Source organism: Pseudomonas sp. SWRI154 (assembly GCF_014268645.1).
GTDB classification, from domain to species: Bacteria; Pseudomonadota; Gammaproteobacteria; order Pseudomonadales; family Pseudomonadaceae; genus Aquipseudomonas; species Aquipseudomonas marvdashtae.
This window is the reverse complement of the sequence record NZ_JABWQW010000029.1, coordinates 1-57298: the sequence shown is the minus strand read 5'-3', so window position 1 is coordinate 57298 and position 57298 is coordinate 1. Positions and strand designations below refer to the sequence as shown.

General features: G+C 58.5%; 52 protein-coding genes and 2 pseudogenes (1 of these 54 cut by a window edge). 27 read left to right on the top strand and 27 right to left on the bottom strand.

The genetic code is table 11. The features are described from left to right. The 5 genes from HU806_RS21700 to HU806_RS21680 form a co-directional block, all read left to right on the top strand. A protein-coding gene (locus HU806_RS21700; protein WP_186614221.1) for a CitMHS family transporter crosses the window boundary here: on the top strand, positions 1–1272 show its 3' portion. Its footprint begins 36 nt before the window's first position; the window shows 1272 of its 1308 coding nt (coding positions 37–1308); its start codon lies beyond the left edge, outside the window; it ends in the stop codon at positions 1270–1272. Between the two features lie 79 nt (positions 1273–1351). Continuing rightward, positions 1352–2119, top strand: coding sequence for a TerC family protein (locus HU806_RS21695; RefSeq protein WP_186614219.1), 768 nt, complete (start codon positions 1352–1354; stop codon positions 2117–2119). A gap of 248 nt (positions 2120–2367) precedes the next feature. After that, positions 2368–4026, top strand: a complete 1659-nt coding sequence (locus tag HU806_RS21690) for a Na/Pi cotransporter family protein (RefSeq protein ID WP_186614218.1) — start codon at positions 2368–2370, stop codon at positions 4024–4026. Positions 4027–4194: 168 nt separating this feature from the next. Next, positions 4195–5583 (top strand): M16 family metallopeptidase, encoded by a 1389-nt coding sequence (locus HU806_RS21685; RefSeq protein WP_186614216.1) that lies wholly within the window; start codon positions 4195–4197, stop codon positions 5581–5583. 55 nt (positions 5584–5638) lie between these two features. Then, positions 5639–6646 (top strand): DUF5924 family protein, encoded by a 1008-nt coding sequence (locus HU806_RS21680; RefSeq protein WP_186614213.1) that lies wholly within the window; start codon positions 5639–5641, stop codon positions 6644–6646. An 18-nt stretch (positions 6647–6664) separates the two neighbouring features. Here HU806_RS21680 and HU806_RS21675 read toward each other — a convergent pair whose 3' ends face one another. The 5 genes from HU806_RS21675 to HU806_RS21655 all read right to left on the bottom strand — a co-directional run bounded on the left by HU806_RS21675 (position 6665) and on the right by HU806_RS21655 (position 11046). Continuing rightward, complete coding sequence (locus HU806_RS21675) at positions 6665–7894, bottom strand: spore maturation protein (RefSeq protein ID WP_186614211.1); 1230 nt, start codon at positions 7892–7894, stop codon at positions 6665–6667. Positions 7895–8014: 120 nt separating this feature from the next. After that, positions 8015–9346: a glutamate/aspartate:proton symporter GltP gene (gltP, locus tag HU806_RS21670; protein ID WP_186614210.1), complete on the bottom strand. Its 1332-nt coding sequence runs from the start codon at positions 9344–9346 to the stop codon at positions 8015–8017. A 700-nt stretch (positions 9347–10046) separates the two neighbouring features. Continuing rightward, on the bottom strand, positions 10047–10511 hold the full coding sequence (locus HU806_RS21665; RefSeq protein ID WP_186614208.1) for an inhibitor of vertebrate lysozyme family protein: 465 nt from the start codon (positions 10509–10511) through the stop codon (positions 10047–10049). A 2-nt stretch (positions 10512–10513) separates the two neighbouring features. Continuing rightward, positions 10514–10678: a DUF1328 domain-containing protein gene (locus HU806_RS21660; RefSeq protein ID WP_003177151.1), complete on the bottom strand. Its 165-nt coding sequence runs from the start codon at positions 10676–10678 to the stop codon at positions 10514–10516. Between the two features lie 80 nt (positions 10679–10758). Next, positions 10759–11046, bottom strand: a complete 288-nt coding sequence (locus tag HU806_RS21655) for a hypothetical protein (protein ID WP_186614206.1) — start codon at positions 11044–11046, stop codon at positions 10759–10761. A gap of 438 nt (positions 11047–11484) precedes the next feature. On the opposite strand from HU806_RS21655, the gene algB reads away from it, so the two are divergent. Further along, entirely contained in the window at positions 11485–12831 is a 1347-nt protein-coding gene (gene algB, locus HU806_RS21650; RefSeq protein WP_186614204.1) for a sigma-54-dependent response regulator transcription factor AlgB, read from the top strand. 10 nt (positions 12832–12841) lie between these two features. Continuing rightward, entirely contained in the window at positions 12842–14632 is a 1791-nt protein-coding gene (locus HU806_RS21645; RefSeq protein ID WP_186614202.1) for an ATP-binding protein, read from the top strand. Positions 14633–14639: 7 nt separating this feature from the next. Here HU806_RS21645 and HU806_RS21640 read toward each other — a convergent pair whose 3' ends face one another. From HU806_RS21640 to HU806_RS21610, 7 genes are all read right to left on the bottom strand, one after another. Further along, positions 14640–16253 carry an EAL domain-containing protein gene (locus tag HU806_RS21640; RefSeq protein ID WP_186614260.1) on the bottom strand — a complete coding sequence of 538 codons (1614 nt, stop codon included), beginning with the start codon at positions 16251–16253 and terminating at the stop codon, positions 14640–14642. A gap of 75 nt (positions 16254–16328) precedes the next feature. Next, a complete protein-coding gene (locus HU806_RS21635) occupies positions 16329–17108 on the bottom strand; it encodes an N-acetylmuramoyl-L-alanine amidase (protein ID WP_186614200.1) in 780 nt (259 codons plus the stop codon). A gap of 102 nt (positions 17109–17210) precedes the next feature. Continuing rightward, a complete protein-coding gene (locus HU806_RS21630; protein WP_186614198.1) occupies positions 17211–19232 on the bottom strand; it encodes a GGDEF domain-containing protein in 2022 nt (673 codons plus the stop codon). Continuing rightward, entirely contained in the window at positions 19229–20107 is an 879-nt protein-coding gene (locus HU806_RS21625) for an endonuclease/exonuclease/phosphatase family protein (protein ID WP_186614197.1), read from the bottom strand. Before HU806_RS21625 ends, HU806_RS21630 begins: the two co-directional genes overlap by 4 nt. Positions 20108–20122: 15 nt before the next feature. Next, positions 20123–20767, bottom strand: a complete 645-nt coding sequence (locus tag HU806_RS21620; protein ID WP_186614195.1) for a thiol:disulfide interchange protein DsbA/DsbL — start codon at positions 20765–20767, stop codon at positions 20123–20125. Positions 20768–20951: 184 nt separating this feature from the next. Continuing rightward, entirely contained in the window at positions 20952–21563 is a 612-nt protein-coding gene (locus HU806_RS21615; RefSeq protein ID WP_186614193.1) for a c-type cytochrome, read from the bottom strand. Between the two features lie 46 nt (positions 21564–21609). Continuing rightward, positions 21610–21900, bottom strand: a complete 291-nt coding sequence (locus HU806_RS21610) for a c-type cytochrome (RefSeq protein ID WP_186614191.1) — start codon at positions 21898–21900, stop codon at positions 21610–21612. Positions 21901–22091: 191 nt separating this feature from the next. Between HU806_RS21610 and yihA the strand changes: the two genes are divergently transcribed. Continuing rightward, positions 22092–22733: a ribosome biogenesis GTP-binding protein YihA/YsxC gene (gene yihA / locus HU806_RS21605; protein ID WP_003196227.1), complete on the top strand. Its 642-nt coding sequence runs from the start codon at positions 22092–22094 to the stop codon at positions 22731–22733. A 327-nt stretch (positions 22734–23060) separates the two neighbouring features. On the opposite strand, the gene polA is transcribed toward yihA, so the two are convergent. Further along, positions 23061–25829, bottom strand: a complete 2769-nt coding sequence (gene polA, locus HU806_RS21600) for a DNA polymerase I (RefSeq protein WP_186614189.1) — start codon at positions 25827–25829, stop codon at positions 23061–23063. Positions 25830–25903: 74 nt separating this feature from the next. Between polA and HU806_RS21595 the strand changes: the two genes are divergently transcribed. Both HU806_RS21595 and HU806_RS21590 read left to right on the top strand, forming a co-directional pair. Next, on the top strand, positions 25904–26191 hold the full coding sequence (locus HU806_RS21595; RefSeq protein WP_122567709.1) for a DUF2782 domain-containing protein: 288 nt from the start codon (positions 25904–25906) through the stop codon (positions 26189–26191). 59 nt (positions 26192–26250) lie between these two features. Then, positions 26251–27201 carry a homoserine kinase gene (locus HU806_RS21590; RefSeq protein ID WP_186614187.1) on the top strand — a complete coding sequence of 317 codons (951 nt, stop codon included), beginning with the start codon at positions 26251–26253 and terminating at the stop codon, positions 27199–27201. A 130-nt stretch (positions 27202–27331) separates the two neighbouring features. Here the strand turns inward: HU806_RS21590 and znuA are convergent, their stop codons facing one another. Beyond that, a complete protein-coding gene (znuA, locus tag HU806_RS21585; protein ID WP_186614185.1) occupies positions 27332–28261 on the bottom strand; it encodes a zinc ABC transporter substrate-binding protein ZnuA in 930 nt (309 codons plus the stop codon). Between the two features lie 66 nt (positions 28262–28327). Here znuA and zur point away from each other — a divergent pair, with 66 nt between their 5' ends. The 4 genes from zur to HU806_RS21565 are packed head-to-tail and all read left to right on the top strand — an operon-like array spanning position 28328 to position 31124. Next, a complete protein-coding gene (gene zur / locus HU806_RS21580; protein WP_018602776.1) occupies positions 28328–28810 on the top strand; it encodes a zinc uptake transcriptional repressor Zur in 483 nt (160 codons plus the stop codon). Then, complete coding sequence (znuC, locus tag HU806_RS21575) at positions 28810–29592, top strand: zinc ABC transporter ATP-binding protein ZnuC (RefSeq protein WP_186614183.1); 783 nt, start codon at positions 28810–28812, stop codon at positions 29590–29592. Before zur ends, znuC begins: the two co-directional genes overlap by 1 nt. Next, the gene (znuB, locus tag HU806_RS21570; RefSeq protein ID WP_186614181.1) at positions 29585–30373 is read left to right on the top strand and encodes a zinc ABC transporter permease subunit ZnuB; all 789 of its coding nucleotides are present in this window, start codon (positions 29585–29587) and stop codon (positions 30371–30373) included. Before znuC ends, znuB begins: the two co-directional genes overlap by 8 nt. A gap of 37 nt (positions 30374–30410) precedes the next feature. Then, positions 30411–31124 carry a PA5502 family lipoprotein gene (locus HU806_RS21565; protein WP_186614179.1) on the top strand — a complete coding sequence of 238 codons (714 nt, stop codon included), beginning with the start codon at positions 30411–30413 and terminating at the stop codon, positions 31122–31124. A 53-nt stretch (positions 31125–31177) separates the two neighbouring features. Here the strand turns inward: HU806_RS21565 and katE are convergent, their stop codons facing one another. Then, positions 31178–33313 (bottom strand): catalase HPII, encoded by a 2136-nt coding sequence (katE, locus tag HU806_RS21560; RefSeq protein WP_186614177.1) that lies wholly within the window; start codon positions 33311–33313, stop codon positions 31178–31180. A gap of 266 nt (positions 33314–33579) precedes the next feature. On the opposite strand from katE, the gene HU806_RS21555 reads away from it, so the two are divergent. The 3 genes from HU806_RS21555 to HU806_RS21545 all read left to right on the top strand — a co-directional run bounded on the left by HU806_RS21555 (position 33580) and on the right by HU806_RS21545 (position 36114). After that, a complete protein-coding gene (locus HU806_RS21555) occupies positions 33580–34587 on the top strand; it encodes an ATP-binding cassette domain-containing protein (protein ID WP_186614175.1) in 1008 nt (335 codons plus the stop codon). Continuing rightward, positions 34587–35261, top strand: a complete 675-nt coding sequence (locus HU806_RS21550; protein ID WP_186614173.1) for a methionine ABC transporter permease — start codon at positions 34587–34589, stop codon at positions 35259–35261. Before HU806_RS21555 ends, HU806_RS21550 begins: the two co-directional genes overlap by 1 nt. A 79-nt stretch (positions 35262–35340) precedes the next feature. Next, positions 35341–36114, top strand: a complete 774-nt coding sequence (locus HU806_RS21545; RefSeq protein WP_186614172.1) for a MetQ/NlpA family ABC transporter substrate-binding protein — start codon at positions 35341–35343, stop codon at positions 36112–36114. Positions 36115–36192: 78 nt separating this feature from the next. Here the strand turns inward: HU806_RS21545 and HU806_RS21540 are convergent, their stop codons facing one another. From HU806_RS21540 to HU806_RS21530, 3 genes and pseudogenes are all read right to left on the bottom strand, one after another. Then, the gene (locus HU806_RS21540; protein WP_186614170.1) at positions 36193–36960 is read right to left on the bottom strand and encodes a sulfite exporter TauE/SafE family protein; all 768 of its coding nucleotides are present in this window, start codon (positions 36958–36960) and stop codon (positions 36193–36195) included. A gap of 219 nt (positions 36961–37179) precedes the next feature. Beyond that, positions 37180–38154: a hypothetical protein gene (locus HU806_RS21535; RefSeq protein ID WP_186614169.1), complete on the bottom strand. Its 975-nt coding sequence runs from the start codon at positions 38152–38154 to the stop codon at positions 37180–37182. A 245-nt stretch (positions 38155–38399) separates the two neighbouring features. Then, positions 38400–38589 (bottom strand): annotated as a pseudogene (locus HU806_RS21530) (DUF6124 family protein); the annotation flags it as partial. A 200-nt stretch (positions 38590–38789) separates the two neighbouring features. Here HU806_RS21530 and HU806_RS21525 point away from each other — a divergent pair. From HU806_RS21525 to HU806_RS21505, 5 genes are all read left to right on the top strand, one after another. Next, positions 38790–39629 (top strand): DUF3800 domain-containing protein, encoded by an 840-nt coding sequence (locus tag HU806_RS21525; RefSeq protein ID WP_186614167.1) that lies wholly within the window; start codon positions 38790–38792, stop codon positions 39627–39629. Between the two features lie 689 nt (positions 39630–40318). Continuing rightward, on the top strand, positions 40319–40693 hold the full coding sequence (locus tag HU806_RS21520) for a lysozyme inhibitor LprI family protein (protein ID WP_186614165.1): 375 nt from the start codon (positions 40319–40321) through the stop codon (positions 40691–40693). Positions 40694–41034: 341 nt separating this feature from the next. Then, positions 41035–42168, top strand: a complete 1134-nt coding sequence (locus HU806_RS21515) for a GGDEF domain-containing protein (RefSeq protein WP_186614163.1) — start codon at positions 41035–41037, stop codon at positions 42166–42168. 275 nt (positions 42169–42443) lie between these two features. After that, on the top strand, positions 42444–42863 hold the full coding sequence (locus HU806_RS21510) for an organic hydroperoxide resistance protein (RefSeq protein ID WP_186614161.1): 420 nt from the start codon (positions 42444–42446) through the stop codon (positions 42861–42863). A gap of 31 nt (positions 42864–42894) precedes the next feature. Further along, positions 42895–43218 carry a hypothetical protein gene (locus HU806_RS21505; protein WP_186614159.1) on the top strand — a complete coding sequence of 108 codons (324 nt, stop codon included), beginning with the start codon at positions 42895–42897 and terminating at the stop codon, positions 43216–43218. Between the two features lie 198 nt (positions 43219–43416). On the opposite strand, the gene HU806_RS21500 is transcribed toward HU806_RS21505, so the two are convergent. From HU806_RS21500 to HU806_RS21485, 4 genes are all read right to left on the bottom strand, one after another. Further along, the gene (locus tag HU806_RS21500; RefSeq protein ID WP_186614157.1) at positions 43417–44205 is read right to left on the bottom strand and encodes an SDR family NAD(P)-dependent oxidoreductase; all 789 of its coding nucleotides are present in this window, start codon (positions 44203–44205) and stop codon (positions 43417–43419) included. 152 nt (positions 44206–44357) lie between these two features. Continuing rightward, a complete protein-coding gene (locus HU806_RS21495) occupies positions 44358–44711 on the bottom strand; it encodes a VOC family protein (RefSeq protein ID WP_186614155.1) in 354 nt (117 codons plus the stop codon). Between the two features lie 218 nt (positions 44712–44929). Continuing rightward, on the bottom strand, positions 44930–45817 hold the full coding sequence (locus HU806_RS21490; protein ID WP_186614153.1) for a lysophospholipid acyltransferase: 888 nt from the start codon (positions 45815–45817) through the stop codon (positions 44930–44932). 43 nt (positions 45818–45860) lie between these two features. Then, positions 45861–46418 (bottom strand): DNA-3-methyladenine glycosylase I, encoded by a 558-nt coding sequence (locus tag HU806_RS21485; RefSeq protein ID WP_186614151.1) that lies wholly within the window; start codon positions 46416–46418, stop codon positions 45861–45863. An 81-nt stretch (positions 46419–46499) separates the two neighbouring features. On the opposite strand from HU806_RS21485, the gene glyQ reads away from it, so the two are divergent. The 4 genes from glyQ to HU806_RS21465 all read left to right on the top strand — a co-directional run bounded on the left by glyQ (position 46500) and on the right by HU806_RS21465 (position 50902). Further along, entirely contained in the window at positions 46500–47453 is a 954-nt protein-coding gene (gene glyQ, locus HU806_RS21480) for a glycine--tRNA ligase subunit alpha (RefSeq protein ID WP_003177094.1), read from the top strand. Further along, positions 47450–49504 carry a glycine--tRNA ligase subunit beta gene (gene glyS, locus HU806_RS21475; RefSeq protein ID WP_186614149.1) on the top strand — a complete coding sequence of 685 codons (2055 nt, stop codon included), beginning with the start codon at positions 47450–47452 and terminating at the stop codon, positions 49502–49504. Before glyQ ends, glyS begins: the two co-directional genes overlap by 4 nt. A gap of 3 nt (positions 49505–49507) precedes the next feature. Further along, entirely contained in the window at positions 49508–50041 is a 534-nt protein-coding gene (gmhB, locus tag HU806_RS21470; protein ID WP_186614147.1) for a D-glycero-beta-D-manno-heptose 1,7-bisphosphate 7-phosphatase, read from the top strand. Between the two features lie 81 nt (positions 50042–50122). Next, on the top strand, positions 50123–50902 hold the full coding sequence (locus HU806_RS21465) for a lysophospholipid acyltransferase family protein (protein WP_186614145.1): 780 nt from the start codon (positions 50123–50125) through the stop codon (positions 50900–50902). 175 nt (positions 50903–51077) lie between these two features. Here HU806_RS21465 and HU806_RS21460 read toward each other — a convergent pair whose 3' ends face one another. Beyond that, a complete protein-coding gene (locus tag HU806_RS21460; RefSeq protein WP_186614143.1) occupies positions 51078–52595 on the bottom strand; it encodes a sensor histidine kinase in 1518 nt (505 codons plus the stop codon). 216 nt (positions 52596–52811) lie between these two features. On the opposite strand from HU806_RS21460, the gene HU806_RS21455 reads away from it, so the two are divergent. Next, positions 52812–53549, top strand: a complete 738-nt coding sequence (locus HU806_RS21455) for a response regulator transcription factor (RefSeq protein WP_186614141.1) — start codon at positions 52812–52814, stop codon at positions 53547–53549. Between the two features lie 270 nt (positions 53550–53819). On the opposite strand, the gene HU806_RS21450 is transcribed toward HU806_RS21455, so the two are convergent. The 4 genes and pseudogenes from HU806_RS21450 to HU806_RS21440 form a co-directional block, all read right to left on the bottom strand. Then, positions 53820–56204, bottom strand: a complete 2385-nt coding sequence (locus HU806_RS21450; RefSeq protein ID WP_189672536.1) for a TOTE conflict system archaeo-eukaryotic primase domain-containing protein — start codon at positions 56202–56204, stop codon at positions 53820–53822. Between the two features lie 116 nt (positions 56205–56320). Then, positions 56321–56557 (bottom strand): Nmad3 family putative nucleotide modification protein, encoded by a 237-nt coding sequence (locus HU806_RS26395; protein ID WP_202884437.1) that lies wholly within the window; start codon positions 56555–56557, stop codon positions 56321–56323. Between the two features lie 101 nt (positions 56558–56658). Continuing rightward, positions 56659–56957, bottom strand: a pseudogene (locus tag HU806_RS26390) (Nmad3 family putative nucleotide modification protein). Next, positions 56942–57298: Nmad2 family putative nucleotide modification protein (locus HU806_RS21440; protein WP_527251163.1), on the bottom strand; the 357-nt coding region annotated here is incomplete at its 5' end. The gene HU806_RS21440 and the pseudogene HU806_RS26390, both read right to left, overlap by 16 nt.

The following is a 57298-nucleotide window of genomic DNA, read 5'->3' as shown; positions in this document are numbered from 1 at the left end:
TTCATGTTCCTGATCATGACCAAGCGCCTGTCCGCGCTGATCGCCCTGATCATCATCCCGATCCTGTTCGCCCTGTTCGGTGGCTTCGCGCCGAAGATAGGTCCGATGATGCTCGAAGGCATCACCAAGCTCGCCCCGACCGGGGTGATGCTGATGTTTGCGATTCTCTATTTTGCCCTGATGATCGACTCCGGCCTGTTCGACCCGGCCGTGCGCAAGATCCTCAAGCTGGTCAAGGGCGACCCGTTGAAAGTTTCGGTCGGTACCGCCGTCCTGGCGCTCGTCGTTTCCCTCGATGGAGACGGCGCGACCACTTACATGATCTGCGTGGCCGCGATGCTGCCGCTCTACAGCCGCATCGGCATGAGCCCACGCATCATGGCCGGCCTGATCATCCTCGCCGGCGGCGTGATGAACATGACCCCCTGGGGCGGCCCGACCGCACGGGCGGCCAGTGCGCTGCATGTCGATCCGTCCGATATCTTCGTGCCGATGATCCCGGCGATGCTGGCCGGCGTCGTGGCGATCCTGGCGATTGCCTATATGTACGGTAAACGCGAGCGTGCCCGCCTGGGTGAATTGCACCTGGCCGGTGATGAAATGGACCACAGCGAAATCAGCGTTTCGCAATTTCCGGATGCCCGTCGTCCGAAGTTGATCTGGTTCAACGGCGCGCTGACCCTGGCCCTCATGTGCACCCTGATTGCCGGCCTGCTGCCATTGCCCGTGCTGTTCATGGTGGCCTTCAGTATCGCGATGATCGTCAACTACCCGTGCCTGCAGCAGCAGAAAGACCGCGTCGCGGCGCACGCCGGCAGCGTCCTGGCGGTGGTCGGGCTGATTTTCGCGGCGGGGATTTTCACCGGCATCCTGTCCGGCACTGGCATGGTAGATGCCATGTCCAAGAGCTTGTTGGCGGTTATTCCGGAGTTCCTCGGTCCTTACCTGGCGGTCATCACCGCGCTGGTGAGCATGCCGTTCACTTTCTTCATGTCGAACGATGCATTTTATTACGGGGTGTTACCGGTTTTGGCCGAAGCCGCCAGCCATTACGGCATCACCGCCGTCGAAATGGCCCGTGCTTCCATCGTCGGCCAGCCCGTTCACCTGCTGAGCCCGCTGGTTCCATCGACTTACCTGCTGGTGGCGCTGGCCGGGATCGAGTTCGGCGATCACCAACGCTTCACCTTGAAGTGGGCAGTGCTGGTTTGCCTGTGCATAATGTTCGCCGCCTTGCTGATGGGGATTTTTCCGCTGTTCAGCACTCTATAAAAGCATCGCCCGCTGCGGCGCCCCTGTCGGACCACCGAAGGGGCACGGCGCGGCCTAACACTCGCTCAAAGGAACTCACATGGAATGGCTGACCAACCCGGAAATATGGGTTGCCTTCTTTACCCTGACCGCCCTGGAAATCGTCCTGGGCATCGATAACATCATCATGATCTCGATCCTGGTCAGCCGCATGCCCAAGCACATGCAGGCGCGCACCCGGATTTTCGGCCTGGCCTTGGCCATGATCACGCGGATCCTGTTGCTGCTGTCCATTACCTGGGTCATGCGCCTGACGGCCGATCTGTTCGAAGTGTTCGGCCAGGGCATTTCCGGTCGCGACCTGATCCTGTTCTTCGGTGGCCTGTTCCTGCTGTGGAAAAGCTCCCAGGAGATGTACCACGCACTGGAAGGTGAAGACGAAAACAACGATGAGCCTTCGGGCAAGGGCGGCAACTTCATCTACACCATCATCCAGATCGCCATCATCGACATCGTGTTCTCGCTGGATTCGGTGATCACCGCGGTCGGCATGGTTTCCCATGTCCCGGTGATGGTGGCGGCAATCATCGTGGCTGTGCTGGTGATGATGCTGGCCTCGGGCACCATCAGCAGCTTCATCGACAAGCATCCATCGCTGAAGATGCTGGCGCTGTCGTTCTTGCTGGTGGTCGGTACCGTACTGATCGCCGAGTCGCTCGACGTGCATGTGCCAAAAGGCTACGTCTACTTCGCGATGGCGTTCTCCCTGGCCGTGGAAGCGTTCAACATCCGGATGCGTACGGCCATGGCGCGCAAGCGCAAGCAACAGGATCCGGTGAAACTGCGCAAGGATTTTCCCGGTCAGTAATATCGTAGGGCGATGAACAAAGGGGCTCTCGGAGCCCCTTTTTCATGCCCGCAGATAAGTGACCTGTTGCGTAACATTCAAGATCCGCAACGTCCTTGCCGAAACCTTTTTATGACAGTTTTGTTTCAAACGATTCTTTAGCTGTGCAATGCTGGCGCCCGAACCGTTCGCCAACTACAGCTTAAGTACAAGTAGAACGATGTGGCACCGTCAATTTGTCCCTTTGGGACGCTAACAGGGGGCTCCTCATGCTGACCCTGCTGAATCTTCTCTCCGCCGTGGCCTTGCTGATCTGGGGCACGCATATCGTCCGTACCGGCATTTTGCGGGTCTACGGCTCGAACCTGCGCCATGTCATTGGCCAGAACATGTCCAAGCGCTGGCTGGCGTTTATCGCAGGAATCATGGTCACGGCCATGGTCCAGAGCAGCAACGCCACCGCGATGCTTGTTACGTCCTTCGTCGGCCAAGGGCTGATGACGCTGACCCCTGCCCTGGCGACCATGCTCGGTGCGGATGTCGGCACCGCCTTGATGGCCCGCGTGCTCACCCTGGACCTGTCGTGGTTGTCACCGCTGCTGATCTTCCTCGGGGTGATTTTCTTTCTGTCGCGCAAGCAGACCCGTGTCGGGCAAATGGGCCGGGTCGGCATCGGCCTCGGCTTGATCATCCTGGCCCTGCAATTGATCGTCGAAGCCGCTGCGCCGATCACCCAGGCCCAGGGCGTGAAAGTGATTTTCGCCTCGCTGACCGGCGATATCCTGCTCGATGCTTTGGTCGGCGCGCTGTTCGCCATGATTTCCTATTCCAGCCTGGCGGCCGTGTTGCTGACTGCGACACTGGCGGGCGCCGCCGTGATCAGTTTGCCAGTGGCCATCGGCCTGGTGATCGGTGCCAACATCGGCAGCGGCATCCTGGCCTTCCTCAGCACCAGCATGCAGAACGCCGCCGGACGCCAAGTGGCGCTGGGCAGCCTGCTGTACAAGCTGATCGGCCTGGTGCTGATCATTCCGGTGCTCGATCCACTGGTGGGCTGGCTGGACAGTCTGGATTTCAGCCCCCAGGAAACCGTCATTGGCTTCCACTTGCTCTACAACTCCGTGCGTTGCCTGGTCCTGCTGCCAAGCGTCGGACCCATGGGCAGGTTGTGTGCCTGGCTGCTGCCGGAACGTCCGGAAATCAATGGTACGGCCGCGCCCCGGCACTTGGACCCCGCCGCCCTCGCCACCCCGAGCCTGGCGCTGGCGAACGCGGCCCGGGAAACCTTGCGCATCGGCGACCTGATCGAAAACATGCTCGAAGCCATGCTCGGCGTGCTGCGTGGCGAGCAAACGGCAATCACCCAGCAAGTGCGCGGCATGAGCGACGATGTCGAAGCGCTGTGCAGCGCCATCAAGCTTTATATGGCGCAAATGCCGCGTGAGGACCTCAGCGAGCAGGACAGTCGTCGCTGGGCGGAGATCATCGAGCTTGCGATCAATCTCAAGCTGGCCAGTGATCTCATCGAGCGCATGTTGCGCAAGGTCCAGCAACAGAAAACCTCGCAACGTCGATCTTTCTCCGAGGTGGGCCTGGAAGAACTGGCGGGGTTGCACAGCCATCTGATCGCCAACCTGCGCCTGGGGTTGTCGGTGTTCCTCAGCGCCGACCGGGAAAGCGCTCGCCAACTGCTGCGGGAGAAACGGCGTTTTCGCGCACAGGAACGGCGAATGGCCCACGCCCATGTCAGCCGCCTGCACCGCAAGGTCGTGCAGAGTATCGAGACCAGTTCCCTGCACTTGGAGCTGATCGCCGACATGAGGCGCTTGAATTCGCTGTTCTGCGGCAGCGCCTATGTGGTGCTGGAAACCTCGGAGATCGGCGCGCTGGCCATTGATGAAATTTCCGACATCACACATTCGCCTTGAACGACTGGCGCCTGGGCCAGTCATTAAAAAGGGCCGGACCTCAAGCCAATCGAGCCAGACAGCTCCCACGTTCATGAACACAGCGTAAATCCAAAGTGGGAACGCACCTGTTCGCGATAGGGCTGGCCCGGAATCATGGATCTTCATTCAGCTGCCAGGAAGCCCGCCATGCGTTGTCTGTTACTCGCCCTGCTTTTGTTCGGTTCCCTACCCGTGGTTGCCCTGGACCGGTTCCAGGTCGAAGGCTACACGTTGCCCAATGGTATGCAGCTGTTGCTCAAGCCCGGCAATGACCGTGGGCACGTGGCGATTCGGCTGGTGGTGGGCGTGGGCCTTGATGATTTCAAGTGCGCCGACAAGGAGCTGCCGCATCTGCTTGAGCACTTGCTGTTCAGCGGTGTCGACGATAGCGGCGAAGGCGGCCTGGAAGAACGCATGCAGGCGTTGGGCGGCGAATGGAATGCCTTTACCAGCAATGCCGATACCACGTTCGTTATCGAGGCGCCGGCGAGGAACCAACGCAAGGTCCTGGATTTGTTGCTGGCGTTGCTGACCCGCACCCGCATTGACGACAAGGCCCTGCAAGCGGCCAAACGAGTGGTTGAACGCGAAGACGGCGGGCATTACACCCATCTCCAACGCTGGCTTGACCGCCAGGACATCGGCCACAAGGCCAGTAATCAGTTGGCCGTGGAGCTGGGCTTGCGCTGCGCGGAACGGGCCGAAGTCGAGCACCTCACCCTTGCGAAAATCGAGCAGGTGCGCAAGGCCTGGTATGCCCCCAACAACATGACGCTGATTGTCGTCGGCGACCTCGACCGTCTACTCCCGGCCTACCTGGAGCGCACGTACGGCGAACTCGAACCGGTCGAGCCCAGCGTCCACGCACCGCTGCCGCAAATCCGCTACAGCGCGGTCACCAAACGCAACCTGATCCGCGGCCTGGTCGGCGACGGCGCCAAGCTTCACTGGTTGTTTCCAGAGCCGGTGCTGGAGCAGCAACACGACGAAACCTTCGACTTGCTCAAGGATTACCTGGACTGGGCGCTCTATCGTCAACTGCGCCTGGCCAACAACCTGTCCTATGGCCCTTGGGCGGAACGGGAAGTCTTGGGTGGCGTCGGCTTCATGGGCCTGAACGCCGACCTGAGCCGCGCGGACCTGCCCCAGGCGGAGCAGGCGCTGGAGGCGCTGCGTACCACCTTGCTCAAGGACGGCCTGGACCCCGAGAGCTTCGTGCGGATCAAACGCGCGGCCATTGCCCATCAATCCTGGGCCGTTCAAGGCAACAGCGCACTGGCCGACTATTACTGGAGCGCCCTGGGCGACTACGAAGACGGCCGCTTCGCCAATCCAGCGGCCCGCTTGCAGGAGGTCAGCCTGGAACAAGCCAACCAGGCCCTGCGCGAGCTCCTCAAGGACCCAGGTTACTTGCGGATCGAGAAGCCATTGGTCAGCGATGACCAGCTTGTCTGGGGATTGGGCGCATTGTTGGCGTTGGTGCTGTTGCTGCTGGCCTGGCGAGTGCGTCGCAGGGCGCGACGGAACCTGGAATGAATGGGCAGTGGTACTCTGTCAGCGATATTTCTACGACTTACTGTGAAACTGCCGAATGCCGAACCTGACTCATTTAATCCAGCGCATCCTCGAATTGATGAAGCGCTACCCAGGGGTCATCGCGCTCGGCGGTTTCATTTCCGGGGTCGGCAGTTTCATGCTGGTGGACCGTCAGCAAGGCCTGGCGACGTGGATCGCCATTATGATGCTGGTGAGTTGGCTCTGGCTGATGCTGGAAAACAGCCTGACCCGACTGTTCACCAAGATTTTCAAACGGGAAATCCCTCAGCCGCTGTTGCGTTACGCCACGCAGATGATTCACCAGGAAAGCCTGTTTTTCGTCCTGCCGTTTTTCTTCATCACCACCACTTGGAACAGTAGCCAACTGCTGTTTACCGGGCTGCTCGCCGCGTCGGCGCTCGTCTCGATCATCGATCCCCTTTACTACAAATGGCTCGCGCCTCGGCGCTGGGCCTTCCTGGCGCTGCATACGCTGACGCTGTTCGCCGCCCTGCTCACGGCGTTGCCGGTGATCCTGCACCTGACCACTGACCAGAGCTTCAAGCTGGCACTGGGCATCGCCATGCTGTTGTCGTTTCCGAGCCTGGCTTCGATCTTCCCGATCCGCACCGTGCGCAACGCCCTGGCGATTCTGTGCATCACCTTGGGGATTGGCGCCGCCGGCTGGGTCCTGCGCTCCTGGGTGCCACCCGCCACGCTGTGGATGACCGAAGTCGCGATCAGCACTCAGCTGGAAGACCGCACGCCGGGCGCCAGCCTGAAGGAAGTCAGCGCCGCCCAGATTCGCAGCAATGGCCTGTACGCCTACACCGCCATCAACGCACCGCGGGGCCTTGATGAGCGGATTTACCACGTCTGGCAATTCAACGGCAAAGAGGTCGACCGTATCGCCTTGGATATTCATGGCGGGCGCAAGGAAGGCTATCGCGCCTGGACCCACAAGCAGAACTTCCCCGGCGACCCGACGGGCAAGTGGCAAGTGCGGGTGCTGACCGAAAACGGCCAGATGATCGGTGTGTTGCGGTTCAAGGTGACGGAGTGAAACCTTGACCCCCCGCCTTCAACCGAAGAACCAGTAGCAAACCCCGATCGCCGCCAACACCCCGGCGAGCTCGGCCAACAGCGCGCAGCCCACCGCGTGGCGCGCCCGCTGGATACCCACGGCGCCGAAATAGACCGCCAGGACATAAAACGTGGTTTCAGTGCTGCCCTGAATGGTCGCCGCCACCAGGGCCGGGAAGCTGTCCACCCCGGACGTCTTCATGGTTTCGATCAGCATCGCCCGGGCGGCACTGCCGGAAAACGGCTTGACCATGGCGGTCGGCAGCGCATCGACGAAGCGCGTGTCCCAGCCAGCCCACTCCACCAGGTGCCGGATGCCGTCCAAGCCGAAGTCCAGCGCGCCCGAGGCACGCAGCACACCGACGGCACAGAGCATCGCCACCAGGTACGGCAGGAGGTTTTTCGCAACGTCGAACCCTTCCTTCGCGCCTTCGACAAACGCCTCATACACCTTGACCTTGCGCAGCGCGCCAACCACCAGGAACAGGATGATCAGGCCGAACAGCGTCAGGTTGCCAAGAATCGACGACAGCCCCGCCAACGCCGTGGCCGAGAGCGTCGCCAGCAACGCCATGAAGCCGCCCAGCACCAGCGCACCCGGGATCAGATAAGCCAGCACCACCGGATCCCACAGGCGCAGGCGCTGCATGAACGCCACCGAAAGCAGCCCCATCAGCGTCGACGCGCTGGTGGCGAGCAGGATCGGCAGGAACACCAAGGTCGGGTCCGGCGCGCCTTGCTGGGCGCGGTACATGAAGATCGTCACCGGCAGCAGTGTCAGCGACGAAGCGTTGAGGACCAGGAACAGGATCTGCGCGTTGCTGGCGATGGTCGGGCTGGGATTGAGGTCTTGCAAGGCGCGCATGGCCTTGAGGCCTATGGGAGTGGCGGCGTTGTCCAGTCCCAAGCCGTTGGCAGCGAAATTAAGGGTGATCAGGCCGATCGCCGGATGGCCAGCGGGGACTTCCGGCATCAAGCGCAAGAACAGCGGGCCGAGGGCCTTGGCCAGCCAATCGACGATGCCGGCTTTTTCCGCGATGCGCAGGAAGCCCAGCCACAGCGTCAATGTGCCGAACAGCAAGACCATGACCTCGACCGAGAGCTTGGCCATGGCGAAGATGCTTTCCACCATGGCCGCGAAAATCCCAGCGTTGCCGCCGATCAGCCACTGCGCCATTGCCGACACGGCCGCCACGATAAAGAAGCCAAGCCACAGGCCATTGAGCATCGGTAAAGTCCCCCGGAAGATGCGGCGAATGATAGCGGGGCTGGCCGAAACGACAAACCCCGGATTTCTCCGGGGTTCGCCTGGTACGTTAACAATGCTTGTGATGATCCAGGAAATGAATCAACGGTTGGACGTTTCACCGGCCGGCAGCGACTCTTTGCTGCGCCAGTGCGGCAGGGAGTTCCAGTAGCGCTGGCCCTTGGCATCGTCATACATGCCTTCCCAACGGGAAATGACCAGCACGGCCAAGGCGTTGCCGATAACGTTCAGCGCCGTGCGTGCCATGTCCATGACGCGGTCGACACCCGCGATGAACGCCAGGCCTTCCAACGGAATGCCAACACTGCCCAAGGTCGCCAGCAGCACCACGAACGATACGCCCGGCACGCCAGCGATGCCCTTGGAGGTCACCATCAGGGTCAATACCAGCAGCAATTGCTGGCTGAGGGACAAGTCAATGCCATACAACTGGGCGATGAAAATCGCCGCGATACTTTGATACAGCGTGGAACCGTCAAGGTTGAAGGAATAACCGGTAGGCACCACGAAACTGCAAATGGCCTTTGGCGCACCGTACGCTTCCATCTTCTCGATGATGCGCGGCAGCACCGTTTCGGAACTGGCGGTGGAGTAGGCCAGCACCAGCTCATCCTTGAAGATACGCATGAGCTTGATCACCGAGAAGCCGAACAGGCGAGCGATCAGACCCAGCACCACGAAGGCGAAGAACGCGATGGCGACATAAACCAGGATCACCAGCTTCGCCAGCGGCAGCAGGGAAGCGAAACCGAAGTTGGCGACGGTCACTGCGATCAGGGCGAACACGCCGATAGGGGCGTATTGCATGATCATGTGAGTGACCTTGAACATGCTTTCCGATACGCCCTGGAACATTTTTACCAGCGGGTCGCGCAGATCCGATTGCAGGCTGGACAACCCGAGGCCGAACAGAACCGAGAAGAAAATGATCGGCAGCATTTCGCCACGCGCGACGGCCGCGAAAATGTTGGAAGGAATCAGGTTGAGAATGGTCTCGACGAACGCATGTTCATGTTGGACTTCGGCGGCGGTGGCCTGGTACTTGGAAATATCCACAGTTCCCAGGGTGCTCATATCAATGCCATTGCCCGGCTGGAAGAAATTCGCCAGGAGCAAGCCGACGACGATAGCGATCGTGGTGACGACTTCGAAATAAACGATGGTCTTGAAGCCGATCCGCCCTAGTTTCTTCGCGTCTCCCACCCCGGCAATGCCGACAATCAGCGAGGAGATGACGATGGGGATCACAATCATCTTGATCAGACGGATAAAGATATCGCCTGCCGGTTGCAGCACGTTGCTGATCCACCAGGCCTTCTCGGCACTGAAATGGTTGAGCAGCGCGCCGATTGCAATCCCGAGTACCAGACCGATGAGGATCTGCCAGGCGAGGCTTAATTTTGCCTTCTTCATATCATTACCCTTACTTCAGTTGGACTCGGGCAGGACGCGGACTGACCGCCAATGACGTCAGTAGCCATGCTTCTGCCCCCGTATAAGGTCACCCGGAGCGCGTACGGCGCGCTTACTGGCAGGCGAAAAAAGGCGCAACTATTGCCACGCAAGGGGGGATCGTCTAATGCCGTAAACGCCTACCCTATGCCGAATCGGCATGAGATTTACAAATCGAAACGTTCGTCCCAAGTGGTTCGGATACGACATTCAATCAGGCATAAACGCCGTCCACCGGCCATTTCAGCGTAGTAGGGCTTGGTTTTTCAGGTAGGAGGATTCGATGAAAGGCTGCCCGGAAAGAGGGGCTTCAACCGATCAAACAGACTGAGCGCTCTCCGATATACGGTCACGCGCCGATGGTCATGGCGATCGAGCGAGACAATATGCCGCGGCGTCTTGAGGGTTAGGCCAGAAAATAGCCGACCGCTCTAGCAAGAGGTTTAGCGAACTCAAGCTCTACGCAAGTTCGCCAAGTCTGCGCGACTTTGCGAACTTGCGTTGCAGCTTTTTACCTGACCCGGCCCTTTCGCAGGCACCCCTTGTGCCCGTAGGTCACTCCGACCCCGATGGTCAGAACGTCCCAGCCCCCTGGTCATGCTTAGGCCCTCTTCGGGCTTGGCAGGGAGAAAAGCAGGGCTGCTTTTCTCGTTTCAAGAAATCAGTACCAGTTTGGATCTTTCTTGAGCTGTTCCATTAACAGTTCTTGCATACCTTCATCGGGATTGCCGAGGAAGCGATAGTCCGCATGACGGGTTGGCGACTTGTCGGCTGGGAGGCCCGCGGGAACCTCGACCAACATGGCGTAGGCATCCTCCTTGTCGAAACTGACGGCTACGACCAGACGCTTGCTCCTGCAGGTATCCTGGGTTTCGCACAATGGCCCGACCAGGTATTGGTCGCCATCCTCCTCGACCGCATTCATTTGCTCGGAGGCACCGGTCAGGTTCATGACCCACTCCGGCAAACGTTCTTCCTTCTTGACCACGCCCTGCCAGGTCTCACGGTACTGCGGGTCTGCCTGAAGCAGTTGATTGACCCGCATCTGTCCGTCGTTGGCAGCCATTGCCATGGCGCTGCCGCCCAGTAGCAGGGCGGCGGCCAGTCCTTTGAATGACAGGCTCATGATCAGCCTCGGCCGCGACGACCAAAAAAGAAGGAGGCGATGAACATGACCAGGAACACGACAAAGAGAATTTTGGCGATGCCCGTGGCGGTGCCCGCGATACCACCGAAGCCCAGTACTGCGGCAATGATGGCAATGATCAGGAAAGTAATTGCCCAGCTCAACATGATGATTCTCCTTACGCTTTTCTATTTAGTTAGGGTCTGGCGATGATGGTTCCGGCGTAACGGACAGCCGGTTTAGCGGATTAGAAAACCCAGCGCTGTTCACGAGGCATCTCAGTCAACGGCTGCGCCTCGTCCACGTCCATCATTCGCATCGAAGCCGAGGCTTCAGCGAGGGTGCCGGCGGCAATGAAATGGGTTTGGGGAGCACGGTACGTCGAGACCAGGGGCGCTTCCGGCTGCTGGCTTTCATGCCAGAGCAGCAACTGCTGGCCTGCCACGAGAGTGACCAGCAATGCGAGGACGGCCCACAGACCCTGCTGGATATGCAGGGGGGTAATGCGAAACTGGGCGGCACGTTGACGATTCATCCTGAAATTCCTCCGCACCCTAGCGGTGATCTGGTTGAGGCGCTCTAAGACGCCGCTTTGATCAGATCATTGCAGTCGGCATGCCAGAAATTTGCTCTCTATAAACACCTTAGAAATCAACATGTTATGGATACCGTCAAAAGAGCTGAGGGCGCATCCTGCACGATGGGCCAGACGCACGTCGTGCGTTCTGCACGACCCTTCAGAAACTCGGTGTAAGATTCTTTTTGAATTGACGGTCGGAAACGGATGTCGGAATGAGCGAGCCGAACCGTGGGAAGCGAAGGGGAACTAAAAACCGGATGAAAATCAGGCTTTTAGGTGGAGGGCGTCCACAACGAAGCTTTCGATGGGTATTATTCGATCAGAATCGACCATGCAACTTGCCCGATTTTTCTGACACTAACCATCATCATTCAATTAAGGAGCGTAGGAAAAATGGAATCCGCCACTGAGCATCAAGGCCGCATTCTGCTGGTGGACGATGAGTCCGCCATCCTGCGTACCTTCCGTTATTGCCTGGAAGACGAAGGCTACAGCGTCGCTACCGCCAACAGTGCCGCCCAGGCCGAAGCCCTGCTGCAACGCCAGGTGTTTGACCTGTGCTTCCTTGATTTACGCCTCGGTGAGGACAACGGCCTCGATGTACTGGGACAGATGCGTATCCAGGCGCCCTGGATGCGCGTCGTCATCGTCACCGCCCACTCGGCTGTGGACACCGCCGTCGATGCGATCCAGGCCGGGGCCGCCGATTATCTGGTCAAGCCTTGCAGCCCGGACCAATTGCGCCTGGCGACCGCCAAGCAACTGGAAGTACGCCAGCTGTCCGCCAGGCTCGAAGCATTGGAAGGCGAGGTGCGCAAGCCAAAGGACGGCCTCGACTCTCACAGTCCGGCGATGAAAGTGGTCCTTGAGACTGCCCGCCAGGTTGCAAACACCGACGCGAACATTCTGATTCTCGGCGAGTCCGGCACCGGTAAGGGCGAACTCGCACGGGCCATCCATGGCTGGAGCAAACGCGCGAAAAAATCCTGCGTCACCATCAACTGTCCGTCGCTGACCACCGAACTGATGGAAAGCGAATTGTTCGGTCACAGCCGCGGTGCGTTCACCGGAGCCAGCGAAAGCACGTTGGGTCGGGTCAACCAAGCCGATGGCGGCACGCTGTTTCTTGACGAAATCGGCGACTTTCCCTTGGCTTTACAGCCAAAGTTGTTGCGTTTCATCCAGGACAAAGAGTACGAGCGGGTCGGTGATCCCGTCACCCGTCGCGCCGATGTGCGTATTCTCGCGGCCACCAACCTCAATCTAGAGGACATGGTGCGCGACGGGCGCTTCAGGGAAGATCTGCTGTATCGCCTGAATGTCATTACCTTGCACCTGCCGCCACTACGCGAGCGGACCGAGGACATCCTGACCCTCGCCGACCGCTTCCTGGCGCGCTTCGTCAAGGAGTACGCGCGCCCAGCGAGAGGGTTCAGCGATGAGGCTCGCGAGGCCCTGCTAGGCTATCGCTGGCCAGGCAATATTCGCGAGCTGCGCAACGTGGTCGAGCGCGCCAGCATCATCTGCCCGCAGGAAAAAGTCGAAATCAGTCATTTGGGCATGGCCGAGCAACCAACCAACAATGCGCCGCGCATTGGCGCCGCGCTGAGCCTGGACGAACTGGAAAAGGCCCACATTGGCGCAGTATTGGCTACCGCCGACACACTCGACCAGGCCGCCAAGACCCTGGGTATCGACGCCTCTACGCTGTACCGCAAACGCAAGCAATACAACCTGTGAGCGGCACCTTATGAAACTGGCGATGAAGCTCCGTACCCGGCTGTTTCTCAGCATTTCGGCGCTGATCACCGTGGCATTGCTGGGATTGTTGCTTGGCCTGGTCAGTGTGTTGCAAATGGCCAACACCCAGGAACAATCGGTACGCGACAACTTCGTCTTGCTGGACCTGGGCCTCAAGTTGCGCCAGACGCTGGGCGATCAACTGATGATCATGCTTGAGGAAAAGCCCGACCTGGCGGCGCTGGAAGAGTCCAAACGCGAATATTTCGAGTTGTTGGACGAAGGTATCGCCCATGAGCGGGAGCTGGATGACCCCGCAACCAGCTTCACCCGCGCCAAGGCCGACTACGTCAGTTTCCTCGAGGCCTTCGATGCCTCTCGCCAGCAACCGACACAGCTGACCGGCATCCAGGACCTCACTGAAAAATTCAACGTATTGCGTGGAGGCCTGATCGAAGGGTACCGACATGCCCTTAATAAAATCGGCGAAACCCAGGACCGCGCCCGCGAACGCGCGTTACTGATTTCCGCCCTGCTGGGGCTGGTGGGGTTGGCAGTCCTGATCATTGGCTTCGTGACCGCCCATGGCATCGCCCGACGTTTCGGCGCACCGATCGAAGCCTTGGCCGCTGCGGCCGATGACATCGGCCAAGGCAATTTCGAGGTGACTCTGCCGATTTCGTCGGCGGCGGAACTGAATCTGCTGACACGCCGCTTCGGCATCATGGCCCAGGCGCTGCGCGAACATCAGGCGACCAATGTCGATGAATTGCTCGCCGGGCAGCAGCGCCTGCAAGCGGTGCTCGACAGCATTGACGACGGCTTGCTGATGATTGATCGCCAAGGCCGGCTGGAGCATTTGAACCCGGTGGCCCAACGGCAGCTGGGCTGGGACGAGGAGCGTCTGGGCCAAGGCCTGGGCGAGGCGCTTGGACGTGTGGAATTGGATGAAGAGCTGCAACTGGTGTTGCGCGGAGGCACACAGGAACGCGCGCCCGATGACTTGAGCATTGAGGTGGATGGCGAGTCGCGAGTGCTGACCTACAGCCTGACACCGGTTATCCACACCCAAGGCCAAATCCTCGGGGCAGTGATGGTCTTGCATGACGTCACCGAGCAACGGGCCTTCGAACGCGTGCGCAGCGAGTTCGTCCTGCGGGCGTCCCATGAGCTGCGCACTCCGGTGACTGGCATGCACATGGCATTCGGGTTGCTGCAGGAGCGCATGCATTTCGCCGAGGACTCCCGCGAGGCGGACCTGCTCAATACGGTCAATGAAGAAATGCAGCGGCTGATGCAGCTGATCAATGACCTGCTTAATTTTTCCCGCTACCAGAACGGCTTGCAAAAGCTCACCCTGGCGCCTTGCTCCATCGAGGAACTGTTGGAAGCGGCGAGGATGCGGTTTGCCGCACAGGCCGAGGCCAAGGGCATCGAGTTGCTTGTGGAAATCCAGGGTCCTTTGCCGCGCCTGCACGCTGACGCCGCGCAGTTGGACCGGGTCCTGGACAACCTGATCGATAACGCCATGCGCCACACCAACGACAACGGCCAGATTCGTTTGCAGGCCCGACGCCATGGCGAGCGGGTGATCATCAGCGTTGAAGATAACGGCGAGGGGATTGCCTACGGCCAGCAAGGACGGATCTTCGAACCTTTCGTCCAGGTCGGACGCAAGAAGGGCGGTGCCGGCCTCGGCCTGGCGCTGTGCAAGGAGATCGTGCAGCTCCACGGTGGACGCATGGGCGTCTATTCCCGGCCAGGGCAGGGCACCCAGTTTTATATGGCCCTGACAGTCTGAGCAGGCGTCAGGCTTCGTCGTCCAGGCGTCGTCCAAGCCGACGCCGCCCGCGGGTAATCAATTCGATCAGTTGCACCGCGCTGAGCGCGTGGGCGAACAACCAACCCTGACCAAACTTCACGCCTTCGCTGCTCAAATACGACGCCTGGGCCTCATGCTCGATGCCCTCGGCAATCACCTTGAGCTGCAATGCATGAGCCATGCGAATGATGTGCGGGGCTACGCCACTGCTGGCGGCATCGTGACCCAGGGCGTCGATGAACGCCTTGTCGATCTTCAGGCAATCGACCGGCAGTGTTTGCAGGTAAGCCAGGCTGCAATAACCCGTGCCGAAATCATCGATCAGCACCTGATGCCCTACATCACGCAGCGATTGCAAGTTGTCCCGGGCAACCAGCGCATCAACCAGCCCGCGCTCGGTCACTTCAAAGGCAATCTGGTGCGCCGACACGCGATGCAGCGCCAGCAAACGGGCGATCACTTCTCCAATTCGCGGCACCATCACGTCACATGCCGCCAGGTTCACCGAGATGTACAAGTGGGGATTGGCCCGCAATAGCTGGCCCAACTGATCGAATAGCCGCTGGAGGACAAAATCGGTTATCTGGCGGATCTGCCCGGTGTCTTCAGCCATCGGGATGAACAGGTCCGGGCTGGTGAGGGTTCCGTCTGGCCGACGCCAGCGCAGCAGGGCCTCGGCGCCTACGCAGTTGCGGCTGTGCAGGTCGAAAATCGGTTGGTAAAGCACCTGCATTTCACCGCGCCGGATGGCCCCGTGCAGTTCCGCGTCCATGGATTGGCGCTGACGTGCCAGCAAGAGGACCTGGAAGCCAATGCCCAGCCCCAACATCAGGCTGATGGGCAGCAACCACCAGGCATTGGTCGGAATCTGCAAGCTGCTGCGCGGCGCTATCAACACCAGTTGATATTCCGGATTGTCGGTCGACATTCGGTAAATCAGCCGGGTCTGAGTGACTTGCAAGGCGCTTTGACTTTTGGGTGGCCAAGGTTCCGTCGGCGGCCAACGCTGCTGGGTGCCCAATACCGGAATGGCTCGCTCACCTTGATCAAGAACCACCAGCAGACTGCTGCCGGGGGGCAAATCGACAACGTCGGTCAGGTGTCCGCGAGACGTCGCGACCCGGAAATTGCCGCGCCCCAACATCAACGCAGCGCGATCTTCGTCGGGCTCCGTGGTGGTGTTGAGCCAGTAACTGTAGGACGGCCCCCGCAAGTCGGGTGGGCGAATCCACGACAAACCGCTCTGGCGCGGGCGGTTGGAGCATACGCCGCTGCTGTCGATATAAGCCGCCTCGTATACAAAACGATAGTTGAAGCTCACCTGTTGCAGGGTGGCGATCATGTCATCGTTGCAGCCGCGTAAAGGTTGAGCCTGCAAGTCATCGAGGCTTTCGCGCAGTTGCCCGAAAAGCTGTTCCAAGCGCTGTAGAAAGCGTTCGCCCTGGGCATTCATCTGTTCGCTTTCACGCTGCTGGATCTGCTGCACTACCACAAACAGACTTCCCGCCAGCAACATTACCGTACTCAGGGCAGCCGCTATCATCGCCAGTAAAGTAGGGCGATGGAGCCAGCTTTGCAGAGTCTCGCGGGCAGCCGTCATCATTGGTAATCCGAAAGTTACCAATGAGTTATAGCTTCTGTTTTGAATTTAGCCCGGCCAGTCGGACGGGCGTCATTATTTTGTCTGGTTGAGCACCTGCAAAATCGCCGCGCTTTGCGCGTCCGGCACGCCGTCGAACCGGGCCGGCCGATAGCGCATCTGGAAGGCCGCCAGGACCTGATGAGTGGCGACGTCCCATTCGCCAGTGCGCGGAGTGGGGTAGCCAAGGCGGGCCAGCTCGGCCTGGAACCAACTGGCGCTCGGTAGCTGCTCGGCGTAAGCGGCTTGCTGCCGTGCCACAGCCTGTTCGTCTGGCCAGACACCCAGGCCGGCCTGTGCCAGGCGCTTCCACGGAAACAACGGCCCCGGATCCAGCTTGCGCATGGGCGCAATATCGCTGTGCCCGATGATATTGACGGGGTTGATCGCGTTACGTCGGGTGATGTCCTTGAGCAAGACAATCAAGGATTGCACCTGAGCCTCGCTGTAGGGGAACCAGAGACGCCCGGTCGGCGTATCGATGTAGCCTGGATTGACGATTTCAATCCCGATGGAGCTGGAATTGAGCCATGTCCGGCCTTGCCATTCGCTTTCACCGGCATGCCATGCGCGCCGACTTTCATCGACCAGCTTGTAGATGGTCGCGTCCTTATCGTCGCCGATGAGGTAATGGGCGCTCACTTCGCCGTGGGTCAGCAGCGACAGGGAGCGCTCAAGGGACGCCGAAGTGTAGTGCACCACGACAAACTGGATGCGGCTGTCATGATTGACGGACGGATGGCTGGTGTCGAGCCGGGGACCGCTCGCACAACCGGCCAGGACAAGCAACGCAACGAGGAGCGGGAGAGATTTCATGGCGAAGAGCGTACACGCAGGGAAATAATGCAACAGTGTAACGTATAGGCCCGTGGATGACCGACCAAAGCCCAGATATTAAACAAATGGAACAATTGGGCCTCAGCTTAGCTCCACTCGGTTACGCCCGGCATTTTTTGCGCGATAAAGCGCCTGATCGGCTCTTTTAAGCACCGTATCGCTGTGTTCTCCTGGCTTGAATGCCGTCATGCCCATAGACACCGTGACCGTTACCGGTTCGCCTTTGAAATGGAACGGACAGGCTTCGATGGCCGCGCGCAAGGCTTCGGCCAGTTTCGCCCCCGCCGCCAGCGGTGTATCCGGTACCAACAAGACAAACTCCTCGCCGCCAAAACGGGCGATGAAGTCCCCGCCGCGCACGCGCTTGCGCAACACCGAGGCGATGAGTTTCAGCACGCGGTCACCGGCCAGATGGCCATAGTTGTCGTTGATCCGCTTGAAGTGATCGAGGTCGAGCATGGCAATCAACAAGCTGTTGCCGTGTTGCTGCCACTCGCCAACTTCCCGTTCGAGGCGCTCGGTCCAGGCCGCCCGGTTAGGTAAACCGGTCAGCGGATCGACCAGCGCCTTTTGCCGCTGCTCTTCCAGATTTTCACGGACGATCAACGCGTCCTGCTCCATCAGCGCCACACGCTCGGCGAGGCTTTTCAGGCGAGCCGAGACCTCATGCTCACGCTGGGCACGCTGCTTCTGATGCTGGTCCATCGTGCCCAGCAGGCCTTCGAGGTGGTTTTCCAAAACTTGCTTGAGGCCTTCCAGATCTTCGGCTTGCTGCACACTGCTCTGCAAGCCATCGACCTGCTCGCGGATCTGCGTGTCCATTTCCATGGAGGCGGACAGATTGTCGGCATGGTCTGCACTGGCGGCCTGCAAGCTGCTCTGGAATGACTCCAACCGATCATTGAGTCGCTGCAGATAGGCTTCGAATTCATGCTGGCCGCTGTCGGTGATCGCCAGCATCAAGACCGCAAGATCGTCGAGGATCGGCAGCAGTTCATACCAGTTCAAGCCGTTTTGCAGGCGCTCACGCATGGCTTCCGCTTGGGGTCGATGACGCTCGGGCAGCGTCAGGTCACCCAGCAGGCCCAGCAGGGTGTCTTCGATATGCCTGGCGACCGAGCTGTAGGAAGGCTCGGGGGAGTCGGGCAGGGCATAGTGAGCCTCTTCGGAATCAACCGTTGCGGGAAGCTCGGTGGGTTCTGCGGGCGCAACCGGTGTCTCGTTGAGCGGGGGCGCCTCTGGCGTCAACTCGTCGGGATTTTCCAGTGTTGGCGCGGGTTCGACGTGTTCATTGTCGGTCGGTGCCGGCTCCAAGCTCGGCGGCTCCACTGGCTTGGCCATTACCGGCGCGGGGGCAGGCTCCTCGACGGGCGCACTGGATATGACCGGCTTGGGCGGCGTGTCAGGCGCGTGGACTGGCTCCGCTATCGGTGCGGGAGCGGGAGCGGGAGCCTCAAAGATTGCACCGGCTTCCGGCTGCGCAGGGGCGAGCGGTGCTGGGGCCGGCAACGCCGTTTCCATTGCGGACGCTGCGCTCGTCTGCACAGGCGCGGGCGGCTGGTGCGGTACCTCTTCATGGCCATGGCCACCGAACAATCGTTGCAGCAGGCCCGGACGGCTCGGCTCGTCAGGCATATCCAGCACGCTCAGGGCCTTGCCCTGCAAGCTACTCAATTCGCTGAGCAACAGGGGAATCTCCCGAGCTTGGCCGACCCGGGCCTCCAACTGCTTGGAAAATTTCTTCAAGGGCCGGCTGACGTCCTTCGGCAGCGGCAACGTTTGCAGCTGGGCGACCAAGGCGGTCAGTGCGGCGCTCATTTGTTCGATCCGAGTCTCGCGGCGCTGCTCGGAATCGAGTACGGCTTTCTCCAGCCGCGGCAGCAGGGCGGCGAGGGCGGCGTCCATATCGTCGGTGCGCACGACTTCGCGCATCTCTTTCATACACTGGTCTACAACCCGGTCAGTGCCCTCGGCGGCCAAAGTACTGCGCACCAGGCCGCGACGCAGCAAGTCGAGCCGAGCGTCCCAACGACGCTCAAGCTTTTCCTGCTGTTCGATGCTCTTGAGGTATTTCTCTCTCCAGCGTTCGGCGTCGTCGCTCATTCATCGGATCCACGAGGGGCAGGACTCAGGGCGGGAAACGCGTCAGCCGTGAGCGAACCCGGCAAACGTATTTCGACCGCGACTGGCAAGTGATCGGAAATGGGCTGGGCCAACACCTCGAACCGTTCGAGGGTCAGGGTCGGGCTCAGCAGGATATGGTCCAGGCAACGCTGGGGACGCCAGCTGGGAAATGTCGCTTCCAGTTGCGGGGCAAGCAGGCCAAGGTCCCGCAGAGGAGATGTCTGCAGCAAATCGTTGGCATGGGTATTCATGTCGCCCATCAACACCTGGTGCTTGTAGCCACCAATCAACTCACGAATGTAGGCCAGTTGCATCGTTCGGGTACGAGCACCGAGGGCCAAGTGCATCATCACCACGACCAACGCCTCCGGCCCTTCGCCGAAACGCGCCAGTATCGCTCCGCGCCCCTTGGGGCCCGGCAACGGATGGTCTTCGATCGCCCACGGCCGCAGGCGGCTCAGCACGCCGTTACTGTGCTGGCCGAGCCGGCCGAGGTTACGATTGAGTTGTTGGTACCAATAAGGAAAGGCGCCCAGTTGGGCGAGGTGTTCGACCTGATTGACGTAGCCGGACCGCAGGCTTCCGCCGTCGGCCTCTTGCAGCGCGACCAAGTCGAAGTCCTTCAACAGGTCGCCGATTTTCTGCAGATTACCGGCACGTCCGGTGTGCGGCAGCAAATGTTGCCAGCCGCGAGTCAGGTAATGCCTGTAGCGCTCGGTACTGATGCCAACCTGAATATTGAAGCTGAGCAACCGCAGGCGGCTGTCGGCCGGCAGGCCCGTGGATGCGACATGATGCTCGTTGACCCGTGGTTCATGTAGGCCAACGATGCGTTCGGTACTCCAGCGGGCCATGGGCGAGGGCCGCGCTTAGTTGGCGGCAGCCTTGGTGGCCGCTCGCTCTTTGGCGATCAGCTTGTCGGCCAGTTGCAGCGCTTCATTCGCACCGCCAGCAGAGCCGATGTCAAAGCGGTATTTGCCATTGACGACCATGGTCGGTACGCCGGTGATTTCGTATTTCTTCGCCAGGTCCTTGGCCTTGGTGATCTGGCCCTTGATAGCGAAGGAGTTGAAGGTTGCCAGGAACTTGTCCTTGTCGACGCCTTGGGTGGCGAGGAACTCGGCCATGTCCTCAGGATCGGTCAGGCGCTTCTTTTCATTCTGGATTGCATTGAACACTGCTGCGTGGACTTGATGCTCGACACCCATGGCTTCAAGGGTCAGGAACATCTGGCCGTGGGCATCCCATGGGCCACCGAACATCGCAGGGATGCGGACGAAGTTTACATCGGAAGGCAGCTTCTCAACCCAAGGGTTGATGACCGGCTCGAACGCGTAGCAATGCGGGCAGCCGTACCAGAACAGCTCCACCACCTCGATTTTGCCAGGCACGGCCACCGGTACGGGGTTGGTCAACTCGACGTAGGGGGCCTTCGATTCTTCGGCGTTGGCTTGGGCAGCCATGCCGAACAGGCTGGCGGCGACGAGCGCGGCGCTGATGATCAGATTACGCATGCTTTACTCCTGGACAATGGGTGGCCTCGCGAGACCTGTTTCTAAGACAGGCCGTGGCGGGTTCAAGTTCTCTAGTGTAACGGCAGCGGCCACAAAAAAGGGCGGCCAAAGCCACCCTTTTGATGCTCGCATCGACAGATTAATCGAGCGTTAACGTTGCGAGGGGCATCCCCTCGCAACGGCCTTAGTGCAGGCCCTGGATGTAGCTGGATACGGCTGCGATATCTTCGTCGCTCAGCTTGCGAGCGATGGTGCGCATGGTCATCGCATCGCCATCGTTGGCACGACCGCCTTCTTCCTTGCGGAAATCGGTCAGTTGCTTGGTGATGTATTGGGCATGCTGGCCGCCCAAGTGCGGGAAGCCGGCGGCAGCGTTGCCTTTGCCATCTGGGGAGTGGCAGCCCGTGCAGGCTGGCAGGCCTTTTTCCAGATTGCCACCGCGGAACAATGCTTCGCCGCGCGCAACGAGTTTTGGATCGGCAGCGCCTACGCTGCCCTTCTGGCTGGCGAAATAAGCCGCGATGTCCGCCAGGTCCTGATCGTTCAGATTGTTCAGCAGGCCCGTCATTTCCAGCACGACACGCTTGCCGTCCTTGATTTCCTTGAGCTGCTTGGTCAAGTAACGCTCGCCCTGGCCCGCCAGTTTCGGAAAGTTGGGCGCCATGCTATTGCCATCCGGGCCGTGGCAGGCCCCGCATACGGCCGCTTTCGCCTGACCGGCAGCGGCATCGCCAGCGGCGTGGGCTACGCCGGATATCCCCAAGGTCAACAGCAGACTCACGATCAGTTTGTTCATCAGCTAATCCAACTACGGCTAAGGGTTAAAGAGTTATGGGCCGGGTTTACTCGCTCATCCACTGGATGATGGCTCGGTAATCCTCGGCACTGCAGTCCATGCACAAACCACGCGGCGGCATCGCCTTGAAACCCTGGGTCACGTGTTGCACCAGCGTCTCCATACCTTTCGCCAACCTCGGCGTCCAAGCTGCCTGATCACCCTTGCGGGGCGCCATGGGTAGTTGGCCGGAATGACAGGCACCACAAACACGGTTGTACACAGCTTCCGGATCCTGTGTAGCCTGAGCGCTGTAAAGCGGCATCAAGACACCGGCAGCTAGCAGCCATTTCGTCATAAAACGACCTTTTCAGGGTTGAGAGCGAGCTGCGTTCTAGTGCGCAATTTCGGTCGGTCGCTCCCGTGAGCTTCATCCTACGCTGGGACAAAGCGCACACAAAATCTGCGGCATTATATACTGGCGTCACTGAAACGGAAACGACACAGCTTGCCGCGTCCATTCCCGACGCCGCCCACATCGGAAATCCCATGCAACTGAAGAACCCCATCCTTGGCCTGTGCCAACAGTCCACCTTCATGCTCAGCGCCGCCAAAGTCGACCAGTGTCCCGACGATGAAGGTTTCGAAGTGGCCTTTGCCGGGCGTTCCAACGCCGGCAAGTCCAGCGCGCTGAACACCCTGACCCATGCCAGCCTGGCACGCACCTCGAAAACCCCAGGCCGCACACAGCTCTTGAACTTCTTCAAGCTAGACGATGAACGGCGTTTGGTCGACCTGCCCGGTTACGGTTATGCCAAAGTGCCGATTCCGCTCAAGCAGCATTGGCAGCGCCACTTGGAAGCCTACTTGGGCAGTCGCGAGAGTTTGAAAGGGCTCATCCTGATGATGGACATCCGCCATCCGATGACCGACTTTGACTTGTTGATGCTCGATTGGGCAGTCGCCAGCGGCATGCCGATGCACATTTTGTTGACCAAGGCCGACAAGCTCACTTACGGCGCAGCGAAGAACACGCTGCTCAAAGTGCAATCGGAAATCCGCAAGGGATGGGGCGACGCGATCACCATCCAGCTGTTTTCGGCGCCCAAGCGTATGGGTCTGGAAGAAGCCTATACCGTGCTGGCCGATTGGATGGAACTGGCGGACAAGGGCAGCGAAGAGGCCGAGTAAGCCAAATCGCAGGCAAAAAAAACCCCGGACTTCTTATGGGGAGGGGGAAGTTCGGGGTCCAAGTTCCGGACCGCTAGGGCGGGGTCCAGATATCTGCCAACACTTAACACAACATAGGAGCATTGAAGGGCTTCACCAGCCATTCAAAATCTCTGAGTGGCAATTCACGGGTTTAGTTCAGATTATTTTTGGAAATAACCGTAGGAAGTTTCCGAGCTAACGAAGCCGTCGCTGGCATTGCGGTGACTCCCTGTGGCGAGGGAGCTTGCTCCCGCTGGCTGCGCAGCAGGCCTCGCCACAAAAGCCCTAGGCCTCAGGACGTGGGAATCAGTGCGCCTCGTCCCAGTTATTGCCCACGCCCACTTCCACCAGCAGCGGCACGTCCAGGGTGGCGGCGGCGCTCATGTGCAGGCGAACCTCTTCGCGCACCTGATCGACCAGGTCTTCGCGCACTTCCAGCACCAATTCGTCGTGTACTTGCAGGATGACTTTCGCATCCAGACCTGACGCCGTCAGCCAGCCATCCACAGCCACCATGGCTTTCTTGATGATGTCGGCGGCGGTGCCTTGCATCGGTGCGTTGATCGCCGTGCGTTCGGCGCCTTTGCGCAGCGCCGGGTTCTTCGCGTTGATGTCCGGCAAGTACAGCCGACGGCCGAAGATGGTTTCGACGAAGCCTTGCTCGGCTGCCTGGGCACGGGTGCGCTCCATGTATTCCAGCACGCCAGGGTAGCGGGCGAAGTAGCGGTCGATGTAAGCCTGGGACTGCTTGCGATCGACACCGATCTGCTTGGCCAGGCCGAAGGCGCTCATGCCATAGATCAAACCGAAGTTGATCGCCTTGGCACTGCGACGCTGATCATGGGTGACGGCTTCCAGTTCGACGCCGAAAACTTCGGCAGCGGTGGCTCGGTGTACATCAAGGTCGTTGCGAAACGCGTGGAGCAACCCCTCATCCTTGGCGAGGTGCGCCATGATCCGCAGTTCGATCTGCGAATAATCCGCCGCCAGCAGCTTGTAGCCTTTCGGCGCGACGAACGCCTGGCGGATGCGCCGGCCTTCGGCGGTGCGAATCGGAATGTTCTGCAGGTTCGGGTCGATGGACGACAGCCGCCCGGTCGCGGCGACCGCTTGTTGGTAATTGGTATGGACGCGACCGGTGCGGCTGTTGATCTGTTCCGGCAGGCGATCGGTGTAGGTGCTCTTGAGCTTGCTCAACGAGCGGTACTGCATCAATACCTTGGGCAGCGGGTAATCCTGCTCCGCCAGTTCGGCAAGTACCGCTTCGGCAGTGGATGCCTGGCCCTTGGCGGTTTTGCTGAGCACTGGCAAACCGAGCTTTTCGTACAGGATCACGCCCAATTGCTTCGGCGAGCCCAGGTTGAACTCTTCGCCGGCGATGGCAAACGCCTCACGCTCCAGCGCCACCAGCTTTTCGCCCAACTCGACGCTTTGCACGCCCAGGAGGTTGGCATCGACCAACGCGCCCTGGCGCTCGATGCGCGCCAAGACCGGCATCAACGGCATTTCGATTTCGTTGAGGACTTTGCCCAGGCTCGGCGTGGCGGCCAATTTTTCCTGTAGGGCCTGGTGCAAGCGGAAGGTCACGTCGGCGTCTTCAGCGGCGTAGGGCCCGGCCAGTTCCAGGGAGATCTGATCGAAGGTCAATTGCTTGACCCCTTTGCCGGCGATGTCCTGGAAATCCGTCTTGCTTTGGCCCAGGTATTTCAGCGCCAGGCTGTCCATGTCGTGGCGAGTCGCGGTGGAGTCCAGCACATAGGATTCAAGCATGGTGTCGAAAGCGATACCTTGCATGAAAATGCCATTGTCCTGATCACCGCCAATGGCGCAATTGGCCAGGATGTTGGTTTCGAACTTGGCATGCTGACCGACCTTGAGCTTGTTCGGGTTTTCCAGCAACGGCTTGAGAGCGTTGAGCACCGTGTCGCGGTCCAGCTGCTCCGGCACGCCCATGTAGGAATGGGTCAGCGGGATATAAGCCGCCTCAAAAGGGGCCACGGCGAACGACAAGCCAACGAGCTGCGAATGCTGGGCATCGCCACCGTTGGTTTGCGTGACCAAGGAAAACAGCGGCGCCTGTTCGAGCTTGGACAACCAGGCATCGAAGCTCGACTGATCGAGAATGACCTCGTACTTCGCCTCAGCGCCCCCCGGCAGCTCGTCGGCAACTTCAATGATCTCCTGCCCGGCACGCTTGGCGTCACGCTGGTTATCTTCGAACCAGCTCTTGAATTCCAGCAACGTGTACAACTCGGCAAGCTTCTCGTGATCCGGCGCGCCCATCTGCAAATCGTCGAGGCCGATATCCAAGGGAACGTCGGTCTTGATGGTCGCCAACTCGTAGGAAAGAAACGCCATTTCCTTGTGCTCTTCCAGCTTGGCGGCCAGCGTCTTGGCGCCACGAATCGGCAGCGTTGCAACGATATCCAGTTGCGCATACAGCTCGGTCAGGCCGCCGTTGACACCCACCAAGAGGCCGGAAGCGGTTTTTGGCCCGATGCCCGGCACACCCGGGATGTTGTCGGACGAGTCGCCCATTAATGCCAGATAGTCGATGATCTGCTCCGGAGCGACGCCAAACTTCTCCTTCACGCCAGCCACGTCCAGTGCGCTACCGGTCATCGTGTTGACCAAGGTAATGTGGCCATCGACCAACTGCGCCATGTCCTTGTCGCCGGTGGAGATCACCACTGGGCGGTCGGCGGCGGCGCTGCTGCGGGCCAGGGTGCCGATCACGTCGTCGGCTTCGACGTTGTCCACACACAGCAGCGGGAAGCCCAAGGCTTTCACGCTGGCATGCAACGGCTCGATCTGCACGCGCATGTCGTCGGGCATGCTCGGACGATTAGCCTTGTACTCAGCGTAAAGCGCATCGCGAAACGTTCCACCCTTGGCGTCGAATACCACCGCGAACGGGCTGTCCGGATACTGCTTGCGCAGGCTCTTGAGCATGTTCAACACACCCTTGACCGCGCCGGTCGGCAGGCCTTTGGAGGTGGTCAGCGGTGGCAGCGCGTGAAAGGCGCGGTACAGATAAGAAGAACCGTCCACCAGGACGAGGGGGGCTTGGCTCATGAGCAGGATCAACCTTTTCGGCGGGTCCGGGGCTAGAATAGCGGGACCGTTGACGACAAAGGGACAAGGTTATCATGCGTACACTAAATCGCCTGTTACTGGCTGGCTTGTTTGCATTCACCCCGCTAGCCGTCATGGCCGCGGACGACGCACCTTCGGCGGACCCGGATGTCACCATCCGCACCGAAGGTGACAGAACCATTCAGGAATATCGGCAAAACGGCTTTTTGTACGCGATCAAGGTCACGCCCAAAAACGGCAAGCCATACTTCCTCGTGCGCGCTGACGGCACCGATGCAAACTTCATCCGATCGGACCAGCCGGATATGCTGATCCCTTCGTGGAAAATCTTTGAGTGGTAATACCGCTCTCGACTTCAATCGGCGCTCGCTGAAGAGCGCCCGTACTGGCAGTTTTAACCATGTCTGTGTTCACGCCCCTGGCTCGGCCCGAGCTGGAAACCTTTCTCGCCCCTTATGGGCTCGGCCGCCTGCTTGATTTCCAGGGGATTGCCGCTGGCAGCGAAAACACCAACTTCTTTATCAGCCTGGAACGGGGCGAATTTGTCCTGACCCTGGTCGAGCGCGGCCCTGTGCAGGAGATGCCGTTCTTTATCGAGCTGCTGGACGTCCTGCACGACGCCGACCTGCCGGTGCCTTACGCCTTGCGCACCACCGACGGCGTCGCGCTGCGGGAACTGGCGGGCAAGCCGGCGCTGCTGCAACCGCGCCTGGCGGGCAAACACATCAAGCAGGCCAACGCCCAGCACTGCGCCCAGGTCGGCGAGTTGCTCGCGCACCTGCACCTGGCCACCCGCGACAACATGATCAAGCGCAAGACTGATCGCGGCCTGGATTGGATGCAGGAGGAGGGTGCCAAGCTGTTGTCGCACCTCGATGCCGAGCCTCGTCGGCTACTTGAGGCGGCGCTTGATGAAATAACGCTGAAAAAGGTCGGCATCCTGGCGCTGCCGCGCGCCAACATCCATGCCGATCTGTTCCGCGATAATGCAATGTTCGAAGGCACGCACCTGACCGGCTTGATCGACTTCTACAACGCCTGCTCCGGGCCGATGCTGTATGACGTCGCCATCGCCTTGAACGATTGGTGCTCGGATGACGACGGTGCGCTCGATGGCCCCCGGGCGCGAGCGTTGCTGGGCGCCTATGCGGCGCTACGGCCGTTCACCGCCGCCGAGGCCGAGCTGTGGCCCACCATGCTGCGCGTGGCGTGCGTGCGGTTCTGGCTGTCGCGGTTGATCGCCGCCGAATCGTTTGCCGGGCAGGATGTGTTGATTCACGATCCGATGGAATTCCAGCAGCGGTTGGCGCAGCGGCAAACGGTTCACACGGTGTTGCCGTTCGCCCTGTAACAACCGGCGGACCTGAATGCCTTCGTGGCGAGGGAGCTTGCTCCCGCTGGGCTGCGCAGCAGCCCCAAGATTTTGCGGTCGCTGCGCAACCGAGCGGGAGCAAGCTCCCTCGCCGCAGTAGAGTGGTGGGTCACAACGACTCCAGGCATCCCGCCAAATCATTCCCCAGCTTCTCCAACAACTGCTCATACCCCTGCGCCGTCGCCGGGGTGTAGCCGCCCAGTGCATCCAGCTCCGCCAGTTTCACCGGCAGGCCGGCCACCAGGGTTTCGGCCAGGCGCGGGCGCAGGGGCGGTTCGCTGAAGACGCAGGTCTTGCCCACGGCTTGCAAGCGCGTGCGCATCGCCGCCACGTGCTGGGCGCCGGGCTGGACTTCGGCGGCCACGGCGAACACCCCGGCGTGCTTGAGGCCGTAGTTGTCTTCAAAATAGTCGAACGCTTCATGGAAGACGAAATACGGCTTGCCAGCGACCCCAGCCAGACGTGCCTTGAGACGCGCATCCATGGCATCGAGGCGCTGATTGAAGCCCTTGAGGTTGCTTTGATAGCGGGACGCGTTTGCCGGATCCGCTGCGCTCAGGTCAGCCGCCATCTTGGCAGCGATCACCCGCGCATTAAGCGGAGAGAGCCAAAGATGGGCGTCCACCGTGCCGGGGCGATGGTCGTGATCATGCTCATCGCTGCCGTGATCCTCATCTTCGTGGGAGGCACTGTCGTCGGCGAAATGACGCAACTTGAGCCCTGGCAGGTCCTGCACTGCAACGGAAGGCAGCGTACGACCGTTCAACACACGCGGTAGGAAACCTTCCATGTCAGGGCCAATCCAGTACAACAGGTCCACTGACTGCACCTTGCGTACATCCGATGGCCGCAACGCATAGTGATGCGGCGAAGCCCCTGGCGGCAGCAATACTTGCGGAACGGCCACGCCGTCCTGCACGGCGGCGGCAATCAGTTGCAGCGGCTTGATACTGGTGAGGACCTTGACGTCGGCCTGAACCGAGCCAATCAGTAGAAAACTTGCGACAAAAGCGACAAAGAGCGAAAAAATTCGGGACACGATGACCACTCGGAGAGACGAGAACGGGTAACATAATAACGTCTCTCACTAAACTCGTCGCTGCCCATGCCTATTACGCCCCTTGCCAGTCGTCCACATGATCACTCCCACTGCGTGCATAGCGCCTTGTCCGAGGCCGACGCCATCTGCGCGCGCCAAGGGTTGCGCCTGACCGCCCTGCGGCGGCGCGTGCTGGAATTGGTCTGGCAGAGCCACAAGCCGCTGGGCGCCTACGACATTCTTGCGGTGCTCAGTGAGCAGGACGGTCGCCGCGCCGCGCCGCCAACCGTCTATCGGGCGCTGGATTTCCTCTTGGAAAACGGCCTGGTGCATCGCATTTCGTCGCTGAACGCCTTCGTCGGCTGCAACCATCCGGAGCACGCCCACCAAGGCCAGTTCCTGATCTGCCGTGAATGCCACGCCGCCATCGAGCTGGAACAGAAGTCCATCAGCGATGCCATCATCGCCAGTGCCAAGGACGTCGGCTTTGTGGTCGATACCCAGACCGTCGAAGTGGTTGGCCTCTGCTCCGGCTGCCAGGGGGCCTGATGAGCAATGCGTTGATCCGCCTCGAACAGGTGGCCGTGACGTTCGCCGGGCAGAACGTGCTGGACAACATTCACTTGAGCGTCGAACCGGGGCAGATCGTGACGTTGATCGGCCCCAACGGCGCCGGCAAGACCACCCTGGTGCGGGCCGTGCTGGGTCTGCTCAAGCCCGACAGCGGCAGCGTCTGGCGCAAGCCCAAGTTGCGTGTCGGCTACATGCCGCAAAAGCTTCATGTCGATGCGACCTTGCCACTGTCGGTGCTGCGCTTCTTGCGCCTGGTGCCTGGGGTGGATCGCGAACGAGCCTTGGCTGCCTTGAAGGAAGTCGGTGCCGAGCAGGTCATCGACAGCCCGGTGCAAAGCGTTTCCGGTGGCGAAATGCAGCGCGTATTGCTGGCCCGCGCCCTGTTGCGCGAGCCCGAACTGCTGGTGCTCGACGAACCCGTGCAAGGCGTCGATGTGGCCGGCCAGGCCGAGCTGTACAGTTTGATTACCCGTTTGCGCGACCGCCACCGCTGCGGCGTGCTGATGGTCTCCCACGATCTTCACTTGGTCATGAGCACCACCGACCAGGTGGTTTGCCTCAACCGTCACGTCTGCTGTTCCGGGCATCCCGAGCAAGTCAGCAGTGATCCGGCGTTTGTCGAGCTTTTCGGAAAGAACGCACAAAGCCTGGCGATTTATCATCATCACCATGACCACGCCCATGATCTGCATGGCTCGGTGGTCAGTGCCTCACCTGTTTCTACCCACGTTCACGGAGATGGCTGCAAGCATGGCTGATTTTCTGTTGTACGCCCTGCTCGCAGGCTTGGCCCTCGCACTGGTGGCGGGTCCCCTGGGCTCGTTCGTGGTTTGGCGACGCATGGCCTATTTTGGTGACACCTTGTCCCACGCGGCGCTGCTCGGCGTGGCCCTCGGGTTTCTGCTGGATGTCAGCCCGGCTATCGCCGTGACCGTTGGCTGCCTGTTGCTGGCGGTGGTGCTGGTCACCCTGCAACAGCGCCAGCCGCTGGCGTCCGACACACTGCTGGGCATCCTGGCACCGAGCACGCTGTCCCTCGGGCTGGTGGTGCTCAGCTTCATGCGTGACGTGCGGATCGACTTGATGGCCTATCTGTTCGGCGACCTCTTGGCGATCAGCCCGACGGATCTTTCATGGATCCTCGGCGGCAGCGCAGCAGTGCTGCTGTTACTGGTCGCGCTGTGGCGTCCGTTGCTGGCGGTCACCGTCCATGAAGAGCTGGCACGGGTCGAAGGCTTGCCCGTGGTGGGCTTGCGGCTGGCACTGATGTTGTTGATCGCGGTGGTGATCGCCGTGGCGATGAAGATCGTCGGTGTGTTGCTGATTACTTCGTTGCTGATCATCCCGGCCGCTGCCGCGCAGCGGCACGCCCGTTCTCCCGAACAGATGGCATTGGGCGCGAGCCTGCTGGGCATGCTCGCGGTGTGCGGCGGGCTGGCGCTGTCGTGGTTCAAGGACACCCCGGCCGGCCCGTCGATCGTGGTCAGCGCCGCGGCGTTGTTTCTGCTGAGTTTTGTCCTGCCTCGTCGAGGGGTGTAGACTTGCTCGCTTTTTGCGCAAATAGAGAGTCGCAGGAATGAACCCGTTCGCCTCCCGTTATCTGCTCCTTGTCGCGTTCTCCCTACTGCTGGGCGCCTGTCAGAGCACGCCGCCGGTCACCCAGGCTCCCGATACACGGGGCCCGGCCATCGCGCAGCTTGAACAAAGCCTGGCTGCCAATGAACTGGCCACCGCCGAAAATCGATTGACCGCATTGCAGGCTCAATCGCCCGAAGATCCCTCGCTGGAACCCTATCAGCGCCAATTGGCCGAGGCGTATTTGCGCCGCAGCCAGATCGACCTGCAAAAAGGCGACGTGAACGCCGCCGCCACGGCGCTGAGCCGGGCACGTGCACTGATGCCAAAAGCGCCAGCGCTCACCGGCGAAGTCAACAGCGCAATTGCCGAAGCCCGCAAGGCCGAACTGGAAAAAGCCGAAGCCGCGCTCCAGGCCGCCGAAGCAAAACCGGTCGCCAAGGTGATCGATCCGAGTGCGCAAAGCACCACAGTTGCGTTGAACATCGGCGATATCCAGAAGATGCGTCATCAACTGGACGCCATCGCCGCCGATGTAGTGAATTATCAATGTGACGTCAGCATCCAGGCGCCGCGTACCGACGATTACCCTTGGCTGGCCACCTTGCTGACCAAGCGGGTCAAGAAACTTGATCCGGGGTTTGATTTGAAACTGCAGAAGCACATTTTGCGCAGTGTGCCGGCGCAGGTTGTGCTGACTCCGCGTAAGCAGTAAAGCATCGCGAGCGACTTCGCTCGCGATAGCGCCCTACCAGACAACAAATCCCTTTAGGCTGGAACCGCCTTCGCCTTCAGCTCCCGCGCCCAAACCCGATGCTGAGCAATCGCCGCAAAAAACCGCGAAAAACCGCTCGCATCCGCATCTTCGATCAATCCCGCATCCACCTCCAGCTTCAACTCCACCAACAACTGCCGGGCCTCACCATGAAGCCCAATGGCTTTCAGATGCTTGTAGGCCTCCAGCACGTAGTGCAACGCCACGCCGTCGCGACTCAAGGCCTTGATCGACTCCGCTCCACCGGGCACGAACACCGCGTCGAAGGCAATCGACGGCAACCCTTCCATGGACGCATCTACCGCCAACGTCTGCCCATCGGCGGTGGTGACCGGCGCCGAAGTTGGCCCCAGCACTTTGGCGTGGGCGCCCTCAGCCTCCAGGGCCTGCTTGAGCGCATCGATGATCGCCCCATCGACACCGTTAGCCACCAACACCGCCACTTTGCGCGTCTTGATGTCGCCGGACAGCAGGTTCGCCTGGCTTAAGGCGGGGGATTGCTCCAGCGATGGCGTCGGAACGTCGACCGTTCCAGCGGTCGGTGCCGGCAAGCCGAGGTTTTTCGCGACCCGCCCGGCCAGTTCCAAGTCGATGTTGGCGAGGATCTCATTGACCTGCCGCGCCCGGATGAACTCCCGCTCCACCTTGCCCAGCTCGAAGCTGTAGGCCGCGATGATGTGCTCTTGCTCGTGAGCGCTCATGCTTTTGTAGAACAGCCGTGCCTGGGAGAAATGATCGCCGAACGAATCACTGCGTTGGCGGATCTTGTGGGCGTCGATGCGCTCCGGATAACTTTCGAAACCGCCATCCTGCGGGCCGGGCGGGGTTTCCTTCGGCCAGCCGCCGTCGATGGAATTTGGCTCGTAGGAGGCGCGCCCCTTGTCGATGGTGGTGCGGTGCATGGCATCCCGCTGGCCATTGTGTACCGGGGTGATTGCACGGTTGATCGGCAGCTCATGAAAATTCGGCCCACCGAGTCGGCTGATCTGCGTATCGGTGTAGGAAAACAGCCGGCCTTGCAGCAATGGGTCGTTGGAAAAGTCGATTCCCGGCACGATATGCCCGGGGCAGAACGCTATCTGCTCGACTTCAGCGAAAAAATTGTCCGGATTACGGTTCAGCACCATCTTGCCCAGCGGGGTGATGGGAACGAGCTCCTCAGGAATAATCTTGGTCGGGTCGAGCAGGTCAAAGTCAAACTTGTGCTCGTCTTCCTCGGCGACGACTTGCACGCCGAACTCCCATTCCGGGTAATCCCCCGTCTCAATCGATTCCCACAGATCGCGGCGGTGGTAGTCGGTGTCCTTACCGGCCAGTTTTTGCGCTTCGTCCCATACCAATGAACACGTACCGGCTTTGGGACGCCAGTGGAACTTGACGAAGCTGCTGCGACCTTCAGCATTGATCATGCGGAAGGTGTGGACGCCAAAGCCTTGCATGGTCCGTAGGCTCTTTGGAATTGCCCTGTCGGACATCGCCCAGATCACCATATGAGCGGACTCCGGCACCAGCGATACAAAGTCCCAGAACGTGTCGTGGGCCGAACCGCCAGTAGGAATTTCGTTATGGGGCTCGGGTTTAACCGCGTGGACGAAGTCTGGAAACTTCACCGCATCCTGTATGAAAAATACCGGCATGTTGTTGCCCACCAAGTCGAAGTTGCCTTCGTCGGTGAAAAACTTCACAGCAAAGCCACGCACGTCCCGCACAGTGTCGCCGGAACCCCGTGGACCTTGCACGGTGGAAAAGCGCACGAACACCGGGGTTTTCTTGCTCGGGTCCTGTAGGAAACCGGCCTTGGTCAGTGCTGAATGCGCTTCATAGCTCTGGAAATAACCATGGGCGCCGGTGCCGCGGGCGTGAACGATGCGCTCGGGGATGCGTTCGTGGTCAAAATGCGTGATTTTTTCACGCATGATGAAGTCTTCAAGCAGGGACGGCCCACGCGGCCCGGCGCGGAGAGTGTTCTGGTTGTCGGCGATTTTCACGCCTTGGTTGGTACGCAAGGCCTGTTCGGTTGCGTCGGAGCGAAACTGCTCAAGACTCTCGAGCTTGGCGTTGGTATTGCTGCGATCCAGTGTGTCGGTCCCGGCCAGTTGGCTGGGGGCGGCAGGTTTTTCAGTGCTCATCAGGCATGACTCCTCGTTGCGATCCCCGCCTTGGCCAGGACCCGTGGGTTCGATGCGCCAGGCACGGTACCTGGGCATGTTTGGAGTTGCTTAATGAGTGACCGATGCCGTTTCGCTGTGTTCCTTTTTTATGTCCTTTGATCGCCTTATTGCCAATTCGCTGGTTCCATCTCAAATAAATGCTAAGAACCTCTATACGGACAGGCTAAAATGCGCGCCCGGCTAACCGCTGATCCTTTTCCAACGCGCCCCACAAGGTTCGCTACGTGATCGAGTTTCAAAACGTCCATAAAACCTACCGGGTTTCCGGTAAGGATATCCCCGCCCTGCACCCGACCAATCTGACGATTGAGAATGGCCAGGTCTTCGGCCTGATCGGCCATTCCGGTGCAGGAAAAAGTACCCTGCTGCGCCTGATCAATCGCCTGGAAGATTCCACGGGCGGCAAGATCATCGTCGACGGTGAAGAAGTCACCGCCCTGGACGCCAGCGGCCTGCGCCGTTTTCGCCAGCAAGTCGGGATGATCTTCCAGCACTTCAACCTGCTGGCGTCCAAGACCGTGGCCGACAACGTCGCGCTACCCCTGACGCTCGCGGGCGAATTGTCCCGCAGCGACATCGACCGCCGCGTCGCCGAGCTGCTGGCGCGGGTAGGGCTGTCCGACCACGCCCGCAAATACCCGGCGCAGTTGTCCGGCGGCCAGAAGCAGCGCGTCGGCATCGCCCGCGCCCTGGCGACCAAGCCAAAAATACTATTGTGCGACGAGGCCACCAGCGCCCTAGACCCGCAGACCACCGCTTCGGTGCTGCAATTGCTGGCGGAGATCAACCGCGAGCTGAAGCTGACCATCGTACTGATCACCCATGAAATGGACGTGATCCGCCGCGTCTGCGATCAAGTGGCGGTAATGGACGCCGGCGTGATCGTCGAGCAAGGCCCGGTGGCCGAGGTGTTCCTGCACCCCAAGCACCCGACCACTAAGCGTTTCGTCCAGGAAGACGAGCAGATCGACGAAAGCGAACAGCGCGACGATTTCGCACACGTGCCGGGGCGCATCGTGCGTCTGACGTTCCAGGGCGATGCAACCTACGCGCCATTGCTCGGCACCGTCGCCCGGGAAACCGGTGTGGACTACAGCATCCTGGCCGGTCGCATCGACCGCATCAAAGACACCCCCTACGGGCAACTGACCCTCGCCATCACCGGCGGTGACATGGAGGCGGCGTTCGCCCGCTTCACCGCGGCTGATGTCCACATGGAGGTGCTGCGCTGATGGAACTGTTGAATTCGTTTTTCTCCAACATCGACTGGCTGGAAATCTGGCTGGCGACCGGCGACACCTTCCTGATGCTGTTCGGTTCGCTGCTGTTCACCGTGCTGCTCGGCTTGCCCCTGGGCGTGCTGCTGTTCCTCTGCAGCCCGCGCCAGTTGCTCGAAGCCCGGGGCCTTTACGCGCTGCTGTCGCTGATCGTCAACATCCTGCGTTCGCTGCCGTTCATCATCCTGTTGATCGTGATGATCCCGTTCACGGTATTGATCACCGGCACCTCCCTGGGCGTGGCCGGTGCAATCCCACCGCTGGTAGTCGGCGCGACACCGTTCTTCGCCCGCCTGGTGGAAACCGCCCTGCGAGAGGTCGATCGCGGAATCATCGAAGCCACCCAGGCCATGGGCGCAACGACGCGGCAGATCATCGTCAACGCCTTGCTGCCAGAAGCCCGTCCAGGCATTTTTGCAGCGATTACGGTGACGGCGATTACGCTAGTCTCCTACACGGCGATGGCCGGTGTAGTCGGCGCCGGTGGCTTGGGCGACCTGGCGATCCGCTTCGGCTACCAGCGCTTCCAGACCGATGTGATGGTGGTCACGGTGGTGTTGCTGCTGGTGCTGGTGCAGGTGCTACAAACCGTGGGCGACAAGCTGGTTGTGCATTTCTCTAGAAAATAAGGCCTCGCGCCAAATAAACCATGAGCCGGCCATTCGCTGGCAGGCGCCAAGAGCGGGCGCCTCAAAAGGAGTTAGTTGAATGAAGAAGTTACTGGTTGCCTTCGCTGCCGCCGCAGCGTTTTCCGCCCACGCCGCCGACACCCTGACCGTCGCGGCCACGCCGGTCCCCCACGCGGAAATCCTCGAATTCGTGAAGCCGGCCTTGGCGAAGGAAGGCGTGGACCTCAAGGTCAAAGTCTTCACCGACTACATCCAGCCCAACGTACAAGTCGCTGAAAAGCGCCTGGACGCCAACTTCTTCCAACACCAGCCGTACCTGGATGAGTTCAACAAGGCCAAGGGCACGAACCTGGTAAGCGTGGCCGGTGTGCACTTGGAGCCACTGGGCGCGTACTCCAGTAAGTACAAGGCACTTACCGAATTGCCGGGCGGCGCTAACGTGGTGATCCCTAACGACGCTACCAACGGTGGCCGTGCGCTGTTGCTGCTGGCGAAAGCTGGGGTGATCAAGCTGAAGGATTCGAACAACATTCTATCGACTACCAAGGACATTGTTGAGAACCCGAAGGACCTGAAATTCCGTGAACTGGAAGCGGCGACCATTCCGCGGGTGCTGACTCAGGTGGATCTGGCGTTGATCAATACCAACTATGCGTTGGAAGCCAAGCTTGATCCTTCCAAGGATGCGTTGGTGATTGAAGGTAGCGACTCACCTTACGTGAACATCCTGGTGGCTCGTCCGGACGACAAGAATAGCGAGGCGATGAAGAAGCTGGTGGCGGCGTTGCATACGCCGGAAGTGAAGGCTTTTATTCTTGAGAAGTACAAAGGCGCGGTTTTGCCGGCGTTTTGAGCTGATTGGGTGTGAAGAAACGGGGCTGCGCGGAAGCAAGGTCCCGTTTTTTAATCTGATGGCGTTACGCGCGACCTGTCATAGCAATATGGACAACCCCATCCGGCCAATAAGGAATACCAACAAAAAAAGAAACAATATACGAATTAATCCACTCCCATAACGCAAAGCCAAAAATGTGCCTGTCAGGGCACCCGCCATATTACAAATTGCGACCAGCCCACCAATTATCCACAGCACATGACCTGACGGTATAAAAAATAGCAGCGCCGCGCTAAACGTTCCCAAGTTAACCAGTTTTGCTGAAGCGGATGCATTCAGGAAATCGTAGCCAAAATACTTAACGAAAATAAATAACAAAAAACTACCACTGCCGGGACCAAAGACCCCATCATAAAATCCAATTACGCCGCCAAAAAAAACCCCAAGTAGCACTTCTCTGGGTCCACATTGAGCGTTCGAGTGAACAAGCCCTAGATCCTTTTTTGCGAATGTATAAACAGCCATTACCACCAATACAAAAAAGACAAAATATTCCATTATCGCCTTCGGAACGAGCGAGACGGAAAAAGCACCCACAAACGAAAATACAAAAGCCGAGAGCATAGTCGGAAGCATCAGCTTCCAAACAATTTTTATTCTTTTAACGTAACTAAATATAGACGAAAGATTTCCTGCAAGTACAGCCAGCTTATTAGTTCCAAAAACTGTGCTCAGCGAGTGCTGAGGCAATGCGTGAAGGAGGGCGGGTACTTGAACCAGCCCACCTCCCCCCACGGCAGCATCGATCATCCCCCCGCAAAAAGCAAAAAAACCCAACGCAACCATGCCGTATTCAATTTGCATAAAAATCATCCACTATCAACTTCATTATCGGGCGTCATTACCCAATTAAAAAATCTGAGCATGTACAGTCGATCTTTGGATAGTTCGGCCGAATTATTCGGAAGGCATTCAAGAGATATCAATATTGATTAATAGTATATTTTTGCCTACGCCATATCACCAGAAGCCACGCTGAGGGGGAACGCTTAACCAATGCAACCGCTTGCTGCTCTCCTTAAATTACAGCAGCGCTTCATGCAGGGCATGGAAAGCTCTTCCGACACGTTGATTGTAATCAAGCATAACGTCCTTGAGCTGATCAATATCAAGCCTCTGGTCGGCAAGACGACCGAAAGCTTGCGCTGCGGCTAAAGCATGTAATCCATGCTTATTTTCCACTTCGCCAGAATGCACTAAGACATAGCCTTTTGCTTCGCGAAGTTTTTTGAGATTTCTACTCAGCGAGGCATTCAGAGAAACTAGCTTTTCTTCGATATATTGAGCGATAAAATTGTACTCACGTCCATTCCAGAGCTCTGAAGCGATTGAAACCATCATAGCGTTCATGATGGATCGTTTATGCTCTATTGAATTCATGGCAGCTCTATGCTTCGCCACACCTACCTTGTAGAGAAACTCAGAAAAGGCGTTACACTCGTTAACGGCGTATTGATTCTCTACCCAACCTGTAGCACCAAAGGCGGCTGTCATATAGGAATACATACCATCATGTCCCTCATGCCCAAGGCCGAAATCGTCTTTAGCAACCTCATGCATATGCGCCAAGACAATGTTGTATTCCATTTGTTTTTCGACAGAGATAGAGACAGCATCTGCAGATAAACGCATGATTGTTTTCGCGGCAACCAGACTCGTAGTCTTGTGTATTTCGTTCCATCCATTAAAAAATTTTAGAATTCCCACATCAGGTTTATCCTTTTTAAGGAACGCTCGAAATGCGCGCTCAGCATAGGACTGAGCGTCCTGAGTAACTGTGTGGAAAAGGACTTCGCGCATCGCATTCTGAATTTCAGCGACTTGTTCGATCTGCGCAGACACAGGGGCCCTGCGGTGTCCATCTGAGAGCAATCTTCCGGGAATCTTCAGATTTTTTAGATGTTTTGGTAACCCATCAATAAAAACCTCGCCAAAGTCGTGTATAGACGAAGAACCGTCGAACATGTTGAAGCGGTTGTGCAATGACGATGAGTTCATGATTTAGCCTTGATCCTTAAAGGCTTACAGAGGGCAACGATCCAACATTCAAGTCACCATTAAGTGCAAGCAAATAATAGAAACCATAGGCAAGGCGCACAAGCCGGCGGATTCCGGCGTAGTTGTAGGCAAAGGCGCAAGGATGAGTAGCTTGGTGGAAGGGTTGGTGGCGGGAGAATAAACAGAGTTCGTCTTTAGCCTGTAGTTCGGAACGAGAGTGCGTGCCTCAACCAAAAGCAAACCCGACGCATGGAGGATATCACGGCGAGGACCTTCCAGATCGAAGGCCAGGTTGCTGACCATCGCGTCGGCTACCGCCAGGGTTTCGCTGAGGTTGGCGAGGACGGATTCGTTGTCGGCATTTTTTGCGACGGTGAAGAGTTGACCCGGTTGGGACGTATCTTCGGACTTTTCCGGCTTTGGTAGCAGGTAGTGACAGAAAACGGGGCTCACCCCAACGGTCACGGAAGCCACACAAGATCACGGGCAATCATCAATTTGATTGACATAGTGATTGTTCCGCAACAATACTTACCCCAACGCATGAGAGGTGACTCTCGTGCCTACCTTCCGAGGCCCGCTTGAGAGAAATCTCTGCGGGCTTTCGTGTTTCTATGGCAAGGAATCCGGTCACTATGACGCATTACGTCGCGTACCTGGACGAATTCGGGCACGTCGGCCAGTACGTCTCGCGCAACCATCCAAGGTATAAAACGCATCCTGCTTTCGGGTTTGCTGGCCTGATCCTTCCGGCTACCGAAATCCGCGAGTTCGCAATCTATTTCTACAAGCTGAAATGCCAACTCTTAGCGTTCGACCTTGCCAACGATAATCCCAAGAATCTGCCGGCCTATCAGTGGGAAAAAAAGGGTTCTCAGCTTTATGCACTCCGTAACGTCACCAAATACGAGCAGCTCCGGCGCTCCACGTTCCGTCTACTGAGCCACATTGAGAAAATCGGCGGTCACGTGTTCTACACGGGAGAGCACAAGACGACTGACCCTGATGCCCATGACTCCACCGAGACGTTCAAACGACAGCTTTTGCAGTCAGTGCGCAAAATAGACCGTTTCTGCGTACAGAGCTGCTCAACCTTCATGTTGATGCTCGATGAGCAACGCTGCGGTAATGAATGGCGGGAAACTAATGTGGAGGTCTGCACGCTGGCAATGTTTGAGGATGCGTCGGAAAAATGCAGGGCACTCATTGAGCCGCCAATTCAGGCCGAAAGCCACCTGTTCCAAACCATCCAGTGCGCCGACTGGATCTGCGGCCTTATCGGGCGCCTGACAGCCTTGTTCGTTGCCCCTGGTGAATATCCAGAGCTGGAACCATTCGACAAGTATTTTTCAGATCGTATCGCCAAAGTCACAATGCCAGGCAGCGGCCTGGAACACCAGAAAACCGCTGAGGTACCTGCCGAGCAGGCCGGAGAGGCTATGCCCGACGCAACGGGGGCCCTTGCAGGCGATTAATCCTTGTAAGGTACCTAGAGCGCTAGTAAAGCAAACCCGACATCGTGTATCGGGTTTGCTTTTTATGAGGACATTTACCTGCTATCGCGGATCGACGTTATCCAGCACCCGATGCTACCTCTTCCCTACTAAAAGAAGGGTGGCGGCTGTACGCAGGTTAGTAGACCGGGGAGATCAGCATTGCCGGCGCGCCGAAGCGCCCTGCGCACAGCCACCATCAAGGACAAAGTAAATCTGCCTGGATGGAGAGCTCATGCATCTTACTGACACAACCTCGGGCTACTAAACCCGGCCACTGATGGGCAGTGGCAGGGAAACGATAGAGCCCGGGGACAAGGCGCACAAGCCGGCGGATTCCGGCGTAGTTGTAGGTAAAGGCGCAAGGTTGGGTAGCCTGACGGACGGGAAGTGGTGGGAGGATAAACAAGGCTCGGTTTTGACCCGTAAATTGGAGCTAGACGGATTTACGGTAGGGGCTCCAAGTGGGTGATACGGTTTTGTCTGTAGGATTTTTTCGGGGCGGGTGGGGCTGCTTTGCAGCCCAGCGGGAGCAAGCTCCCTCGCCACGAATATTTGACCGGCTTAGGGATGCTGAGCAACCCAAGGATCTGCTTCATTGTTCTACAATCCGCATGATAAATTCCCGCCGCGTCCTCTAATCAATGGAGGGCATTCAGGGAGAGAAGTGAGTGATCAAGTCTTTGTTGGTTGGGGCATTGCTGGCAATGGCATCAGCATCGGCGTCTGCGATGAGTTGCGATAACCCTAGAAACGCCTATGACAGGACCTATTGCGCGTCGCTGAAAATGGTTCAGTCGGATCAGGACATCAACGATCAATACAAGAAAACGATGAGTGCCCTGAACCCGGATCAAAAGAAAAAAGTGAAAACCGCTCAAATCCAGTGGATCAAGATTCGCGACAACGCTTGTTCCAACGATGGCCTGCTTTACCTGGACTGTGCCAATGAGAAGACCGAAGCGCGTATCGTCATACTCAAAGCTATCGAGCGCGAGTGCCGTGCTGCCGGTTGTGACGACGCTAAGCTGTCGCAAGTCGAGTAACCCGTAAACAATGAGCACGTCGGGCTGACTCTTGAAGAGGCGATAGGCACGCGAAAAGCCGTACCCCACGAAAAACCCGACGTAAAGCGTCGGGTTTTTCTTTGGTGGGTTCACCTGCTATGGCGGCTCAACGCTATCCGACATCCGATTTGATTTCGGCCTGGTCTTGGTTTGTCGGTAGCAATGGCTGGGGCTGCTACGCTGCCCAGCGGGAGCAAGCTCCTTCGCCACGGGGTTCGGTTAAATCGCGATATCGGGCCGTGGGCGTAATTCGGTTGTTTGCGTTAGTGGCAGGGTGCCACAATCGCTTTTTCTTGTTGCATCACCATCAGGTGGATCACATGGATGGCCCAGGATCTCGTAATGGTCAGGATTCCTTTATAGCCGAGCAGGTACGAACTGATCGGTTGCAGCAACTGTTTCGCCAATCTGTATCTGCGGTGTTTGGCAGTTACCTCGCGGCCATCATGCTGAGTTGGCTGTGTTGGGATCGTTTTGAGCACAGCTTGTTGGTTTGGTGGTTGGCCGTCCTGACCGGATCGACGCTGTTGCGTATCGCGATGTTCGTTGCGTATTTTCGCAGCGACGAACACGAGCGTACGCCTCGACGCTGGGAGCGCAGGTACTGGGTCTCGCTGGTGCTGTCCGCCAGCATCTGGGGCGGCGGCGCGTTCGTTGTCATGCCGGCGGATGATTTGTTATCGCAAGCGTTGGTCATGCTCTTTACGGTGGGGATGTCCGTCAGCGCCGTGTCCTGCTATTCGGCCTACCGCGACATGACGCTGGTTTCCATCGGCCTGGTGCTGTTTCCCTGCACCGCCTGGCTGCTGTTTCAACCGTCTGCGATTCAAGTCGGCATGGCACTTTCTATTCTGGTGTTCGCGGCCTTTGCGGCCCGCGCCACACACAAAATGTCCCAGGCACTGGAAACCGCTTTTCGACTGACTCGAGAAATGGAGCAGGCGAACAGCATTTCAACCCGCGCCGCACAAACCGATGAACTGACCGGCCTCAAGAGCCGACGGGCTTTTTTCGAACATGCCCAGAAGCTCTACGAGGAGTGTAAGAACAATCGGTTAGCGTTGTGTGCGGTCATGTTGGATATGGATCACTTCAAGCACATCAACGACACCTACGGTCATCAGGTCGGCGATCAGGTTTTGCGCGAGATGGGAGTGGTGATCAGCTCATCTTTTCGGGCAACGGATATCCACGGCCGGCTCGGTGGTGAAGAGTTCGCCATTCTGCTTCCGGACACCTCCATCGAGGTCGCTACCCAGATTGCAGAAGAGCTCATCCAGAGCATTGCCGGATTGATGATCGAGCCTATCCATCGCATTACCGCCAGCCTTGGCGTGGCTTCGACGGAGTTGGGACATAAGGATCTTCACGGTTTGATGAACAATGCTGACAAGGCGCTGTATCGCGCGAAGGCGTTGGGGCGTAATCGAGTGGCTGTTGCCCAGCAGGGCTGAACACCCCTAGCGAGGCAACCGATAAGCATCTGATCGTTCCCCGAAGCACCATCTTTCCCTTGGCTCACCTCGCGGCTCATTCGAGCTGGCGGCATTGCGACGCCTGAAAAATAAAATCCCTTTTAAATCAATTTGTTAATTCATATCTGAAAAATATTTGTAAATTTATCTTGCGCACAAACTATTTGCACGTTAATTTTAACGCAACTGATTAGCGCGCAAACATTTAGCGCAAATCAAACCTAGAAACGATCACACCTTCAAGAGGAAACACCATGAACGTTCTCTACACCGCAGTCGCAACTTCCACCGGTGGCCGTGATGGCCGTGCTGTTTCCAGCGACAGGATTCTCGACGTGAAGCTGGCCACTCCAAAAGCCCTGGGCGGCGCCGGTGGTGAAGCCACCAACCCTGAGCAGTTGTTCGCCGCCGGCTACTCGGCCTGCTTCATCGGCGCATTGAAGTTTGTCGCCAGCCAGAGCAAACGCAACATTCCTGCTGACGCCTCGATCACGGCACACGTCGGCATCGGCCAGATTCCTGGCGGTTTCGGCCTGGACATCGACTTGCACATCGACCTGCCCGGTCTCGATCAAGCCAATGCTCAAGCGCTGGTCGACGCAGCTCATCAGGTTTGCCCGTACTCCAACGCGACCCGCGGCAATGTCGACGTCCGTTTGCACGTCACCGTCTAACTCACTTATCTACGAATACAAGGATCACGACATGAAAACTTTCAGCAAAGCGCTCGTTGGCTCGCTTCTGGCACTGTCGCTCGGCAATGCGTTCGCGACTTCTTTTGTCCAACCTACATTCGCTGAGGGCGGTTCGGATCGCCTGATCGAGAAACGAATAGCCGAAGGTGGCTCCGATCGCCTGATCGAGAAACGAATAGCCGAAGGTGGCTCCGATCGCCTGATCGAGAAACGCGTAGCCGAAGGCGGTTCGGATCGCCTGATCGAGAAACGCGTAGCCGAAGGTGGCTCGGATCGGCTGATCGAGTTACGGGTAGCCGAAGTTGGCTCGGATCGCCTGGGCGAGAACGGATAGCTGAAGCGGCTCGGATTGGCTGAAAAACGGGGGTGGGCTGAACAATCCCTTCAACGCTTCGATAGTTGGTCAAATCAACCAATGTCGCTTCCAAAAGAAAAAACGCCGCTTCTCTCGGATGAGGAAGCGGCGTTTTGTTGCATGGCGTCATAGCGATCCCGCGGCAAGGGCACTTTGTCCATGCTGTTGATAACGCAGCTAGACGATGCTATCCACCACGCCGCCATCAACTCGCAGCGCCGCTCCGGTGGTGGCCGAGGCCTGTTCCGAGCTGACGTAGATGATCATGTTGGCGACTTCCTCTACCCGTGCCGCGCGCTGGATGATCGAGGTGCTGCGATGCTCGTTGACGAAATCTGCCGCAACCTTTTCCAGGCTTTCCCCGCTGCGCTCGACGTCCGCCTGGAGCATCTTTGCAACGCCTTCGGAAAGTGTCGGCCCAGGCAATACCGAGTTCACCGTTACGCCCGTGCCGGCGAGGCGTTTGGCCAGGCCGCGAGCAATTGAAAGCTGGGCGGTCTTGGTAAAGCCGTAGTGGATCATGTCGGCGGGAATGTTCACGCCTGACTCCGATGAGACAAACACGATCCGCCCCCAACCACGCTCGACCATGCCCTGCGCGTAGGCCCTGGAAACCCGCACGCCCGACATCACGTTGGTTTCGAAAAAACGCTTCCATTCGCTGTCCGGTGTCTCGAAAAAGTCTTCCTGCTTGAAAATGCCCAGGTTGTTGATGACGATATCGAAGCTTGGATGCTTGGCGATCAATGCCTGGCAGCCCGACTCGTTGCTGAGATCGCCAACAAAGCCCGTCGCCCTGGAAGCGAGATTGCCCAGGCGCTGCAATGCGTCCTCCAGGCTGCTCTCGCTGCGACCGTTGATGACTACGTTGGCGCCAGCTTCAAGAAAGCCTTTAGCAGTCGCAAAACCGATACCGCTGGTGGAACCAGTGACCAGGACGTGACGTCCGGTGAAGTCGATATTCATGAGGGACTCCTTGATTAATGAACCAGAGGAAGTGCGATAGGTCGGCCGGGCAGTCATACAACGGACTCAGGGATGACGCTGCCATCCCGTATCGCAGGTCCTTAATCATGGACACGATTGAGGCATTGCGCCTCTTTGTGATCATCCTGTCATCAGGAAGCCGACCACACGGCCAGTTCATAGCCATCCGGATCGATAAAGTGGAAACGTCGGCCACCCGGGAAAGCGAACACATTACGGCTGATGGTCGCCCCTGCGGCTTCGAGCCTGAGTTGGGTCCTTTCAAGGTCATCCGCGTACAGGATGATCAACGGGCCACCCGGGCGCACCGGTTCACCGGTCGTGAAGCCACCGGTCAGGCGGCCGTCGCTGAATTCGGTGTAGGTCGGGCCGTAATCGACGAAGTTCCAGCCGAATGCGCCTCCATAGAAGGCTTTGCTTCGGGCGATGTCGTTGACATTGAGCTCGATGTTGTCGATCTGACGGTCTTTTCCGCGAATGCCCATCGGTGCTTCCTTGGCTGGTTGGGAGACAAGCAAGCTTAGGGCATCAACCGATATTAATGTGAATGTGCGGGCCTCTTCGCGAGGAGGCTCGCTCCCCCAGGGGGTTGGTGGTGTCTTTGGTCATGGGAGGGGCTGCTGCGCAACCCAACGGGGATAAATCCCCTCGCCACAATGAGGACTTTGTCCAAAGTAAGGCCCCTGCTGGAATGGATTCCCTGTCAGTACCACCGCGCCTCGCCAGGAGGGCGTTTCTTGAAGCGTTTCATGCTCCACATGTACTGGCTCGGGTAGGCGCGCACGTAGCGCTCCACAACTTTGCTCATGGCGGCGCAGGCGGTTTCGGTGTCGGTGCTGTACATCTCCTCTGGCGCGGCTTCGAGGATGACTTTGTAGCCCGAACCGTCCGGCAGGCGCAGGGCGTGGAGGAAGACGCCGACCGCTTTACCGCCGGCGAGCATGTTCGGCACGAACTTGCTGGTCAGGGCCTGGGTGGCGAAGAAGGGCACGAAGATCCCAGCGGATTCGGACGGCTCCGGGTCGGCGGGGATGCCCACTTGGCCGCCTTTGCGTACTTCCTTGATGACGCTGAGGATGCCTTCCTTGGTGGAAGCCGCGACTTTGTTGCCCAGCTGTACGCGTTGCTTTTGCAGCAACTCATCCACCGCCTTGAGCTTGGGTGGACGGTAGAAAATGATCGGTTTGCATTGACTGCAATAGAAGTGATTGAGCACTTCCCAGTTGCCCAGGTGGCTGGTGATGCCGACCACGCCTTTGCCAGAGGCCAGGGCTTCTTTCAGTACTTCCAGGCCTTCGACTTCGCGCACCAGTTCGATGGAACGCTGGGCTGGCCAGATCCAGGCGCAGGCGCTTTCGGTCAGGGATTTGCCGATGTCCTTGAGACTCTGGCCCACCAGGCGCTCGCGCTCGGCCGGGTCCATTTCTGGAAAACACTTGGCGAGGTTGATTCGCACCACGTCGCGGGAACGGTTGGGAAATTTCCACATGAGCCAGCCAATGGCCGAGCCCACCGCCTGCACCGCCCGCCAGGGCAGCAGCGCAAACAACCGCAGAGCGCCGACCAGCAAGGCGCCTTTCAACTTATCCACAGGTCACTCCTGAATTCATGGGCCGTGTTGCGAGCCGGCTATTCTAACCGCCGTTTACCAACTCGGCGTAGCGGTCGCAGTCCTGGGTGTGGTCCATGACCATGCCCGAGGCCTGCATCAGCGCGTAACAGATAGTGGGTCCGACGAAGGTGAACCCGGCTTTTTTCAGGCCTTTACTCATCGCCAGCGCCTCGGGCGTGATGGCCGGCACTTCGGTGCGGTCCTTGAAATGGTTGATGATGGGCTTGCCGCCCACGAACGACCAGAGAAACGCCACCGGGTCTTCCAGGGCCAGCCAGGCCTGGGCATTGCGGCGGGCGGCCTTGAGCTTGAGGCGGTTGCGGATGATGCCGGGATCGAGCATCAGCTCATCGATTTCGGCGTCGCTCATTTGCGCCACGCGCTGCACATCGAAGCCGTACAACACTTCCCGGTAGCGCTCGCGTTTGCGCAAAACGGTGATCCAGGACAGCCCGGCCTGGAACCCTTCGAGCAAAAGCAACTCGAACAAACCCTGCGCATTGCGCAGCGGCGTGCCCCACTCTTGATCGTGATAAGCCATGTACAAAGGATCTTCGGAACACCAAAAGCAGCGTGGCATAAGGCTCCAGGGGGCGTGCGCACGAACGAATCGGGTATACTCCCGCTCTTTAAATCGCAGCCCAAGAAACAGGTGAATTTCGTGAGCCAGCCTACGCCAGCCGTGCGTACCTTCCAAGACTTGATCCTCGCCCTCCAGCAATACTGGGCCGAGCAAGGTTGCGTGGTACTTCAGCCCTACGATATGGAAGTAGGCGCCGGCACTTTCCACACTGCCACGTTCCTGCGTGCCATCGGCCCGGAAACCTGGAACGCCGCCTACGTGCAGCCGAGCCGCCGGCCGACTGACGGCCGCTACGGCGAAAACCCGAACCGCCTGCAGCATTACTACCAGTTCCAGGTGGTCTTGAAGCCGAACCCGGAAAATTTCCAGGAACTGTACCTGGGCTCCCTCAAGCACGTCGGCCTCGACCCGCTGGTACACGACATTCGTTTCGTCGAAGACAACTGGGAGTCGCCAACGCTGGGCGCCTGGGGCCTGGGCTGGGAAGTCTGGCTCAACGGCATGGAAGTGACCCAGTTCACCTACTTCCAACAAGCGGGCGGCATCGAGTGCTACCCGGTGACCGGCGAAATCACCTACGGCCTGGAACGCCTGGCCATGTACCTGCAAGGTGTGGATTCGGTCTATGACCTGGTGTGGGCCGACGGCCCGTTCGGCAAAGTGACTTATGGCGATGTGTTCCACCAGAACGAAGTGGAGCAGTCGACCTATAACTTTGAACACGCCAACGTCGAGAAGCTGTTCGAACTGTTCGACTTTTATGAAAGCGAAGCCAAGCGCCTGATCGAGCTGGACCAGCCGCTGCCGTTGCCAAGTTATGAAATGGTGTTGAAGGCATCCCATACCTTCAACCTGCTGGACGCGCGCCGGGCGATTTCCGTGACCGCGCGCCAGCAATACATCCTGCGTGTACGTACCCTGGCGCGTTCCGTCGCGCAAGCCTACCTGCTGGCCCGTGCCAAGCTGGGCTTCCCGATGGCGACCCCGGACCTGCGTGATGAAGTGTTGGCTAAGCTGGAGGCTGCACAATGAGTGCTCAAGATTTCCTGGTTGAACTGGGCACCGAAGAACTGCCACCCAAAGCCCTGAACACCCTGGCCGATGCGTTCCTGGCCGGCATCGAAAAAGGCCTGCAAGGCGCTGGCCTGAACTTCGAAACCAAACACGTCTATGCCGCGCCGCGCCGCCTGGCCGTGCTGATCACCGCCCTGGAAACCCAGCAGCCTGATCGCAGCATCAACCTTGATGGTCCGCCACGCCAGGCCGCGTTCGACGCCGACGGCAATCCGACCCAAGCGGCGCTGGGCTTCGCCAAGAAATGCGGTGTGGACCTGAGCGAGATCGACCAGAGCGGTCCGAAGCTGCGCTACAGCCAGAGCATCAAGGGCAAGCCGACCGCCAGCCTGTTGCCAACCATTGTCGAAGATTCCCTCAATGACCTGCCGATTCCCAAGCGCATGCGCTGGGCGGCGCGCAAGGAAGAATTCGTTCGCCCAACCCAATGGCTGGTCATGCTGCTTGGTGACCAGGTCATCGACTGCACGATCCTCGCGCAGAAGGCCGGTCGCGACTCCCGTGGCCACCGCTTCCATCATCCGCACAACGTGCGCATCACCTCGCCAGCCAATTACCTGGCCGACCTGCGTGCCGCCTACGTGCTGGCCGACGCCAACGAACGCCGCGAGCTGATCAGCAAGCGCACCGAAGAGCTGGCCACCCTGCAGGAAGGCACCGCCATCGTGCCGGCCAACCTGCTGGACGAAGTGACCGCGTTGGTGGAATGGCCAGTGCCGCTGGTGTGCTCGTTCGAGGAGCGTTTCCTCGAAGTGCCCCAGGAAGCGCTGATCACCACCATGCAGGACAACCAGAAGTATTTCTGCCTACTGGACGCCGAAGGCAAGTTGCTGCCGCGTTTCATCACGGTCGCCAACATCGAAAGCAAGGATCCGCAGCAGATCATCGCCGGTAACGAAAAAGTCGTTCGCCCGCGCCTGACCGATGCCGAGTTCTTCTTCAAGCAGGACAAGAAACAATCCCTGGAAAGCTTCAACCTGCGTTTGCAGAACGTGGTCTTCCAGGAAAAACTCGGCAGCGTCTACGACAAGGCCGAGCGCGTTTCCAAGCTGGCGGCATTCATCGCCCCGCGTATCGGCGGCGACGCCCAGCGCGCGGCCCGTGCCGGCATCCTGTCCAAGTGCGACCTGTCCACCGAGATGGTCGGTGAGTTCCCGGAGATGCAAGGCATCGCCGGCTACTACTACGCCCTCAACGATGGCGAGCCACAAGACGTCGCCCTGGCCCTGAACGAGCAATACATGCCGCGCGGTGCCGGCGCTGAATTGCCGACCACCCTGACCGGGGCGGCCGTGGCGATCGCCGACAAGCTCGACACCCTGGTCGGCATTTTCGGCATCGGTATGTTGCCCACCGGCAGCAAGGACCCGTATGCCTTGCGTCGCGCGGCGCTGGGCGTGCTGCGGATCCTGATCGACAAACAACTGGACCTGGACCTGAACGAAGCCGTGGCCTTCGCCGTCAATGCGTTCGGCAGCAAGGTCAAGGCCGCGGGCCTGGCCGATGCAGTGCTGGAGTTCGTCTTCGACCGACTGCGTGCGCGTTATGAAGATGAAGGCGTCGACGTTGCGACCTACCTGTCGGTGCGTGCCTTGAAGCCAGGCTCGGCCTTGGACTTCGACCAGCGCGTACAAGCAGTGCAGGCGTTCCGTAAGTTGCCGGAAGCCGCCGCGTTGGCCGCCGTGAACAAGCGGGTATCGAATCTGCTGGGCAAGGCCGAAGGCAAGATCGCGGCCACGGTTGAAGCCAAGTATTTCGACAACGCCAACGAGTTTTCCCTGTACTCAGCGATCCAGCAGGCAGACCAGGCGGTTCAGCCGATGGCAGCGGCGCGTCAGTACAGCGAAACCCTGGCGCGCCTGGCAGCATTGCGCGAACCAGTTGATGCGTTTTTCGAAGCGGTGATGGTCAATGCCGAAGACGCCAATGTACGGGCCAACCGCTATGCGCTGCTGGCACGGCTGCGTGGCTTGTTCCTCGGTGTTGCCGATATTTCGCTGCTGGGGTAAATCTTGAAGCTGCTGATTCTCGATCGGGACGGGGTGATCAATCACGACTCCGACGCTTACATCAAATCGGTGGAGGAGTGGCTGCCGCTCCCCGGTTCGATCGAAGCCATCGCGCAGTTGAGCAAGGCCGGCTGGACGGTGGCGGTGGCCACCAACCAGTCGGGCATTGCCCGCGGTTATTATGACCTCACGGTCCTGGACGCCATGCACGAGCGCTTGCGCGCCCTCGTGGCGGAGCAGGGCGGGGAGGTCGGCTTGATCGTCTATTGCCCCCACGGGCCGGGCGACGGCTGCGATTGCCGCAAGCCCAAGCCAGGCATGTTGAAAACCATTGCCGCTCATTACGATGTGGCGTTGGCGGGTGTGTGGTTCGTCGGCGACAGCCTCGGTGACCTGGAGGCAGCCAAGGCCGTCGATTGTCAGCCAGTTTTAGTGAAGACCGGGAAAGGCGAAAAGACTCTGGGCAAGACCCTGCCGGTGGGCACCTTGATTTTTGACGACTTGGCGGCGATTGCCGCTGAACTTATCCACAATTAGAGCTCCCAAAAACAACCTGATCAAGGATTGTTCGGGAAGCGCTTGAACAGGCGGGCATTGCCCGCAATGGTAAACGCCGCTATGTCGATACTGCAGGCCATCAGAAGCTTCCTCTTTTACCTGCTACTGGGCACCAGTTCCTTGTTGTGGTGCACACTGAGTTTTTTTGTCGCGCCGTTCATGTCGTTCAGGACGCGCTATCGCTTTATCAACGTGTACTGGTGCCGCTGCGCACTGTGGCTGAGCAAGGTGTTCCTCGGCATCCGCTACGAAGTCAAAGGCGCCGAGAATGTGCCTGACCGGCCTTGTGTCATCCAGTCCAATCACCAGAGCACCTGGGAAACCTTTTTTCTCTCGGCCTATTTCGAACCGTTGAGCCAAGTGCTCAAGCGTGAGCTGTTGTTCGTACCGTTCTTCGGCTGGGCCATGGCGATGCTGCGCCCGATTGCCATAGACCGTGACAACCCGAAAGTTGCTCTCAAGCAGGTCGCGCAAAAAGGCGATGAACTGCTCAAGGATAACGTCTGGGTGTTGATCTTCCCGGAGGGCACGCGTGTGCCTTATGGCACGATTGGCAAGTTTTCCCGTAGCGGTTCCGCATTGGCGGTAAATGCTGGCCTGCCGGTGTTGCCAATTGCACACAATGCGGGAAAATTCTGGCCCAAGTCGGGCTGGCTCAGGACGCCGGGAATTATCACCGTGGTGATTGGCCCGCCGATGTATGCCGAGGGCAGCGGACCTCGCGCCGTTGCCGAACTGAACGACCGTGTACAGGCGTGGAATGAACAGACCCAAAGGGAGCTGGGTTCATTACCTCCAGCGCCTGCTGCGCCCGCAACGACGGACAAGGTTGCTGTCTGAGAATTGTGGATAACCTGTGTACCGTTTCATCTGATTCCGTCGCTTTTGTTCATTAACTTTATGTTTTTATTACATATTTCTTAAAAACATAAAACACCCGTAAAGGTGCATAAGTTTTTATAGCCTCGTAAAGGATCGCGGTCTCGGGGTATCGCCGCAGACGGCGATCTTCTAGTCAGTCGCTCAACAGCGGAAACCGCAAACTGAACGTGGTCCCTTCGCCTACCACGCTGCGACATTCGATATTCCCACCATGGCGGTCGACCACCGCCTTGACCATCGATAAACCCAAACCTATACCATCCACCCCATGGGCGGAGGAGAAGCGCCGGTACTGGATGAACAAATCCGGCAGCTCTTCGGCGCCAATGCCCTTTCCTTGGTCAACGACGTGACACGCCAACCAACCCTGCATGCAACGAACCTGTAGGGAAATGCGTGTTTGTGTCGGACTGTACTTGATGGCGTTTTCTAGCAAATTGAACAGTGCCCGAGTGAGCAAGGGTTGATCGGCACTGACCATCGCTTCCTCATCGTCCAGCTCGTGCTCCAACTGAATATTTTTGGCCTGTGCTATCGGCAACGCCTGGTCAATCACATCCAGAATCAGCATGGCGAACAACGTAGGCCGAAATTGGTAGGCCTCGGATTCGGCCTTGGCCAACTGCACAAAGCCGTCCGTCAGGTCCAATGCTCGGCGCACCTGGCGTTCGATCTGATCAAATAATGGATTCTCTATGCCGGCCTCATGCCGCTGCACATCGAGCAACGCCAGGATGGCCGAGTGAGGCGCGCGCAGGTCATGTGACAGGAACCGGAGCATCACGCTGCGCTGCTCTTCGGCTTCACGCTCGGCACTCAGGTCGGTCAGGCTCAGCAACCAGCCCACAGGCACGTCGTTGTCAGCCGGTAACAGTGCGGCCCGCTCAAGGCGTAGGCTGCGCTCGCGAGTGTCGCGAAATTCTACCAGCGGCAACGTGGACAAGCGGTGGACAGGAGAGTGCGCCAATGCCGGATAGCCCAGACGAGCCAATTCCTCCAGCACGTCACCACCCGCCAAAGCATGACCGAACAACTCGCGAGCCTTGCGATTGCCGAGCAATATCTTGCCCTGCGGATCGCTTATCATGGTGGCCACGGGCAAATATTCCAGGCCATCCGCAATGAAGCGACGCGTATCCCGCGTCCGGCTCATGGCCTGTTCCAATGCCATGATTTGTCCCTGCAAACGATCAGTGCCGGTGTAAGAGGCCCGGCGACGCTCCGGGAATACCTTCGGCTCCGCATCCAAGCGCGCCAATTCCCAGCCAAAATAAGCCAGCACCACGCTCAGACGCCGCCAGTTCCAGATGAGGTAGCCAAACAGCATTCCCAATAAACTGGCCACCGGTGACCACCACCAACCCCACGCATCCACCAGCGCGCTGATCAACAGGGCTACGCCCATCCCCGCCAGCGTCGTTCCCACTGCAAGGCGAGGGCGCCATAACAGCAAGCCCAATACGCCGCCAACTATACCGGCCGACAGCAAGGCGGCGACTGGCCCACTCCGGGCCGGTTGCATACAAAACGAAAGCAGCGCTGTCAGGGGCAACAGGAACAGACTTATCCACAACCACTCACGCACCAATTGTCGAAACAATCGTTGGACCTGAGTGGGTTCACGGCTTTCACGGCGACGTGGGTTAGTCATAGTCACCTTGGCTGAACACAAGGAGGTAGATTGGGTAATGGATCACGCGGCGCACCGACAGGCAGGAAGCCCAAGACTATAGCCGACTCGATGGGTGGTGCGCTGCTGCCTTTCCCTCTGGGCCGCGAGCCGGTATTGTCGCAGCCAGCGATAGGAGGAAGGTTGCGTTACCTCCTGAGATGTCCGTTATTTTCGAGATCAAGGAAATCGCATTCCATGCGAGTCGCCATACTGGATGATGAACCGGCGGAACTGCGCCGGGTAGAACAAACGCTTCAACAAATACCGGGCAGGGGAGAACAAGCCTGGACCCTGCACAGCTTTGAAAGAGGCGAAGACCTGCTGCGGCAATTGCGCCGGGAAACCTTCGATTTGTTGATCCTAGACTGGCAACTGCCCGACATCAGTGGGCTTTCGCTGCTGCGCTGGACTCGCGAGCACATGGATTCGCCACCGGCTGCCATCATGCTAACCAGCCGCGACGGCGAGCACGACATCGTCCAGGCCCTCAACGCCGGCGCCGACGACTATGTGAGCAAACCCTTCAGACCGAACGAGCTCAAGGCCCGGGTCACCGCCGTGCTACGCCGTCACAGCCTGCAACGCGCGCCCACCAGCGACGTACTGGTGTTCAACGATCTAGCGTTCGACGACGCCGAACTGACTGTCACCCGTGCTGGTATCCCCATCGGCCTGACCGAGCGCGAATATCGCCTGGCCCGTTGCCTGTTCGCCAACCTGGGCCGGCCACTGTCCCGGGAATACTTTTACGAACGCTTCTGGACCCACGAGGAAATGACCTCATCCCGTCCACTGGACACTCATATCTATCGGCTACGCAATAAGCTCGGGTTGACGGCAGATAGGGGTTGGCAGTTGTTGACGATTTATGGGTACGGATATCGGCTCGAGAGTGTCGCTGCCGGAAGTGATGAGGATTCGGTGGCGAGTTAGTAAAAAAAGGCCAACGCATAAGCGTTGGCCTTTTTTGTTTTAGCAGGGCAAGCCGGATGTCGATGGGCATATTAAGTGTCATGGCTACCCTAGGTGGAATCAGGGTTCCACGTGGAACATGGGCACCATAAATGTCGCATTTGAACCACAATAAATGTCGTATTGCGGTTATTTGACCTTATTAAATGTCGTTTCCAGATCTAGCATTCTCATCGTGATGAAGGCGCTTGCTAGCTGCATCTGAAATCCGAATCCAAATGGACCGTGATGCTAGAGCAAGTCCATAGTGGCTAGGGAATCAGCCATTCGGTAACCCATCGCTTTGTACCCCGCCTGCCGCTTATCCCACATCCTCAACAATGCGACATTGCCCGCGTCAACGAAGTCGATCACTCGTACGTCACCTTTATCGGCATGCGCTCGATGCAATCGGCCTGCGTATTGCTGAAGTATTCCTTTCCAAGAAATGGGCATTGCCAGCACCAATGTATCCAATGCTGGATGATCGAACCCTTCACCAACTAGCTTTCCAGTTGCAACGAGGACGCGTGGGGCATCGGGCGGCAATGAGTCAAGCTCGTGCATGCGGGCGATTCGCTGTTTTTTTGGCACCCGCCCATGAAGTGTAAAAAGGTTATGCACGCGCCCTTTCAATTCAGCCTCAAGAGCATCCACATGTTCAGTGCGCTCAGTCAGCACCAAGATTTTCCTGCCTTGGTTAAAGGCTAGCTCAACCTCGGAGACAATTTTGGCTGTACGCTCGATATCGTCGGCTAACCGTCGAAACACATCCTGAATCCCTGAGCCATCGGGGACGACAATGGGCTTGGAAAGTAATCGGGGCACCACAGACAAATCATGAGGGGCACTTGCCGGTCGAGTAGCAGAGTGCCGGATCGGTCCGCATTGCATAAAGATGATAGGTTGCTGCCCATCACGTCGTATTGGAGTTGCTGTAAGTCCCACCACATACTTTGCAACAGCACTTCTCAGTAACGACTCGAACGAGACCGCTGACACGTGATGGCACTCATCAACTATGATCTGGCCGTAGTTTTTTACCGTATCGCTGACCTCACCTTTTCGCGATAAAGACTGCATTACAGCGATATCGATGACACCTGTGGGTTTTGCCTTTCCACCACCGATAGTACCCACGACTTCATTGCCAACACCTAGAAATGCATGCAAACGCTCTTGCCATTGCCGTAGCAACTCAGTCCTATGCACGAGCACCAACGTGTTAACACTACGCTTCGCTATCAACGCGGCGGCAGTTACGGTTTTGCCAAATGCTGTCGGCGCACACAGGATACCGACGTCATGACTAAGCATCGAGCTGACCGCAACTTCCTGATCAGAACGCAACGTGCCGAGAAAACTCACGTCGATGGGGGCGCCCGCAAAGCGTTCATCTTGGAACTCAGCGGTGATTCCATTTTCCTCCAGCAGCTCCAGAGCCGCATCCAAGCATCCCCGTGGTAAGGCGATGTGTTTAGGGAAATTTTGCGCGCAGCCTATGATCCGAGGCTTGTTCCAGACGGACATTCGCATTGCCTGGGCTTTATAAAACTCAGGATTTTGAAATGCCGCGAGTCGGACAAGCTGGTTTGCCAAGGGTTGCGGTAACTCCGATTTTTCGAAGTACACCAGGTTTGCCAATGTGATACGGAGAGACGCAGGTAACGGGCAAGTCAACTTATGCGATCTCGTATCGCGGCCTTTCCAAGGCTCTGCATCCCCTTCGTCCTCGACATACGCGACGCCTACAGGATCACGGTTGCCCATCGCCCGGATAATAGCCGGCTCAATATCCCCAGGGCTCATCCGCTGAACGGAGGCCAGAAAGGCCCATTGATCGGAATGAGGTTCCAGTGACTCATCTACAAATACGCTGTTATTTTGCGCCCTTGCACGCTTTTGCAAAGGCAGAGCAATGAGGTTCCCAAAGCCACCCTTCGGCATATAGTCCTGGTTTGGAAACAGTCGATCATAGGAACTGAGTGCCAATTGGCGAGTACGCTCACAGGCATGACTGATGATCGAAGCACCTAGGCGGCGTGCATCAAAAGCAGAAACATTACGGTCGAAAAAAATCCACGCATGAGCACCATTACCTGAGCGTGAAATCTCCAATGCCACAGGGACATTTAGCTCATGACACGACTGAACAAAAGCTCGGGCATCATCACGCCATTCAGCTTCATCGAAGTCGACGGCCAGAAAGTAACAGGTGTCATCAGGGAGCAAAGGATAGATACCAACCACCACGTCGCCTGCCAAGTGACGAAAAATCACCTCATCAGTCAACGGCAGCAATTGACGATTGCCGCAATCGCCACATTTGATTCGCGGCTTCTCACAAACCCCAGGGCGCCATTCGTTAGCACAGGCTGGCGCGTATCCTGACTTGCCGGCCTTGCTTTCCCAACGGATGGGATAAACGTCGGCTCTACCGCGAAACAGGTTTCTGAATAGGTCAACCTTGGCATCTGTATTGAGCAGCCGCGAAGCCTCAATTTGAGCAACCGGTATCTTCACCGGCTCAACAGGCAGATGCCAATCAATCCCATGAGCGTCAAGCAAGGCAATTAGCCTCGCGTTCTCAGCTTGTAATGTCGCCAGCAGATTGGCGTCTGTCACAGCTTTCCACATCTACCATTCAGAACCAGCGCACAACCCAGCGCTGCTGACCTCAATCCAACAGAAACATAGCGGTTATCAAAAGTCCAAGATTCTGATCTCGCACCCACGATGCTTGAACAGCGTCACTAATGTCCAACGACTTCAAGCAGTCCCTTGATCCAAGCGATAGGCTCCTGTTTTCCTTTGGAGTCAAACACAAACTCTTGCCCTCGCGCCGCGCTTTTGAGAAGACAGAATTGCCCATCGGGAGTCCAACGATTCAGGTCTGGATGGAAGCTCAACCTAGATATTCCCTCACTAGGGAACAACCAAGACGGCATCCTCCATTGAGTTTGGTTTGTGGCACCTGGTGCTGTGAGCATCAGGGTGTCATGAAATGGGGAAACACCCCTGCACCTTTTTCGACGGTTCGAAAAGAACCAAAGAAAATGAAGATATCCCCAGCCTGTACCTTTTGATTGAGCTAGTGCCCTTGTGCACTACCAGTCTGACCGAGTAAAGGCCGCCATCCAGGCTGCCGTTTCAAGGCTGTGTGACGCAAATCGGGATCCAGATGGGCGAAATGTCGCATACGCTTCGGATCATCTGTTAATTGCGCAGCCAGCTCGCCCACATCTAGCCCATCGAACTGGATATCGGAGTATCCAATAGACGAAGCTTTGTCTGGGATAGGTAGGGAAACAAGCGTCCATCCGGCAGGATTGGGCTTGGGCAACCACCGGCAGCTGAATCAAAACCCTTTCGACTTAAGATGATCCGCATCGACGTCCTCGACATGGAGTTTTGGTCTGCACTTCGTCTTCCGGCCAATCCGTCGGGTTGCTATGTAGCCCTGGCTGATAGCGGTCTTTAATGTATTGGATGAAACACAAGGCCTGTTCAGGTGGCGTCAAACGCCCGTGTGCTGACTGCCCCTTCGGTAACCATGGCCGACACTCGGCGGGAATGCTAATTGCGTGAGCGCCAAAGTAGTAAAACGTATCCGCCACCAAAACATACTGACCTGAAATATCTGTCAGTACCGATGCAAAACTGACCCACCCTACCGGTTGAAAACTGACCCACTTGGGCAAAATGCAGCTTTTGCGAGCTGCCCATGCTGT

What these genes read in the sequence shown, in the direction of transcription:
- HU806_RS21505 (WP_186614159.1), top strand. Translation starts at nt 42,895, where the DNA reads ATGAAAACTTTCAGCAAAGCGCTCGTTGGCTCGCTTCTGGCACTGTCG.
- HU806_RS21620 (WP_186614195.1), bottom strand. Translation starts at nt 20,767, where the DNA reads ATGCGTAATCTGATCATCAGCGCCGCGCTCGTCGCCGCCAGCCTGTTC.
- katE (WP_186614177.1), bottom strand. Translation starts at nt 33,313, where the DNA reads ATGAGCACTGAAAAACCTGCCGCCCCCAGCCAACTGGCCGGGACCGAC.
- HU806_RS21540 (WP_186614170.1), bottom strand. Translation starts at nt 36,960, where the DNA reads ATGCAAATTGAATACGGCATGGTTGCGTTGGGTTTTTTTGCTTTTTGC.
- HU806_RS21500 (WP_186614157.1), bottom strand. Translation starts at nt 44,205, where the DNA reads ATGAATATCGACTTCACCGGACGTCACGTCCTGGTCACTGGTTCCACC.
- HU806_RS21590 (WP_186614187.1), top strand. Translation starts at nt 26,251, where the DNA reads ATGTCTGTGTTCACGCCCCTGGCTCGGCCCGAGCTGGAAACCTTTCTC.
- HU806_RS21660 (WP_003177151.1), bottom strand. Translation starts at nt 10,678, where the DNA reads ATGTTGAGCTGGGCAATTACTTTCCTGATCATTGCCATCATTGCCGCA.
- HU806_RS21515 (WP_186614163.1), top strand. Translation starts at nt 41,035, where the DNA reads ATGGATGGCCCAGGATCTCGTAATGGTCAGGATTCCTTTATAGCCGAG.
- HU806_RS21635 (WP_186614200.1), bottom strand. Translation starts at nt 17,108, where the DNA reads ATGAAATCTCTCCCGCTCCTCGTTGCGTTGCTTGTCCTGGCCGGTTGT.
- HU806_RS21525 (WP_186614167.1), top strand. Translation starts at nt 38,790, where the DNA reads ATGACGCATTACGTCGCGTACCTGGACGAATTCGGGCACGTCGGCCAG.
- HU806_RS21630 (WP_186614198.1), bottom strand. Translation starts at nt 19,232, where the DNA reads ATGAGCGACGACGCCGAACGCTGGAGAGAGAAATACCTCAAGAGCATC.
- yihA (WP_003196227.1), top strand. Translation starts at nt 22,092, where the DNA reads ATGCAACTGAAGAACCCCATCCTTGGCCTGTGCCAACAGTCCACCTTC.
- HU806_RS21465 (WP_186614145.1), top strand. Translation starts at nt 50,123, where the DNA reads ATGTCGATACTGCAGGCCATCAGAAGCTTCCTCTTTTACCTGCTACTG.
- znuB (WP_186614181.1), top strand. Translation starts at nt 29,585, where the DNA reads ATGGCTGATTTTCTGTTGTACGCCCTGCTCGCAGGCTTGGCCCTCGCA.
- HU806_RS21695 (WP_186614219.1), top strand. Translation starts at nt 1,352, where the DNA reads ATGGAATGGCTGACCAACCCGGAAATATGGGTTGCCTTCTTTACCCTG.
- HU806_RS26395 (WP_202884437.1), bottom strand. Translation starts at nt 56,557, where the DNA reads ATGCTCACAGCACCAGGTGCCACAAACCAAACTCAATGGAGGATGCCG.
- HU806_RS21665 (WP_186614208.1), bottom strand. Translation starts at nt 10,511, where the DNA reads ATGAGCCTGTCATTCAAAGGACTGGCCGCCGCCCTGCTACTGGGCGGC.
- HU806_RS21550 (WP_186614173.1), top strand. Translation starts at nt 34,587, where the DNA reads ATGGAACTGTTGAATTCGTTTTTCTCCAACATCGACTGGCTGGAAATC.
- HU806_RS21640 (WP_186614260.1), bottom strand. Translation starts at nt 16,253, where the DNA reads ATGACGGCTGCCCGCGAGACTCTGCAAAGCTGGCTCCATCGCCCTACT.
- HU806_RS21610 (WP_186614191.1), bottom strand. Translation starts at nt 21,900, where the DNA reads ATGACGAAATGGCTGCTAGCTGCCGGTGTCTTGATGCCGCTTTACAGC.
- algB (WP_186614204.1), top strand. Translation starts at nt 11,485, where the DNA reads ATGGAATCCGCCACTGAGCATCAAGGCCGCATTCTGCTGGTGGACGAT.
- HU806_RS21565 (WP_186614179.1), top strand. Translation starts at nt 30,411, where the DNA reads ATGAACCCGTTCGCCTCCCGTTATCTGCTCCTTGTCGCGTTCTCCCTA.
- znuC (WP_186614183.1), top strand. Translation starts at nt 28,810, where the DNA reads ATGAGCAATGCGTTGATCCGCCTCGAACAGGTGGCCGTGACGTTCGCC.
- HU806_RS21690 (WP_186614218.1), top strand. Translation starts at nt 2,368, where the DNA reads ATGCTGACCCTGCTGAATCTTCTCTCCGCCGTGGCCTTGCTGATCTGG.
- glyS (WP_186614149.1), top strand. Translation starts at nt 47,450, where the DNA reads ATGAGTGCTCAAGATTTCCTGGTTGAACTGGGCACCGAAGAACTGCCA.
- HU806_RS21535 (WP_186614169.1), bottom strand. Translation starts at nt 38,154, where the DNA reads ATGAACTCATCGTCATTGCACAACCGCTTCAACATGTTCGACGGTTCT.
- HU806_RS21545 (WP_186614172.1), top strand. Translation starts at nt 35,341, where the DNA reads ATGAAGAAGTTACTGGTTGCCTTCGCTGCCGCCGCAGCGTTTTCCGCC.
- polA (WP_186614189.1), bottom strand. Translation starts at nt 25,829, where the DNA reads ATGAGCCAAGCCCCCCTCGTCCTGGTGGACGGTTCTTCTTATCTGTAC.
- HU806_RS21495 (WP_186614155.1), bottom strand. Translation starts at nt 44,711, where the DNA reads ATGGGCATTCGCGGAAAAGACCGTCAGATCGACAACATCGAGCTCAAT.
- HU806_RS21680 (WP_186614213.1), top strand. Translation starts at nt 5,639, where the DNA reads ATGCCGAACCTGACTCATTTAATCCAGCGCATCCTCGAATTGATGAAG.
- HU806_RS21655 (WP_186614206.1), bottom strand. Translation starts at nt 11,046, where the DNA reads ATGAATCGTCAACGTGCCGCCCAGTTTCGCATTACCCCCCTGCATATC.
- zur (WP_018602776.1), top strand. Translation starts at nt 28,328, where the DNA reads ATGCCTATTACGCCCCTTGCCAGTCGTCCACATGATCACTCCCACTGC.
- HU806_RS21485 (WP_186614151.1), bottom strand. Translation starts at nt 46,418, where the DNA reads ATGCCACGCTGCTTTTGGTGTTCCGAAGATCCTTTGTACATGGCTTAT.
- HU806_RS21645 (WP_186614202.1), top strand. Translation starts at nt 12,842, where the DNA reads ATGAAACTGGCGATGAAGCTCCGTACCCGGCTGTTTCTCAGCATTTCG.
- HU806_RS21625 (WP_186614197.1), bottom strand. Translation starts at nt 20,107, where the DNA reads ATGGCCCGCTGGAGTACCGAACGCATCGTTGGCCTACATGAACCACGG.
- HU806_RS21450 (WP_189672536.1), bottom strand. Translation starts at nt 56,204, where the DNA reads ATGTGGAAAGCTGTGACAGACGCCAATCTGCTGGCGACATTACAAGCT.
- HU806_RS21455 (WP_186614141.1), top strand. Translation starts at nt 52,812, where the DNA reads ATGCGAGTCGCCATACTGGATGATGAACCGGCGGAACTGCGCCGGGTA.
- HU806_RS21685 (WP_186614216.1), top strand. Translation starts at nt 4,195, where the DNA reads ATGCGTTGTCTGTTACTCGCCCTGCTTTTGTTCGGTTCCCTACCCGTG.
- HU806_RS21460 (WP_186614143.1), bottom strand. Translation starts at nt 52,595, where the DNA reads ATGACTAACCCACGTCGCCGTGAAAGCCGTGAACCCACTCAGGTCCAA.
- HU806_RS21595 (WP_122567709.1), top strand. Translation starts at nt 25,904, where the DNA reads ATGCGTACACTAAATCGCCTGTTACTGGCTGGCTTGTTTGCATTCACC.
- HU806_RS21510 (WP_186614161.1), top strand. Translation starts at nt 42,444, where the DNA reads ATGAACGTTCTCTACACCGCAGTCGCAACTTCCACCGGTGGCCGTGAT.
- gltP (WP_186614210.1), bottom strand. Translation starts at nt 9,346, where the DNA reads ATGAAGAAGGCAAAATTAAGCCTCGCCTGGCAGATCCTCATCGGTCTG.
- HU806_RS21615 (WP_186614193.1), bottom strand. Translation starts at nt 21,563, where the DNA reads ATGAACAAACTGATCGTGAGTCTGCTGTTGACCTTGGGGATATCCGGC.
- HU806_RS21675 (WP_186614211.1), bottom strand. Translation starts at nt 7,894, where the DNA reads ATGCTCAATGGCCTGTGGCTTGGCTTCTTTATCGTGGCGGCCGTGTCG.